Genomic DNA, 57,671 nt, shown 5'->3' on the forward strand with positions numbered 1-57,671 from the left:
GATGGTAATGAGCGTGTAATTCGTCCACGTTTGGCTGATTCAGAGTTTTTCTGGGAGCAAGATAAATCAACTACTTTAAAATCTAGAATTCCAAAATTAGATAGCGTGTTATTCATGGATGGACTTGGTTCAATGGGAGAGAAGGCCAGACGCATTAAAATATTATCGGGCGACATTGCTGATATTATTGGTGCAAATACAAAACACAGTAAACGCGCAGGGCTACTATCGAAAACGGATTTAATCACTGATATGGTGGGTGAGTTTGCTGACCTACAAGGAGTGATGGGTGGGTATTACGCCCTTAATGATGGCGAAGATCTGGTAGTTGCAAGTGCTATCAGTGAGCATTACCATCCAAGATTTTCAGGCGATACATTGCCCTCTACAAAAGAGGGTTTATGTGTTGCAATTGCCGATAAAGTTGATAGTATTGTGGGTATTTACGGTATTGGACATAAACCCACTGGTTCAAAAGACCCTTATGCGCTCAAGCGAGCAGGGTTGGGCTTATTGCGGATGATAATTGAGTCAGAATTAGACTTGGACTTATTTGATTTGATTGACAAATCAGCTAAATTATACGAAAAAGACAAATTTAAAGAAGGTATTATAGATGAAATTAATAATTTTATATCTGAGCGTTTAAGTGCTTATTATCAAGATAAAGGCATTGATAAATCAGTTGTAAAAGCAGCTCAGAATAGATCTAAGAGTAACAAAAATCGTGTGTATGACTTGCACTTACGCATTCAAGCTTTGCACAATTTTGTGCAAAATGAAAATTTAAAAAGCTTGGTTGAAGCTTACAAACGCATTAGCAATATATTATTTAAAGATATTAGTTCTAAAGATACGGCTGATGGTGGATATATGATTAAACCTAAACTATCTATAGCTAGAGTTGGTGAAGATATAGAATTTATCAATAAATTTGATACAAATCTTTTAAATGCACACACAGAATTTAATAAAAAAATGAAGATAAATGGACAAAATTATTTATTTATCATGGATGCTCTTTTAGAATTAAAACCTGCTATTGATGATTTTTTTGATAATGTTATGGTACTTGATGATGATTTAGAGCTTAGAGAGAAAAGAGTTGGTTTGCTCATGGCAGTGAATGGCTCATTTAGCTCTATTGCTGATTTCTCATATTTGTCAAAATAATGAAAGCCTTAATCCAGCGTGTTTCTAATGCCAAAGTTGAAGTAGATGGCGAGGTTACAGGCGAAATTAAGCAAGGGATTCTGGTTTTTTTAGGGTTTGAGAAAGCAGACGAAAAACCACAAGTTGATAAAATGATTAAGAAGTTATTGACTTATCGAGTATTTTCTGATAAGCAAGATAAAATGAATTTATCAGTTAAAGAGGTATTGGGCGGCGTATTGGTTGTTTCTCAATTTACCTTAGCAGCTGATACCAACTCAGGCACAAGAGCTGGTTTTTCTACTGCCAAACCACCAGAACAAGCCAAAGTGTTGTTTGATTATTTTTTGACCCAAATGAGGGTTGATTATCATAAGGTTGCCAGTGGTGTTTTTGGTGCTGATATGCAAGTATTTTTAACTAATGATGGACCTGTGACATTTTTATTATCATGTTAGATGACATCATGGCACTTTTAAGTCAATTTGAAGACGTGCTAATGATGATTGGTATCGTTTCTGGCGTGGTCTTTGTCATTAGTTTATTATTAATGCCTTATTTATTAGGATTAATTCCATCCAATTATTTTCTAAAAAACCCAGAAAAACAATTAAAAATAAACAAGCCCTTTGGCCTAATCAAATTGATACTTAAAACACTGATTGGTTTTATATTGCTGGTTGCCGGTATTATTATGCTGGTAACGCCAGGTCAAGGATTGATATCAATTTTATTAGGTTTGTTTTTAATGGAATTTCCAGGCAAGCGACAATTAGAGCTTAAATTAATCAATCACCAGCCGACTTTTAAAACACTCAACTGGCTGCGCTCTAAAGCTAACAAACCTCCATTTAAGCGATAATTTATGAAAGAAAGCAAAATAATATCAATAGTGTTACTAGCAGCAGTGGCAATATTTATACTGTTTTACCTGCTGACTCGCGACATGCAAATGCCACAAAACCAATCCATGCCATGGCAAAGTTTTATCAATAATCAAGGCAATACAGTTGCGTTTAATTTAACCATGGGTAGTAGTAATCTTACCGATGCAATGCATTTATTCGGCTCTGAGGTTGAGGCTTCTTTGTTTGAAAGTAAGGGTAAAGTGCCAGAGCTAGAAGCGTTTTTTTCCAGTACTAAAGTAGGTGGCATTGGTGCTGGTATTGTTTTAAATTTAATACTTGATCAAAAACGCATTGAGCGTTTGCATAACAACATTAAAGAATCAATGGTTATGCCTTCAGGCGTTAGAAAAACAATGTTTAATTTAACTGCTGAAGCGTTAATGTTTGATTTAAAGATTAGGTCATTAACCTTTATACCTAAAGCAGATTTATCAAAAGAAGTGATTGTTAATCTATTTGGTGAGCCTAGTAGAGTAGAGCTAGCTAGTCAGGGTGTGTCGTATTGGTATTATCCAACCAAGGGTTTACGTATTATTGTTGATGATGAAAATAAAGAAATTTTAGAGTTTTATAACGAGGTAATTCAATGATTAAAATGTATGGTATTAAAAACTGCGATACCATTAAAAAAGCACAAAAATTCTTAATTAATCATCAAGTTGATTTTGAATTTATTGATTTTCGTGATAATCCGATTGATAAAACTAAACTGCAAACATTTGTAGATAAGCTCACTTGGGAAAAACTAATCAACAAGCGTTCTATTACTTATCGAAACTTAAATGATGAAGAAAAAGATAATATTACTTTAGAATTGGTATTAAAAAATCCAACACTTATCAAACGTCCAGTATTGGTAACGAATAATGATATTATGGTTGGATTTAGCGAAAAATCTTATTTAGAGTTGTGCTAACTATTATTTTGCTCTTTAATTTCTTTACGTACTTTATCCATATCAAGTGCTTTGGCTTTGTCAATAACAGCTTCCAGGTCAGTGCCTGACATTGCACCTGGTTGAGAAAAGATTGCAACTTGCTCTCTAAAAATCATCAAAGTAGGAATAGAGCGGATTTGAAAATTACCTGCCAGTTCTTGTTCATCTTCAGTGTTTACTTTGGCAAAAATAACATCATTTACTTTGTCAGAGACTTCATCATAAGTAGGTGCAAATTGCTTACAAGGACCACACCATGGCGCCCAAAAATCCAACACAACAATATCGTTATTTTGAATGGTTTCGTCAAAATTACTTTGGTTTAATTCTAATACTGCCATTTGATTAACCCTTAAAACTTAAAAGTATATCATAAGGGTGTAATATGCGTTGAGCAAAGCCCAAGCTTTTGATAAAATATTTTTATGAAAATTTTAGGGGTTGATCCCGGATCAAGAATAACAGGCTTTGGCTTAATTGAAGCCAATAAGCTTAAATTTAATTATTTATCTAGTGGCTGTATCCGTACTCAAGGTACGTTGCCTGAGCGCATTACGACTATTTTTGTAGAAATCGAGCAAATTATTCAGAAATATCAGCCTGATGTTGTGGTGATTGAGCGTGCTTTTATGCGTCCTGATCGTCCAAATCCTGATGCAGCAATTAAGCTTGGGCATGCGCGAGGCGCTATTATTTCAGCGGCAGGTTCAAATCATAGACTGATGGTTGAGTACAGTCCTAATCAAATCAAAAAAACTGTTGTTGGGAAGGGGCACGCCGCTAAAGAGCAAGTGTCATTTATGGTGCAGGAGTTATTAAAACTTAACAAAGCACCTCAGGCAGATGCAGCAGATGCACTAGCAGGTGCTATTTGCCATGCTTATCATTGTCTTTAATCTTGGCTAAAATAAACCTTAATTTTGCCAAAACCCTTAAGCTTGCTAACAGTTTCTTGTAATTTTTCTAGTATTTTATCGGCACTATTATCAGACTGGAGGCATTTAAGTGGTAGATAAAAATCTACATGAATTTTACCTTCTAAATAGTGCAACTGAATACGGTTAATTTTACCATCGCACTTGTTATTAAATAAGGCTTTAGTCAAAATTCCCAATGCTTGCGCGCGTTCTGGCAAAGCCTCGTAAGGTGTATTAATTTCATCATCTTCTACGTCAATATGCACGGTTACATCACTTAAATCTTTTAAGCATTTTTTAGCCACACGCTCAACACTAACACTAATAATATGCCCCTCGCTAACACTTAAAAATGGATCAACCTGCACATGTACATCACAAGAAATGGTGTGCCCAATTTTGCGAGTGCGTAGGGAATGAACACTATTAACGCCACTAATTTGTCCTAGTGCGTGTTTTAATTGTGTCACTTGTTGTGCGTCAATGGAGGTGTCTACCAGTTCTTTGGTTGCATCTAAACCTAATTCCCAAGCAATATAGATAACCATCAAACCCACAACAATAGCCGCAATGCTATCTAAATATGGATAGCCATTTAAACTGCCAAAAATACCAATCAATACCACAATTGAAGACAATGCATCTGAGCGGTGATGCCAAGCATTGGCTTTTAATAAGTCAGATTTATAAGCATTAGCCACCTTTAAGGTATACCAATATAAAGTCTCTTTAGAAAAAATTGACAAAGCGGCAATGCTTAAAAGTAGAGCACTATGTGAAAGCGAAGCAGGGTTGGCTAGTCTAGTCATAGCATCAAAGATAACACCCAAGCCAACAATAGCTAAAATAACTGCAAGACCTAGCGTGGCAACTGTTTCAAAGCGCTTATGCCCATAAGGGTGCTCCTCATCAGCATCAAGAGCTGAATGCTTGGTGGCATATAAAACCAAGCCATCAGACAATAAATCAGAAAACGAGTGCACACCATCTGCAATTAAAGCGCCAGAATTGCCAATAAAACCTGCAATAATTTTAAATACCGCTAATAAAAAATCAACAACAGCACCCGCAAGGGTGACTTTTTGACTGGCTTGTGTGCGTTTAGCTAAATCCAAAGTGGAAAAAATCATGAATGACGATTGCCTTATTTTATGTTATCTCTGTTCAAATATGCAATTATTAAATCATGTCTAGTGGTGATAATGGCTTATTAGAGCTTTCTTTTTGTGCAGCATGTGAGTAAATCAAAGTAGAGCCTATGTATTCGTGACCTAAAAGTTTTTGTACAGTTTTAAGGCCAACTTGATTTTGTAATAAATGTACTGCATAAGAGTGCCTGAATGTTTGTGTGCTGATCTTAACGGTTATTTTTTGTCTTTTTTGCTGCCAAAGAAAGGTTGTAATTAAGCGTGTTGCTAATAATGGGCAATCTAATTAGCAGTCCATCTATGTTGTTGCATAATTGCTTCATTGGAAATAAATAACACTTATTTTGCCTGATTCGGTGAAAATATTTACTTTTTACATCTTTTTTAAATTGCTTTTTAACCAATTCGATTTGGCAGTTTAGATGGCTAATAATTTTAGTGGGTATAGATAAAACTCTAAAATATTTAGGGTTAGAAATGGTGAGTTGATTGGTGTCAAAATTAATGCTTTTGATTTTAAGATCAAGCGCCTCGCTTGATCTTAAACCGCAACCATACAATAAGTAGGCAATAAGTTGATAAGTGCCTTTTAGTTGGAAAATGACTGATTCTGCTTGTTCTTTAGAGGGAATATCAGGTAAGTTTTGTGTGTGGTTAACTCTTAATGTTGAGATTAAATCTTTTTTAATGCTAATTTTTGATATCTTTTGATAAAAAAATAAAATTGAATTTAGTGCTTGATTGTGAGTGGATACTTTTAATTTTTTTTATTAAGCAAATGAGTCAAATATTTTTCAATGTGACTTAAGTTAAATTGGGCATTTTCAAGATGATGATATTTTACAAAACGCAAAATTCAAGATTGATAAATAAGAACCGTTTTTTGACTGTAATGATGCTTATTTAATTGATGATTAATGTCTTGTTTGCTAATAAACTGCATTTTTAATTTAAGGATTAAAATGGTGAAATATCATCTTTCGAATTATTTGAAAAACCAACAATAATATTAAAATTATTAAACTTAGGAGTTTTATAAAGAGAGACCTTTGCGTAATTCATAATTCCCTCTCCAAAATTCCATTCTTTTTATTTTTTCTAAAAAATTTACCAGATTTTCTCATCTTTGCATAAAAATCTAACAAACCACCTTTTAAATAGATGCTTTTAGCATTTATTTTTCTTATTTTTTACACCATTCCAACCTTTAAACACAACAACCCCTCAGGCTTTGCATTCGTTTGAATATATTCATGCCAGTCTTTCAAGTTGTGACTCATGGCAATTAACTGAGCCCTGGTTTTATTTCTTTCTAAACCAAGGTATCTTACCTTGCCTAAACCATGATGAACTGCAATGCTCTAACCTACTTGGACACATTTCAAGCCGCTTTTTTCAATTCAGCCATCTTTTGAGCAGGTGTTAAATACCCAATCGCTGAATGAATCCTTTTGTAATTATACAAGTAGATATAACCCTCTACATTTTGCACGACTTCACTATGATTTGCAAAACTTTGATAATTTAATCTCTCAGTCTTCAGACTTCTAAAGAAACGCTCCATGACCGCATTATCCCAACAATTACCTCGCCTGCTCATGCTTTGAGTAATGTTGTTCTTGTTGCAATAATCAATAAAAACTTTAGAAGAGTATTGAGTCCCTTGATCAGAGTGGAACATGTGTTTATTTGTATTGGGCTGGTGTCTAGACACCAGCATTACTAAGCGCATCCTTTGCCAACTGAGCATTAGGCTGTTTTGACAATGCCCAACCAACAACTTGTCTTGAGCCTAAATCCAACACACTGGCTAAATAACTCCCACCTTGATAGGTTTTGATATAGGTAATATCACCAACCCAATGCGTATTAATTGATTGCTGCTCAAACACACGATTTAATAGGTTTTTTGCCTTTTTAAACATCAATCTAGTATTAGGGTAATAATGACGCTTTCTTGGGCGTATGGCAACTACATTGGCTTTTTTCATTAGCGTTGCAGTTTGGTAAATACCAATGTTATAACCTTGGTTATTCAAAACTACTCGCATTCTGCGTTTGCCATAGGTGTATCCAACTTCAATAGCAGTTTGTTTGATTAATTTAATCATAGCGTTGGTGTTGTTGTTTACTCGCTTATCTTTGACTTGATAGTAATAACTACTGCGAGGAAGTTTGAGTAATGCTCATAATTCTTTAGTATTGTATTGTTGGCAAGCCTTGTTTATCTTGATAATCATATCACTTGGTGATTGTCCACAGCGAACAAGGCTGTTGCCTTTTTTAAGATTTCATTGTCCCTTTGTGCGCGCCAAAGTTGTTTCTCAAGCAGTTGTATTGTTTGTTGTTCAGAAGTCAGCGCTTTGCCTGACTCTGGTGTTTGTCCACCAAGCTCTGCTAGGTATTGTTTTCTCCATCTGCTAACTGCTGAGGAGCAAGCTCCTGATATTATCATGATTTTTTTTATTGGTGTAATTCTCATGCACCATGAGTTTGGCATAATCTAGTGTTTCCCCCTCAAGGGGGTATTGAACAGAATGTTCAACGGTAAAAGTCACTCGTTGTTTTCTTGATTTATATTGTGTCATTACTGACCTCCTTATGGTTTGTATTATAAGGCTATCTTTGTGTCCAATAAAATTAGACTATTGCAGTATGGCTTTAGCACGATACTCATTGGCGCGTTGCTGGTTGATGCTGGCTTGACGATAAAGATTGTTGGCTGAGTTTTGTAGTAATCATGCCAACCATGAAGGCAGCATACAAACCCACCAAAGGGTGAACCTGAGTAACCAGTGCAAAACCACTGTCTCTGGTACTAAGGCAAGTGCCACGGTTAGGCCTGATAAAAAATCATTTTTAACATTATTGGGGCGTATTTATTAATCAATGAAAACATGTGTTCCTTATTTTGAGTTTGGGTGAATAAATCTACATTGAGGCTGGAATAATAGGCGTGATTGATGCAACATTTGAGTTTTGAGCTCGGTGACGCATGACGTGGTCCATAATGGTTATTGCCAACATGGCTTCAGCAATAGGCGCTGCACGAATACCCACGCAAGGGTCATGACGACCTTTAGTAACTACTTCAACGGGCTTTCCATTTTTATCAATACTTTCAATTGGCAGGCGCAAGCTTGAAGTTGGCTTTAGTGCAATAGACACTAAAATATCTTGACCTGAGCTAATCCCACCTAAAACACCACCGGCATGATTTGACTTAAAACCTACTAGGGTAATAGCGTCACGATGTTCAGTACCTTTTTGGGTGACTGCTTCAAATCCGACGCCAATTTCAACACCTTTTACGGCATTAATACTCATCATGCCGTGGGCAATATCTGCTTCTAATCGATCAAAAATTGGCTCCCCCAACCCGACAGGCATATTATTTGCTGTGATGTTAATTCTAGCACCTACCGAATCGCCTGATTTTCGCAAAGCGTCCATATATTCTTCTAATGCCTTAACTTTGCTAGCATCAGGGCAGAAAAATGGATTATTGTGCACTTCAAGCCAATCAAAATTTTCAGCCTTAATAGGGCCCAATTGAGATAAATAGCCTTTAATTTCAATACCGTACTCTTGTTTTAAATATTTCTTAGCAATGCCACCACAAGCAACGCGCATAGCAGTTTCTCTTGCAGAAGAGCGTCCACCACCACGATAATCTCTAAAGCCGTATTTTTGATCATAGGTGTAATCAGCATGACCAGGACGAAAGGTGTCTTTAATATTGCTATAGTCTTTAGAACGTTGGTCGGTATTTTGAATGATGAGTGCAATTGGTGTGCCTGTGGTTTTTCCTTCAAATGTGCCAGATAATATTTTCACTAAATCCTCTTCACAGCGTTGGGTGGTATGGCGAGAAGTGCCTGGCTTTCTAAGGTCTAAATCACCTTGTAAATCAGCCTCAGTAAGCGCCAGTCCTGGTGGACAACCATCTACAATGCCAATTAATGCCTCGCCATGAGATTCACCTGCTGTGGTGATTGTGAATAATTTTCCAATCGTATTACCACTCATTTACCACTCCTTGTGTTGAGTAACAGTGTCACAAATATTATCCCAGTTTGCTTTTGAGTCTGTGAAAATATGCTTCTCAAGAGGTTCTTTAATATCATTCGTAATTGTGCCTAGTCTAATTCTTGTGTGGTCTGGATTGTTTTTTAGCTTTGCCATAATGGGCGAGCCACAAGTTTTGCAAAAAAATCGACTTTTGTTGGCATTTTCTTTAAATTCAGTTAAGTTGTTTTCACCATTTATAAACTCAAAGTTTTCATTTTTTACATTGCCATTTGTTGCAAATGCTGTACCTTGAACTTTTCGACATTCAGAACAATGGCACATGACAATATCGGTAATTTTTTGATGTAGCTTAAATTGTACCGACCCACACAAGCATTGACCTTGATGCATAATAATCTCAGAAAAAATTCTAATTATACCTGTCTATTTAGCCAGTTGGTTATACAGCCAAGTAATCATAAAGCCACCAATGGTTACGTTAAAAAAATGCCTAAATCACGCCAATGATAATACCAATTAAATTTGCCACAATTGAAATCAATAGCAACCTAATAGAGCATATAGTTCCTAGTGCTATTGCTAGAACTTTCGTGTTAGTTTTGCTATATTTTAATGGTGCCCTCGACGCGATTTGAACGCATGACCTGCCGCTTAGGAGGCGGCTGCTCTATCCAGCTGAGCTACGAAGGCAATGTGATTATTATCCACAATGTGACTATCTATTGAACTCTTTGCATTATTTTTTATCCGCTCTTATTAGCTAGGTGTTGGGTAGATGTTTCTTTAAGTAGGCTTATGTTTTACAAATTTTCGTAATTTAAATCACAGTATAATTCAGGTATTTTTTTACGTAGTATTTATTTCAAAATTACATGAAAGATATTAAAGTTAAAGATAGGCTTATTTTTGCCCTAGATGTGCCAGAAGTTGAACAAGCTAAGGACTTAGTCATCCAACTAGATGACAGTGTTAATTTTTATAAAATTGGCATGGAGCTATTAATGACAGGTCAATACTTTAACTTGCTTGATTGGTTATTAGAAAAAGACAAGAAAGTCTTTGTAGATTTGAAGTTTTTTGATGTGCCAGAGACTGTCGGTAGAACCATTAAGCGTTTAAGCCAATATGGCGCTACTTTTGCTACCATTCACGGCAATCAAGCGCTTATGGAAAAAGCCGCTGAAAATAAAGGCGAACTTAAAATCTTAGCAGTAACCGTACTCACCAGTCTTGATAGAGGTGATTTGGATGATTTAGGCTTTGATTGCGATGTGCAAGAATTGGTTATTTCTCGTACCAAACGTGCTTTTGAAGCAGGCTGTGATGGCGTAGTATCTTCAGGACTTGAAGTGCCATTTTTACGTGAATATGTTGATAACAAATTAATCGCTGTTACCCCGGGCATTCGCCCCGTAGCTAATGATGATGATCAAAAACGCGTGGTTGATGTGGCAACTGCATTTAACTCAGGATCAGACTATATTGTCGTTGGTCGCCCGATTAAAAATGCCACTAGCCCGTACCAAGCAGCACAAGATATTCAAACAATTATCAAAGGTTGTTTTTAAGTATAATAGCCACTTCTTTTAGTCGCGTAGCTCAGCTGGTTAGAGCACTACCTTGACATGGTAGGGGTCGGTGATTCGAATTCACTCGCGACTACCATCAAAATCTAAGAGAATATCAATTCTCACCTATTTTTTTTTATGCCATATTTCTAATATTTTGTGTTTGTATGTTGGTTAAAATAAGGCTTAATTATTATTATAAATATTGTGGCAAGCCATGTTTGAACAAACCTCATGGGTGTTATTCTTAAAATATTTGCACGATTTAGAGCAAGACAAACAAACGGTAGCTGAACTCACTGGAAAGGCTTGTCAATCTATTATTTCCACCCAATTTCAATGGTCAGCTTGGGCAACACCAAAACTTGATAATGGCGATATTGACCATAACGCTTTAACAGGCGATGATTTATTAGATTTTGTTAACAACCAGTTGTTTCCTTATTTAAAAAAATTCAAAACACAAGCCATAAGTGCCAACACCATCGAATATAAAATTGGCGAAATTTTATCAGAATTAAAAAATCGCATTCAAAGTGGTTACAACCTATGAGAAGTGATAACGCTTGTTGATGGGTTGCGTTTTAGAACGCACCAAGAAAAACACGAAATGAGCCATTTGTATGAAAGCAAAATTAAAAACACGGGCAATGCTGGGCGTAATGGTGGCGAGTATTACACCCCTGGAGCACTTATTAAAACCATTGTTAAAGTGGTTTCACCCAAAATAGGTAATACTATTTACGATGGGGCAGTTGGCTCGGCTGGGTTTTTAGTGGAGGCGTTTGATTACCTTAATCAGTCTAGTCTTTCCACGAAACAAGCCCTTACTTTGCAACAAAATACTTTTTACGGTAAAGAGAAAAAATCCCTCGCTTATATCATCGGCATTATGAATATGATTTTGCATGGGATAGAAGCCCCTAATATTATTCACACCAATACATTGGCTGAAAATTTAAGCGATATTCAAGAAAAAGAACGTTATGACATAGTGCTTGCTAACCCACCTTTGGCGGTAAAGAGCGCTCAGGAGTACAGGAGTACAACAAAATTTCCCAATTAAAACGGGCGAAACTGCCAGTTTGTTTTTACAACATTTTATTAAAATACTCAAAGCAGGAGGTAGTGCTGGCGTGGTGATTAAAAACACCTTTTTAAGCAACACTGATAATGCCTCAATTGCCTTACGCAAAGAATTATTAAGTACTTGTAACTTACATACCGTTCTAGATTTACCAGGCGGAACATTCACAGGGGCAAGGGTAAAAAACAGTAGTACTCTTTTTTAAAAAAGGAAGTGCAACCTAAAAGACTTGGTTTTATCAATTAAACTTAGACAGAAACTTAGGCAAAACCAACCCACTTAATGAAAAAGATTTGAGCGATTTTATCCAATTATAAAAAACCAACGCTCAAAGTGAAAACTCATGGACAGTAAACATAAAAAATATTATTAACCAAGTAACCTTTGATTTATCCGTTAAAAACCCCAATACACTAGAAGAAGCCCCGCTGCGAAACCCTGAAGAGATTTTAAAAAATATGGCACAACTTGATAAAGAAAGCGCCACTATTTTAGAGACGGTTAAGGCTTTGTTATGAATAAAAAAAACAAAATTCAACTGTTTCAAGACCAAAAAATCAGAACCCACTGGGATGAGGATAAAGAACTTTGGTATTTTTCTATTGTTGATGTGGTGGCAGTTTTAAGTCAAAGCACAAACCCATCAGCCTATTGGCGAAAATTAAAACAACGCCTGTTGGCAGAAGGCAATCAAACCGTGATAAATTGTCACGGTTTGAAAATGAAAGCAGCAGACGGCAAAATGCGCTTAACTGATGTAGCAGATACCGAGCAACTTTTACGTTTAATCCAATCTATCCCTTCTAAAAAAGCCGAACCCTTTAAACTTTGGCTAGCCAAAGTTGGGGCAGAAAGAATAGCAGAAACCGAAGATCCAGAGCTGGCTTTTGATAGAGCAATGGCAACTTATCTTAAAAAAGGTTATTCCAAAGCGTGGATTAACCGACGCCTAAAAAGCATCGAAGTGCGCAAAGAGCTCACTGATGAGTGGAGCAAGCGAGGCATGAAAGAGGGTTTGGAATACGCTATTTTAACCGATGAAATCACCAAAGCATGGGCGGATAAATCCATTAAAGACTACAAAAAACTCAAAGGCTTAAAACAGAGAGCCTACGAGACAATATGAGCAACCTTGATCAGAGTGGAACATGTGTTTATTTGTATTGGGCTGGTGTCTAGACACAGCATTACTAAGCGCATCCTTTGCCAACTGAGCATTAGGCTGTTTTGACAATGCCCAACCAACAACTTGTCTTGAGCCTAAATCCAACACACTGGCTAAATAACTCCCACCTTGATAGGTTTTGATATAGGTAATATCACCAACCCAATGCGTATTAATTGATTGCTGCTCAAACACACGATTTAATAGGTTTTTTGCCTTTTTAAACATCAATCTAGTATTAGGGTAATAATGACGCTTTCTTGGGCGTATGGCAACTACATTGGCTTTTTTCATTAGCGTTGCAGTTTGGTAAATACCAATGTTATAACCTTGGTTATTCAAAACTACTCGCATTCTGCGTTTGCCATAGGTGTATCCAACTTCAATAGCAGTTTGTTTGATTAATTTAATCATAGCGTTGGTGTTGTTGTTTACTCGCTTATCTTTGACTTGATAGTAATAACTACTGCGAGGAAGTTTGAGTAATGCTCATAATTCTTTAGTATTGTATTGTTGGCAAGCCTTGTTTATCTTGATAATCATATCACTTGGTGATTGTCCACAGCGAACAAGGCTGTTGCCTTTTTTAAGATTTCATTGTCCCTTTGTGCGCGCCAAAGTTGTTTCTCAAGCAGTTGTATTGTTTGTTGTTCAGAAGTCAGCGCTTTGCCTGACTCTGGTGTTTGTCCACCAAGCTCTGCTAGGTATTGTTTTCTCCATCTGCTAACTGCTGAGGAGCAAGCTCCTGATATTATCATGATTTTTTTATTGGTGTAATTCTCATGCACCATGAGTTTGGCATAATCTAGTGTTCCCCCCTCAAGGGGGTATTGAACAGAATGTTCAACGGTAAAAGTCACTCGTTGTTTTCTTGATTTATATTGTGTCATTACTGACCTCCTTATGGTTTGTATTATAAGGCTATCTTTGTGTCCAATAAAATTAGACTATTGCACATTAAAGGTGGTGATAAGAAAGCAGAAACATTGCTTAAGAGATTACAAAAAAGGTAAAAACCTGCCTGTATTGTTTTTATAGTTTTTATATTGCTTAAAACGCTTATTAAGTAATCTTTCTTCTAAATTTGATTTAAGTATTAAATCAATAACAAGAATTAGCATCACCAATTGAGAAATTGGGTGAGTATTGCTAAGCAATAAGCCTGAAGATAATAATAACACACTGGTATACATAGGGTGGCGAATGAATCGATAAACGCCGTGGGTTGTTAGTTTGTGTTGTTCTTTAAGGGTAGGGGTGATATTGAGGTTATCTAGACGCATATTAATAAGTGCAAGTAACCCAATAATAAGCGACAAACTCAATAGCAATAGAGGCATAAGACTAAAGTCACTAATTTGTGAATTAATGATTAAATAGATAATACAAGCAAATTGGATAACAACATAAATCATAGTAAGTGCTCATGGTTATAATAAGCTTATTATCTCAAATTTTTTGTTGAATGAAAGTTGATATTGTAATTATTGGTGGTGGCCCAGCAGGTTTAAGTTTTGCTAGCGCCATGCTTGATTCTAACGTTAAAGTGTTGTTGATTGAAAAATCAAGCCTTGATTCTATTGCCAATCCTCAGGCAGGTGGCAAAGAAATTGCATTAACACATTTATCATTAAAAATTCTAAAGAAGTTGGGTGTTTGGGATTTAATTAATCAGGCAGAAGTCTCTCCTTTAAAAGAAGCGAAAGTGTTTGATGGTGATTCACCTTCTTTGTTGAATTTTACAACTAAGAATACTTCAATAGATGCCTTGGGTTATTTGGTGCCTAATTATCAAATCAAAAAAGCACTTTACACAAAGGTTAAACAGGCAAAAAATATTGATATTGTCACCGACATGGGTGTTGAAAATGTAGTCCAATTGGATGGTTGTTCGCAAGTTATTTTATCTAATGGTGATAAGGTTAAGGCTAAATTAGTCATTGCTGCTGACAGTCGTTTTTCAGACATTCGTCGAAAAGCTGGCATTCCAGTCCTAATGAAGGATTTTTCCAAAGTCATGATTGTTACTCAGATGAGCCATGAAATGTCACATAACAATGTTGCCTTAGAGCGCTTTGATTATGGGCGAACATTGGCATTATTACCAATGGTAGGCAAGGTTTCGTCTGTTGTGTTAACGGTTAAAACTGACCAATCTCAGGCAATGCTTGAGATGAATGAGGCTGATTTTAATCAAATGATGACACAATCATTTAAAGGTGGGTTGGGACAAATGATGCAAGTGGGCGAGCGTCATTCCTATCCCTTGGTTGCAACGCATGCGCAAACTTTTATTGCTAAGCGTTTTGCACTGATTGGCGATGCCTCGGTGGGTATGCACCCTGTGACTGCACATGGGTTTAATTTAGGTTTAAGAGGTCAAGACATATTAACAAAATTGGTTAATGAGGCGCTGGATAATGGCCAAGACATTGGCTCTGAATCTTTACTAAAGTTGTACGAGAAAAAGCATATTAATTTAACTAGACTAATGTTTTTTGGCACTAATGGTATTGTGGCATTATTTACTAATGATGCGCCAGTGATTAAACAAGTAAGGCGATTTGTGCTTAAGTTTGCTGAGCATTTTCCGCCCATTAAGTATCTAATTTCTCATCATTTAACACAAGATAAAAAGCACAAATTTTTACCATTTTGATGAAAGTTGATTTAACCAGTCTTAGGCATGAATTTACTCAAAGCGGCTTAAATCGGGCTGATTTGAATAGCAATCCTTTTGAACAATTTGAGTTGTGGTTTCAACAAGCCCAAGAAGCAGACGTGGTTGAACCAAGTGCCATGAGTTTAGCAACAAGTGATGATAGTGAAATAAGTATTAGAACCGTATTGCTCAAATACTTTGACAAACACGGTTTTGTATTTTTTACAAACTACAACTCTAAAAAATCCAAACAACTTCAAACCAATCCAAATGTGGCTTTATTATTCCCATGGCTGGCCTTAGAAAGGCAGATCAAAATTTCTGGTTATGTAGAAAAAGTCAGCACACTTGAATCTTTAAAATATTTCTCTTCCAGACCAAAAGCATCTCAACTGGGTGCTTGGGCATCTCAACAATCATCAAATTTATCCTCAAAACAGGTGTTATTATCTCAATTTGAATCAATGAAGGTTAAATTTAGTAAAGGCGAGATACCATTGCCTGATTTTTGGGGTGGCTATCGCGTTATACCATTAAAGATTGAATTTTGGCAGGGTAGAGAAAATCGATTGCATGATCGATTTATATACCAGTTAAGCGAAGATAAGTGGAGAATTGAGCGTCTAGCGCCTTAAACTACTTAGAACTTGTTTAGCATTAGGTTTTACACCTGTCCAAAACTCAAAAGCTGTTGCTGCCTGTTCAACCAACATACCTAAGCCGTCGCTAATCATTGAGCCGTGATTGGTTGTTGCCCAGTCCATAAACGGCGTTTGTTTGCCATACATTAAATCGTAACAAATTGCATTATTGGCGACACCAGAGGCGATACCAGGCATTCTCCCATCAAGTGATGCACTGGTAGCATTGATAATAATATCAACAGGGTTGTGTTTAATTTTATCCAGACCAAAACCGCAAGTCTTGCCAAATTTAGCAAAGTCTTTAGCCAATTTAATTGCTTTAGATGGGGTTCGATTGGCAATCATAACACGATTGGGTTGCTGTTTTAAAAGAGGTAATAAGATACCTTGTGTTGCACCACCTGCACCTAAAATTAGGATAACTTTATCTTCTAATTCAATACCAAGATTGTGAGTTAAATCATTGACCAGTCCAATACCGTCGGTATTTTCACCAATGATTTTATCTTGCTCTATTTTGATGGTATTAACCGCACCTGCTGTTTGGGCATTTAACGTGAGTTCGTTTGCAAATTCAAACGCGTCTAGTTTAAAAGGCACAGTAATATTAAAACCATTTGTACCTTGATTAATGAATGCTTGTGCCGAGGATGAAAAATCATCAATAGGTGCTAAGATTTTATCATAACTAACTTCAAACCCTGTCTGCTGAGCAAACTGAGTGTGAATATTTGGCGACAAACTATGTTTAATCGGATTGCCAAAAACAGCAAATTTGTACATCATTAATCTTGCTTTTTATTCGCCTCAGTTTGTGCATTTTGTTTTTGTTGAGGTTTTTGCTGTTTGGCAGTATTATTTTGCTGTTTATTTTGATTGTTGTTTCTATTTCGGCTTCTATTTCGATTCCTATTGTTAGGATTTGTTCTATGTTTGTTGGGTTGTTTTTTCTTCTTCCCAAGCAAAGCATTTTTTATTTTCTCAAACAATGAAATTTGCTTTTCAGGAACGCGCGTGCTGGGTCTATTTACATTAATAGCGGGAATTTCAGCTTGGTTTGAAAGACCATTCTCAGCCAGTACATGTTGTGGCTTTGAAATGCCTTGGTAGCTTTTATGCTGTGACTTCTTGTCCCCTTTTTGCTTATTAATGGTGAAATTAGGAAACGGCATATATGGATTAGGCAGTAAGGTAATTTTAATGCCATGTTTGTCTTCTAATTTTGTTACCTCTTGACGTTTTTCATTCAAAATATAAGTAATTACTTCCACACTTGATTGAATGGTTAAGCGTGCTGTTTGTTTAGCAGCATTACAACCGTCTTCAAGTTGTCTTAAAATGGTTAATGCTAATGTTGGAATGGTTGGCGTAGTGCCACGACCATGACAAGTAGAACAAGGTTTTTCAACCGATTCAGAGACTGAATTCATTAATCGCTGTCTTGACATTTCAAGTAAACCAAATTGAGAAATGGTGCCGATTTGGATGCGCGCTCGATCTGCGTTGGTGGCTTTTTCCATGGCTTTTTCGATTGACACTCTATGCTCTTCAGAAGCCATATCGATAAAATCAATCACGACCAATCCACCAATGTCTCTTAATTGTAGTTGTAGGGCGATTTCTTTGGTTGCTTCTAGGTTGGTGTTGTAAGCAGTTTCTTCAATGTCAGCACCTTTGGTAGCGCGAGCAGAGTTGATATCAATGGCAGTAAGTGCTTCAGTTGGGTCAAAGACAATGGTGGCACCTGTTCGTAGCGATACTTCTCGGTTAAATACGCTTTTAACCTGAGTTTCAACGCCCATATGGTTAAATAAAGAGTGTTCAGAAACATCAAAAAATTTGATGCGGTCTAAGTAGTGTGGCAACACAAAGCTGACAAATTCTTTGGCATTTTGAAAAGCTTCTAATTCGTCAATAATAACACTATCAGTGTCAGAGCGAAGATGGTCGCGTAATGTGCGAATAATAATATCACTTTCTTGGTAAATTAAGAAAGGCGCACTGCGTGCTAAAGACGCTGTATTAATTGATTTCCATAAGTTAGAAAGATAATCTACTTCCCATTGCAACTCCTCAAAGCTTTTGCCAGCACCTGCAGTGCGAATAATTAAACTTGAATGGTCAGGTAGAATAATTTTGCCAATAATTTCTTTTAAAGATTGTCGGTCTGAGGCGACTATTTGTCTTGATATGCCATGACTTTTCGGATTGTTTGGCATTAAAATCATATAAGCACCAGCAAGGTTGATATAAGTGCTGAGTGCTGCGCCTTTATTGCCACGCTCTTCTTTTTCAATTTGGACAATAATTTCTTGTCCTTCTTTTAAAACATCAGAAATGGTTAGTTTTTCACCCTTGGCTTTGGCATCATTATATAACGTTTCTGCAACTTCTTTAAAAGGTAAAAAACCTTGTTTTTCTTTGCCGTAGTTAACAAATGCTGCCTCTAGTGATTGCTCTACTCGAGAGATTCTACCACGGTAGATATTGCCTTTAGTTTTTTTATTAAGGCTGGTTTCTATATTAAGGCCAGTTAGTTTTTTGTTTTTGACAATACCTACTCTGATTTCTTCGGAATGAGTTGCATTGATTAAAATATGATTCATGGCTAAGTCCTAGTGTGAATGGACTTTGTTGCACATATAAAAGCTCAACACTGGCGTGCTGATTTGGTATTAAAGTGTAATTTATTCTTATCATAAAATGATTAAAAACTTATTCATTAAGGGTTCTAAACCCTTTTTTATTTAGCTACTTAAAAGCGGTTAAATAATTAATTTACTTTATATGGCAACAAAAAGCCCAAAATATTAATAGTATTTTTTGTGGTATTTATTTTTGGCACAAAAAACATTTGAAAAATCTTCTTAGAAGATGTAAATTTAAACACCAATTTTTTTCGGATTATATCATAAAAATAGTATGATATTTATCAAAGACCCTTATTGATTAAGTGTGCGACCACCATCAACATTGATAACTTGCCCAGTAATGTAGGTAGAATTAGCTAAAAATAAAACAGTATCAGCAATATCTTGTGCACTGCCTTGTTTTTTAAGTGCAATTTTTTTAAGCATGTTGTCTTTTTGGGCTTGGTCAAGTTCGGCTGTGTTTTCTGGCCACAAAATTGACCCAGGAGACACTCCGCAAACACGAACATTGGGCGCTAATTCTTTAGCCAGTGTTTTGGTCATCATGGCAATGGCTGCCTTAGAAATGTTATAAATTGCATGATTTTTTAAAGGGCGCTCGCTGTGAATATCCACAATATTGACAATGCAACCTTGGTTTTGAGCTAATTTTTTACTTAAAGTACTGGATAAAAATAAAGGTGCCATAACATTGATATCCATAATGGAGTGGTAGTCATGTTGATTTAATTGACTGATAGGTGTTGGGTAAAACACTGATGCATTGTTAACTAAAAGATTAAGCGACTTGATGGTATCGCAAAGTTTACTCACTTCTTGGCTATTGGATAATTCAGTTTGCAAAGTACTGGCAGAATTTTGGCGAATATTGTTAAGCTTATTTGCTAAGTTTTGAGCAGCTTGAGATGAATTTCTGTAATGAATAATCACATGATAATTATTCTTATGCAAAGTATGGCAAATTTGCGCGCCAATTCTATGCGCCCCACCTGTGACTAACGCTGTTTTCATATAAAATACGCCAAGTGAGTCTTGAACAAATTATTAAAAACACTATTATACAAAATGCTGGACCTATAAGTTTCGATGAATTTATGGATTTGGCACTTTATCACCCTACATTGGGCTATTATCGATCGGGTTTGGAAAAATTTGGCGAAAAGGGCGATTTTATTACCGCGCCAGAAACTTCAGATTTGTTTGGGTTTTGCTTATCCTGTCAATGTGCACAGGTGCTAAATGGCACTAACGATATTTTAGAGTTTGGTGCGGGTAGTGGTATTCTTGCTACTCAGATACTTTTCGAACTAGGAAGGTTAAACAGCCTACCCAAGAAGTACTATATTTTAGAGTTAAGTGGCGAGCTTAAACACAGGCAAGCGCAAACCATTAATAAAATACTGCCAGAATTAATGGATAGAGTGGTTTGGCTTGATGAGCTGCCAGTAGATTTTTCTGGTGTGGTAATTGCTAATGAAGTGCTAGATGCCATGCCGGCAAAACGTGTTGTTTATAAAAATAACCAATTTTATGAATTGGGTGTTGATTATCGTGGACATGAATTTTTCTGGAAAATATTTGATTTTCCTTATCAAAGTGATAAAGCACTTTTGCCTAACAATGTAGCTGAAGGTTATAAAACCGAAATCAATTTTCGTGCCACGGCGTGGATTGATTCCTTATACAAGGTTACTAATGAGGTGCTAGTATTGTTGATTGATTATGGCATGGGCAGGGATGAGTATTTTCATCCACAAAGGTTAAACGGTACTTTAAGGTGCTATTACCAACATAAGGCAAGTGAAAATCCGTTTGTAAATATAGGCGAGCAAGACATTACCACATCGGTTAATTTTTCTGATATTGCCGATCAAGCAAGTGTGAGCGGTTTTAAAATTAGTGGCTATGCAACACAGGCGTTGTTTTTGATTTCATTGGGTATTGATGAGTATTTACTTGAACAATTAGATGAAGATAAACGCATCAATTTGGCACAACAAGTTAAACAATTGGTTTTACCCAGTGCAATGGGCGAGAGTTTTAAGGTGCTGGCTTTAAGTAAAAAATTATCGGTAAAATTAACAGGATTTGCTGAACAAGACTTAAGCGGTAAATTGTAAGAGGCTTTTATAAAACATGGATATTCTTCAAACAATCGTTTTGGCATTAGTTCAAGGTTTAAGTGAATTTTTACCCATTTCCTCTTCAGCACATTTAATTTTAATACCAAAATTAACCAATTGGACTGATCAGGGTTTGGCGTTTGATGTGGTGGTGCATATGGGCACTTTAAGTGCGGTGATATTTTATTATCAAGCAATGATTAAGCGTTTGTCTTTTGATTTTTATCACTCAATAATTAAACGCCAAAGTATTGGCCAATCAAAGTTAGCATGGGGCATATTATTAGGCACTATTCCAGTAGGGCTGGCTGGTGTGATATTTAAAGATTCTATTGCAACTGATTTTCGTTCAGTAGAGATTATTGCTTATGCAACACTAGTATTTGGCATTCTTTTAGGCTTTGCTAGTTGGTTTAATCATAGGAATAAAAATCTAAAAAGTACAATTAGTTGGGTAGATATTGGCTTTGTCGGCATGATGCAAACCTTAGCATTAATTCCAGGAACTTCTAGGTCAGGAATAACAATCACGGCTTGTATGCTGGTGGGGCTGTCTAGGAAATTGTCAATACAATTTGCATTTTTATTATCCATTCCTGTCATTAGCCTGTCATTAATACTTATATTGATTGATTTGTACCATCAAGCGCAATTGGTGAATGTTAGTTTATTAGCCATGGGCTTTGTGGTTTCAGCAATTAGTGCTTATGTAACCATTGTTTTTTTTATCAAGTTAATAGACACAGTCGGCATGATGCCATTTGTTATCTATAGATTAACTTTAGGCATATTTTTATTTTTATTCATCTTATGAAAACATACCAATTCCAATCTAAACCTTTTTTATCCTTAACTTTGTCTCCTTGTTGTTGTTATTTAGTTGAGGCAATGCTACCACTCGAGAATATTGGGATTATTTAGATTATCAGGCGTTTGTTGCACTTAATCAATCACTTGTAGAATTTCACTCAATATGGCGTGGCTTTTGGGCAATACTCAGTGTTCGGGTTGCTGACCTTATTCCGCTATTTTTAATTGGCTTGTTTTTTACTCTGATGATGTTTTATTTAAAAATAAACACAAAATAATGGGACTGATTGGCTTTGTTACTTTACTAATTTTGATGCTATTGATGCGTGAGATGATGAATCTATATGTGGAGTATGCAAATTTAGGTAGAAAAAGTCCTACACTGGTTGTAGAATCGGCATTTCGTTTGTCTTCAATTATCCTAGTTTAGGCTTAAAAGACATGTCTGCACATAGCTTTCCAGGAGACTATGCTGCGGTTTTGTTTACTTGGCTTGGGTATTGCTTATTTTTTGCTCGCAACCGATGGCGTTGGCTCGTTTTTATTATTGTTCTGGTTTTTTCCATGCCAAGACTGATGGCCGGCACTCATTGGTTTAGTGACGTTATGGTTGGTGGTATTAGTATTGCCACAATGACTTTAGCGTTTGGGTTATATACGCCGCTACTTAATTATATTAATAAAACACAATGTAGCCTCTAAATCTTTAACAAAATGAACAAACCACAACCTATTTATCGTAAAGACTATACACCTAGTGAGTATTTAATTCGCACCACAGAGCTTGAGTTTGATTTAACTGAAACACAAACCATCGTGACTTCTAAGATTAGTTTTTATAAAAATCCGAAGTCTAGTAAAAAAACTAATAGCTTGTTTTTAGATGGTATCGATCTTGAATTGATTTCTATTTTGGTTGATAAGGCTAAGCCTGATTATAAGCTGGTTGAACAAGGGCTTGAGATTAATAACCTTGCTGATGAGTTTATTTTGCAGATTAAAAACCGCATTTTTCCAGAAAAAAACACCAGTCTCAATGGTCTATATCAATCTAGTAGCAATTTTTGTACGCAGTGTGAGGCGCATGGCTTTAGGCAAATTACTTATTATTTAGATAGACCTGATGTGTTAAGTGTGTTTACTACGCACATCAAAGCTGATCAACAAAAATATCCAGTACTGCTCAGTAATGGTAATTTAATCGAGCAAATAAATGGCAGTGCAACTTGGCATGACCCTACGCCAAAGCCTTGTTATTTATTTGCTTTAGTAGCAGGTGATTTTGCACTCAAAGAGGATACTTACACCACATTATCAGGCAATGAAGTGGCATTAAGGATTTATGTTCAAGCGCACAATATTCATAAAACCCAATTTGCTATGGCGGCACTAAAACGTTCATTTGCCTGGGAAGAGAAACGCTTTAGACTTGAATACGATTTAGACATTTATATGATTGTAGCCGTTGATGATTTCAACATGGGTGCGATGGAAAACAAGGGACTAAATATTTTTAATGCCACCTACGTATTAGCCAGTCCAAACACAGCAACGGATAAAGATTTTATTGATATCGAGGCAGTGATTGGTCATGAGTATTTTCATAATTGGACAGGTAATAGAGTCACTTGCAGAGATTGGTTTCAGCTTAGTTTGAAAGAAGGCTTAACGGTTTTTAGAGATCAAGAATTTACCTCAGATTTACACGCACGTTCCATCAAACGCATTGAGGATGTGAACGCTCTGCGCACCTTGCAATTTGCAGAAGACATGGGTCCAATGCAGCATCCAGTCAGACCAGAGCATTATATCGAGATGAATAATTTTTACACCCTTACTGTTTATGAAAAAGGCGCAGAAATTATTCGCATGGTGCATGCATTTCTAGGCGAGACAGGGTTTCAAAAAGGCATGCAATTATATTTTCAAAGGTTTGATGGCGATGCCGTCACTATTGATGATTTTATTCAAAGTATGAGTGATGCTAATAATTTTGATTTTAGTCAATTTATGCATTGGTATTCACAATCTGGCACGCCTAAAGTTAGCATTACTTCTGAGTATAATCAAAATGACAAGACATTTAACGTGTCCATTAGCCAGCATTCGCAATGTGACTATTTTTTCCCACTTAAATTTGCACTGCTTGATGATACTGGCACTGAACTTGAAAGTGGCGTATTAACAGTCAAAGACAAGGAACAAGTATTTACCTTTAACAATATAGGTGCAGAGCCAACACCCTCATGGTTGCGAGGTTTTAGTGCGCCCATTAAATTGACATCTGATTTAACTTTCAAACAAAAAATATTTTTAGTTGGGCATGATTCTGATGCTTTTAATCAGTGGGATAATGCCCAGCAATTATGGTTGTCTTTAATCCTAGCACCCTCAAGCATTGACCAAGATTTGTTTTTAGATGCCATTGAAAAAATTCTAAAAGGCACTTTTCTAGAGGGTAATCGTGTATCGCTTGCAGAAGATAAATCCTTAGTATGTGAAATTTTAACCTTGCCCTCTGAGCAGTTTTTACATCAGCAACAAGAGATTATTGATGTATTTGAAATTCATGACAAGCGTGAACAAGTCATTAATGAGATTATTCGGCGGTTTAAGCCGTTGTTTAGCAAAATTTATGCAAATCTTAACACCTATCAAGCTTATGAGTTAACGCCTGAAGCTGTGGGAAATCGAGCATTAAAAAATATTTGCTTATATTATCTAGCAATCAGTGGTGAATTTGAGTTAGCCTTTGAGCAATTTAAATCAGCCAATTGTATGAGCGATAAAATGGCGAGTTTAAAGGCGTTAATGGTTAATGATAATTCGTATAAAAATATCGCACTTGATGAGTTTTATCATGAATTTAAAAATGATACACAAGTTATGGATAAATATTTCTCCATTCAATCGTCTGCGCCAACAGCCGATGTTGATAATATTAAAACCCTCATGCAACACAAACTATTTTCATTTAACACACCAAACCGTTTGCGCAGTGTGATAGGTGGTTTTTTACAAAACCATGCTAATTTTCACAACCAACAAGGCTATGAGCTTTTAACTGACATTATCATTAAGCTTAATCAATCAAATCCACAAATAGGCGCAAAATTCACCTCAGTTTATAATCATTGGCAACGATTTAGTCCAGAATTAAAAGCCTTACAAAAACAACAATTAGAGAAAATCTTAGCCATTGACGATTTATCCAATGATATTTTTGAAATTATCCAAGCAGCATTAAAGTGAACACATTAATCACCTTATTAAAACAAAAGTCACTTACCATTGCCGTGGCTGAATCTTGCACAGGTGGCAATTTATCCGCATTACTCACCAGTCAAAGTGGCTCATCAGCCTATTTTGACAGAGGGTTTATCACCTACGCCAATCAAGCCAAAATCGACATGCTAGGTGTTAAGCCCACAACTCTAGACAAATTTGGTGCAGTTAGCGAGCAAGTTGCATTAGAAATGGCGCATGGCGTAATTAAAAACTCATCCGCCAATATTAGCATAGCTATCATTAGTATTGCTGGCCCTACTACTGGCGGCACAAAAAATAAGCCTGTGAGTATGGTTTGTTTCGGTTTTTGTTTTCATAAAAAATGCACAACCACCACACAATACTTTGATGGTAATAGGCATGAGGTGGTTAAGCAGAGTGTTGCGTTTGTAGTTAGTGCTTTAGAAAAAACAACTGTCAAACAATAAATTATAATATTGTTTTTAAATAAACAACAGGACAACCAAAATGCACGCAATATCAGATCTAAAAAAACAACAAGTTGGATTTAGAATGCCTACTTATTTATTGAATGAGGTTGATGAGGTTGTTAGTAAATATGAAATTAACCGTTCTGAGTTTCTAAACGAAGCCGCCAAAGACTACCTACAAGCAATTAAAAAACAAGAGGTTTATAGCCGTCTTGGCGAGGCATCTGTAATACCCCAAAAAACCACCATTCTAAAGTAGAAAATTCTATAATAAAAAATAAGGAGTTTTCACATGAAAAAATCAAGATATACAGAGTCATAAATAGTCAACATACTCAAACAAAACCAATCAGGCATATCTGTGGCTGATCTATGCCGTGAATACGCAATGTCTCAAGCCACATTTTACAAATGGAGATCTAAATACGGTGATACAGATTTTGTCTCTATGGTTAAACGCTTAAAAGAGCTAGAATCAGAAAATGCTCAATTCAAGCGTATGTATGCTGAGAGTGAGTTGAAACTGCAAATTACAAAGGATGCCTTAGCAAAAAAGTTCTAAAGCCATCCCAGTGGCGTGAGGATGGCTTTAAACATCAATGAACAAAATAAGAACACAAGTATCAAACTTATTTACGAAGTTTGTAGCATTAGTAAAAGCACTTATTATTATCAACCAAAACTCAGTGATGACAATGCTTTAATTGCCGATTGTCTACTGCGCTTAACCGCAACGCACAAGCGTTGGGGTTTTAAACTGTGCTATTTATATCTACGTAATGTTAAAGACTACAAATTTAACCATAAACGAGTGTATCGCATTTACCAAGAACTGGAGCTCAATCTAAGAATCAAGCCAAGAAGAAGAATCAAAAGAGATAAACCCGAAGCACTGAGTGTGCCAACAACTATTAACCAAACTTGGTCAATGGATTTTATGTCAGACTCACTCACTGATGGCAGGCACATTAGAACTTTTAATGTTGTCGATGATTACAATCGGGAAGGCTTGAATATTGATGTGGACTTGTCCATGCCAGCAAGACGAGTTATTCAATCATTAGAACGTTTGATTCAGTGGCGTGGCAAGCCCAAGGCTATCAGATGTGATAATGGTCCTGAATACATTAGCCAAGCATTAAGAGACTGGGTACAAGCCTTAGGTATTGAGTTAATGTACATCCAACCAGGTAAGCCAACTCAAAATGCCTACATTGAGAGATTTAACCGTACAGTAAGACAAGAGTGTTTAGATCTGCATTTGTTTGATTCTGTTGAGCAAGCACAAGATGCAACCACACAGTGGTTATGGGTTTATAATAACGAACGACCGCACTTTGCCCTAGGTGGCGTGATAAGATGACTAGCCTCTACTTTAGAGTTGTATGGAAAATTGGGGTATTACATATTAACAACACTCATAAAAAAACTACTACACAATTCATTCTTACTGAAATGTAGCATATCTATGATTTTTCTAAACTGGATAGTGTGATTTCTATAATTAGGTACGGTGAAAATATTAGAACTAAATTAAAAGATGATGGTAGCGAGTCTAAGCCAATACTAGTAAACTAATAATTCCCATCACAACGCCAACAGTTAGTCTAGTCAGTAACCATGGTTATCACAAGGATCATTCTGAACCAAAGAAGCGAAAATGAAAACAATTAGGTCTTATCATTACAGTAATTATAAAACCAACTCAATTGATGAAGGATTGACAAACGAGAAGCTGTCCATAATCACTTTCTGCAAAGCGTTTTAAGGCAAAATGAATGACTTAAGCTTTAATACAAAGATAAGCTGTTGTTAAATATGCATAACAATACAAAGCTCGCGTTCTTTGGTCTTTTCTATATTGATTATTGCCACGCTGTCTGCTCCTTGGTTCGACACAAGTTTTTATAATTATTTTTTTATTAAAACGTACGTTATTTCATTTGCTGTATTTGTTGTAATTTTGTGGCTAATCTATCGTGACTCCAATCAGGTCTTTGAATTTGGCTTGGTTTCTATATCGCTTTTAGCATTATTTTTACTAGGCATTATCAGCTTGGCTTATGGCGTTAATTTGGATTTTAGCATTTCCAAATTATTATTATGGCTGATTGTATTTTTTGCTTTTATGTTGGTAAGAACAATTAACAGCCAACCAAAAATCCTTAATTTTACCGCCTTATCATTAGTGTCTTCTTCTGTGCTCATTGCCTTAATAGGCGTATCGCAACATTTATTTTCCTATCCCATGTTGCAAGGCTCAATTAATCCCGCAGCAACATTTGGCAATAAAAACTTATGCTAGCCTTACAGCGTTGTTGTTTCTACTGATTATGATTAATTTTTCACCCAGTGGCTTTGAACCATTTTGGCACGATATTAATCAAGCAACAATCACCGCATTGAGTGATTACAGCAACGTTAATTATTCACGTTTTAATATTTGGGCGATTGCACTTGATATGTTTAATAGCTCGCCTTTGTTTGGCACAGGGTTGGGTAGTTTTATGCATAACGAAATGGTGGGCGGATTCCATACTATAAGCGCAATAGATTATCAGCAGGTGCATAATGATTTATTAGAGCTGTTGGTTGAGTTAGGGCTATTTGGCGTTGTGTTTTTTTTGGTTGTGTTTTTTTTAATTCAAGCGGTCATTAGACGCGCTAAAAATCAACACAAAAACGCCTTATTTTACATATTATCATTGATTGGTATTTTGGCTTCGTTTGTTAATATGCAATTTAGCTCTCCTTATCAAAATGCTTATCCACTGTTACTATTTGGTTTACTGCCTGGGCTTATTAGTCAATCTTCTCCTGTGGTATTAAGTATACAAATAAGCAGCACAATATTTCAGTTTAAGGGCTCTATCGTTGTTGTTACAGCCCTAGAAAGTAGCATTTACATTCAATGGATTGGCGTTTATAGTCATATTAACAAGTTTGTTGACACCAAAAAAATTAGATATTTAAACACAGCTAATAGCATTGTTTATCATCAAGATTTACAAACCATGCTAAAAAATCTAGCCTATAGTTATGATAAAAGAGGTGCGCCTATTTTAAATATATTGGTTGAGAATAAAATTTTAACCTACTGGGAGGATAATTTTTTATCCCTCATTAGAAAAGTTTGCAACTTATATAGAGTTGGTCGGTATAAATTAGTACTAAAACACTGAAAAAAGCCAAACATAATCAGCCAAAAAGTAATTATGACGCTGATATTATGGAAATTATAATCTTGATAAACACCAAACAGAATAAAACACTAATCAAACAACATCTGGACACACTACTAGACAAGGATGAGCGCTTATTCAAGACAAGCCCTCACTTTGAAAAAATTATTGTCAACTTTTTATCACTACATTAATCAATATTCAGATATTAAATCAAAGGACAATATACTAAAAACTCTGCAATTTTGTTGATATTTTAAGCCGTGGGGAAATTTAACAATGCCGATTGTTTGGAAATATTGCTGGCAAATTACTTTAACTTGCTCAATACCAATGCACCGCTCTAACTGGGCAATGTGGTTGTAAAGACTGATTTATGTTGATATGGCCATTTAATTCTTAAAAACTATCAATTTTGATAGTATGCATATTCCACAGAACTAGATATAATAGGCTTTAAGAAATCACAGCGAGGTATTTATGAAAATTTTTAATCTTAAAGTTTGCTATTCTTACTCTATCAATGCTTGTTGGCATTGCTAATGCACAACTGCCAATAAAATCAGGCGTGGTCACTGGTGGTATATCTCACACAATGTTGCCCTGGTTTAAAGACAGTTTTTTAGAAATTACTGACGATGTTGATGAAGCAAAGCAGCGCAATAAACATGTGTTGTTATTCTTTCATTTAGATGAATGTCCTTATTGTGGTCAAATGGTGAAAGATTTTAATAACCGCCGCTTAAAAATTTTATTCAACAACATTTTGACGTGATTGCTATTAATATTCGAGGCGATAAAGAACTGGCGATTAATGAAAATCAATCGTTGAGTGAGAAAGAACTGGCAGCACAAGTCGAAGTGCAATATACACCAACTGTACTTTTTTTAAATCAAAAAAATGAAGCGGTAGTGCGAACAAATGGCTATCGCAAGCCTAAAAAATTGAAAAAAATTTTAGACTATGTATATAGCAAGGCATATGCAGAATTAACCTTAGCACAATATATTGAAACAACTAAAAAAACGAGCAATTACCAACCACAAAGCCACGAAATGTTTCAAAAAATTAAGGATTTTTCCACTCTTAAAACACCATTAGCCATAATTTTTGAAGATAAAAGTTGCGACGCTTGTGCTTATTTTTATAATATAACGCTCAAGGACAGCGCTGTCGTCAATGGGTTTAACGCTTTTAGTGTGGTGCGTTTTGATGCTAGTTCCACGCAAACTATTATTGATAATAAAGGCAACCAAACCACACCTAAAGACTGGGTGCAACAACTTAAACTCAATTACCGACCTGGTATTGTTTTGTTTAATGAAGGCGATGGAATCACCCGCATTGATGGATTTTTATACAACTTTCATTTTCAAGAAGTATTGCGTTACGTCAGTGGTGATTTTTATCAAGAATTTGCAACTTATAACGCCTATCTTGCGTATAGACAAAGAGAATTGCTTAAACAGGGCATTGACATTGACATTCATAAATGATATTTACTTGCCGTAACTAAGCGTATAACATAGTAAGGCACAATTGATACATTGAGGAAAGAGGTATGAAACGTTTATTACTACCCTTATTTTTTATATTATCCACATTCTCATTAGCACAAGCAGAAGATGATTTGTTGCCATTAGATAAGGCATTTTCCTTTAAAGCTAGCGTGGTTAATAACGAAATATTGCTTAATTGGGATATTGCTAAAGGTTACTATCTTTATAAAGAAAAGATTAAGATTTCTGCTGATTTTTCAGCCCTGCTAGGCAGTGCTGAGTTCCCAATAGCAAAGATTAGAAATGATGAATTTTTTGGCAAAATTGGGGTTTATCGTGATAATGCCGTGGTGGTGGTTCCTGTGCTTAAAGGCGACGCCAAATCTATTTTATTAACCGTTAGTTATCAAGGCTGTGCCGATTTGGGTGTTTGCTACCCACCTATTACTAAATCAGTTGCGCTTAATATCGGCTCAATGCGCTCGAGCTCCTTGGCTGATAATGCATTTAATCTATTTTCACGAGCCACTAATAAGGCGCAATCAATTGTTGAAAAAATCATTTCAGTCTCTGATGAGCCTCTACCTGCAGACGATGCATTTAAATTTTCAGTGGTGGCAATTGATGCTAATACGCTACTAGCAAGATGGGCCATTCATCAAGAATATTATTTATATCATGATAAGTTCTTCTTTGATATCAAAGGGGCAAAATTTGGCGATATTGTCTTTCCAAAAGGTAAAATTAAAGACGATGAATTTTTTGGCAAAATTGAGGTTCACAAAGGCGTATTAGAAGTTAAGATTCCGATCACTAATGTCAGCAATCAGCCAATTACTGTTATCGTTAAATATCAAGGCTGTTGGGAGGGTGGTGTTTGCTATCCGCCACAAGAAAAAACTAAAGATATTATACTACCCTCTCAAACAGGTAGTTCTAACGTCAACACCACACCTGAAAAAACTTCAGCACCCAATACACAGGTTGAGTTAAACGAGGCTGACCAAATTACCGCATTGCTCCAACAAGACAGTATATTGTTAGTATTGGCAAGTTTCTTTGGCTTTGGCTTATTACTATCATTAACCCCTTGCGTGTTTCCAATGATTCCAATTCTGTCAGGCATTATTGTGGGTCAAAAAGGCGAAGTTAGCACTAAAAAAGCGCTGATTATGTCCATTGTGTTTGTATTATCCATGAGCATAACCTATTCAATTGCGGGTGTACTGGCAGGCTATTTTGGTGAAAATTTACAGGCGTTGTTCCAAACCCCTTGGATACTGGCTATTTTCAGTTTGATTTTTGTCGCCTTGGCATTTTCCATGTTTGGCTATTATGAAATCCAACTGCCTGCCAGCTTACAAGGAAAAATCACAAAAATAAGCAATGATCAAGAAGGTAGGCACCTAATTGGTGTGGCCATTATGGGCTTTTTATCAGCACTTATTGTGGGGCCTTGCGTTGCGCCACCGCTAGCAGGTGCGCTGATTTATATTGGACAAACTGGCGATGCATTATTAGGTGGACTATCGCTGTTTGTAATGAGTTTAGGTATGGGTGCACCACTTGTTGCGATTGGTGCAGGCGTAAGCAAACTACCTAAAGCAGGCGACTGGATGGATAATGTTAAATACGTCTTTGGTATTTTAATGCTGGTCGTAGCAATTTATCTTCTTGATAGAATTGTCTCACCCCTTGCATCACTTGTATTATGGGCGATGCTCATTACTATATCACCAATTGCGATGGGTACATTGAACACACAAACAAGCACTTCAAGCCCTTGGCAACGTATTTTTAAAGCATTAGGTTTAATCATACTGGGCTATGGCATCTTGCTTTGGGTATTAGTAGCACGCGGTGGTGGCGATATGTTCCAACCGCTATCAGATTGGGGCGCATCAAATGTAGCAACTGAATCAGTCCAAATAAAATTTGAACGCATTAAATCGGTGGATGAGCTAGACCAAATTCTAGCAAAAGCGAAGAGCAACAACCAAATTGTTATGTTAGATTTTTATGCTGACTGGTGTATCTCTTGTAAAGAGCTTGAGCGTTTTGTATTTTCTAATGCTAATGTGGTTAACGAAATGGCCATGGCTAATGTCATTACACTTCAAGCCGACGTAACTGAAAATAATGCCAACGATAAAGCATTGATGAAACGATTTGGCCTTGTTGGTCCGCCTGCTATTTTGTTTTTCAACAATGGTATTGAGAGTCGCTCGCAAAGAATTATTGGTGAGATTAACGTACAAGACTTTCTCATCCATCTTAATAAAACCAAATAAAATAAGCAAAAATGCCGATAAAACCAACTATCGTACACGATATTGGTGGTATAATCGGCTTTATTTAAATTTTTCTTATTAACAAATGGATGTTCTATTATTAAACGGTCCTAACCTTAATCTGCTTGGCACTCGCGAGCCTGACTATTATGGCGCACAAACACTGGACGATATTACCAGTCATCTTGCAAAAATAGCAAATGACGCCGAGCTTATACTTGAACACCATCAAGACAATTCAGAAGCAGGATTAATTGAACATATTCACAACGCCACCAATAACGGCGTTCAATATATCATTATCAATCCTGCAGCTTTCACACATACATCAGTCGCTTTGCGTGATGCCCTGCTCGCTGTAGGTATTGAGTTCACCGAAGTTCACCTATCTAATGTACATAAGCGTGAAGATTTTCGCAAACAATCTTATTTTTCAGACATTGCACAAGGTGTCATTTCAGGCTTTGGCGCTCAAGGCTATGAATTTGCACTACAAGTCGCAATTCAACATATTCAACAATTAAAGAGGTCATGAATGGACATTCGTAAAGTAAAAAAATTAATGGAATTGTTAGAACAATCTGGTATGAATGAAATTGAAATTGTTGAGGGTAAAGAATCCGTACGCATCTCGCGCTATGGCAACGCCCCTATAGCAGCACCAGCACCAGCACCAGTAGCAGCCCCAGCGGAAGCTCCTACAATAGTAACACCGTCTGAAGATAGTGCACCAACAGTAAATGGACATCCTATCACTTCGCCTATGGTTGGTACTTTTTATGGCGCAACATCGTCCACTTCTGATGCCTTTATTAAAATTGGTCAACACGTCAACCAAGGCGATACAATTTGTATCGTTGAGGCTATGAAAATCATGAACCAAATCGAGGCAGACCAATCTGGAACAGTCACTGAGATCTTATGTACAGATGGTGATGCGATTGAATTTGGTCAAACACTAGTCGTCGTTCAATGACGCCAATGAACAAAATCCGAAAGGTTCTCATTGCTAACCGCGGTGAAATTGCGCTTAGAATTTTAAGAGCTTGTAAGGAGCTAGGCATCAAAACCGTTGCTGTATATTCAACAGCGGACAAAGACCTTAAGCATGTGCGTTTGTCTGACGAGGCTGTGTGCATTGGTCCACATCCATCAAAAGACAGCTATTTAAACATCCCCGCACTGATTGCTGCTGCAGAAGTTACTCACGCTGATGCCATTCATCCTGGCTATGGTTTTTTATCTGAAAGTGCAGATTTTGCACAACGTGTTGAAGAAAGTGGTTTTATTTTTATCGGTCCACATGCGGATAATATTCGCGTCATGGGCGACAAAGTCGCTGCCATTAAGGCCATGCAAAAATCCGGCGTGCCTTGTGTACCTGGATCAGATGGTGGCTTGACTGAAGACGCTACTCAAAACACCAAGCTTGCTCGTGCTATTGGCTTTCCAATTATCATCAAAGCCTCTGGCGGTGGCGGTGGTCGTGGCATGCGTGTGGTTAAAAAAGAAGCCGACCTGCTTGATTCGATTGAGTTGACTAAAACAGAAGCACTTAACTTTTTTGGCAACGGCGAAGTGTATATGGAGAAATTTTTAACCACGCCTAGGCACGTTGAGATTCAAATATTAGCTGATGAACATGGCAATGCTGTGCACTTAGGCGAACGTGACTGTTCAATGCAAAGACGCCATCAAAAAGTAGTAGAAGAAGCGCCAGCACCTGGCATCACGCCAGAATTGCGCCAAAAAATCGGCAGTGCTTGTACGAACGCTTGCAAGGCAATTAATTATCGCAGCGCTGGTACGTTCGAATTTTTATTTGAAAATGATGAATTCTATTTCATTGAAATGAACACTCGTGTTCAAGTTGAACACCCTGTCACTGAAATGATTACTGGCATTGATATTGTGCGTGAACAAATACGCATTGCCGATGGTCAAACACTCTCATTCACACAAGATGATGTGAAAATCAAAGGCCATGCGATTGAGTGCCGTATTAATGCTGAAGACCCTAATAATTTTATGCCTTCACCAGGGAAAATCACTCAATATCATGTTGCTGGTGGTTTAGGCGTGCGTGTTGATTCACACATATATAACGGTTATACCGTGCCACCCCATTATGATTCTATGATTGGCAAACTGATTACTTTTGCTGATACTCGACTAGGCGCTATTATCAAAATGCAAAATGCACTGGATGAAATGGTGATTGATGGCATTAAAACCAATATCACCTTACAAAGAAGAATTATGGATGACAAAGCCTTCCAAAAAGGTGGCATGAATATCCACTACCTCGAAAAAATGCTGGGGGCTCACTAGTATGATTAAGGTAGGTATTGTTGGCGCTACTGGGTATACAGGACTAGAACTTATACGTCTTTTACACAATCATCCAAGTGCAAAAATTATTGCCCTATGTTCAAGGGCAAATACTGGCAAAGCCGTTGTTGAAGAATTTCCCAGCTTGACAGGCTATGTTGATTTTAACTTTATTGCGCCAGATGATAAAACATTATTTGAGTGCGACGTTATTTTCTTTGCCACACCGCACGGCGTAGCTATGAACAGCGTTAGCCAATTCTTAGACAAGAGCATCAAAATAATTGATTTAGGTGCTGATTTTCGTATTAAAGATAGCATTGAGTGGAGTAAATGGTATGGCATGACACACACACAAAGCGCTTTATTAGAAAATGCCATTTATGGCTTGCCTGAAGTTTACAGCTCACAAATCAAAAACGCCACCTTGGTTGCTAACCCTGGGTGCTATCCAACTGCAATCACGCTAGCACTTAAGCCTTTGCTTGAAACAAATTCCATTGATACAAAAAGCATTATTGCTGATTGCAAATCAGGCATTAGTGGTGCAGGCAGGGGTGCTAATATTGCCACACTTTTTTGCGAAGTAAACGAGTCCTTAAAGCCTTATAATGTTAATCAACACCGTCACAAGCCTGAAATACAACAAGTGTTAACAGACATTGCAAATACAGATGTGGATTTTATCTTTACCCCACACTTGATACCCATGACTCGGGGCATGCTTGCCAGTGTTTACGTTGATTTAACAAAGGACATCGATGCACAAGAATTGTTTGAAAACCACTACCAAGACAACAGATTTGTTCATGTATTGCCAGCTGGTATTTATCCACAAACCAAATCAGTTAAAGGCACGAATAATTGCCATATTGGTGTTCAAAAATCAAACAACAAGCTTATTATTATGACGGTTATTGATAACGTAGGTAAGGGTGCCTCAGGGCAAGCCATACAAAACATGAACCTCATGTTTGGACTTGATGAAGGCTTAGGATTAGAGCAAATTGGCTTATTGCCATAAGGGAGCAACATGGAAACAGAACAAGTTTTAGAAAAAGCAGACATTATTTTTAGCGACAATGCCGCTAAAAAAGTATCAACGCTCATTGAAGAGGAAAAAAACGACAACTTACATTTGCGTGTTTATATCACAGGTGGTGGTTGCTCTGGCTTTTCCTATGGCTTTACCTTTGATGAGGCCTACAAAGAAGGCGATTCAAGTGTTGAGAACAGCGGCGTACAATTAGTCGTTGACCCCATGAGTTATCAATACTTAATTGGTGCAACCGTTGATTATTTAGAAGACTTACAAGGCGCACGTTTCATTATTCATAACCCAAATGCCAAAACCACTTGTGGTTGTGGCTCGTCTTTTTCTGTTTAAAGAAAATAGATAAAAATGTCTACCAAGTTTTTTACTAACAAAGAAAAACACACTTTATTTAATAAACTAACGGGCATTTTTAAACACAATCAAAATATTAATCATTTTGATGTTTTAGTGGGCTATTTTCGCTCATCGGGGTATTTTAAACTCCACCCTCTGCTAGAGAATGTTGCTAATATCCGTATCTTGGTTGGGATAGATGTTGATAAATTAACACAAGAAAGTTGCTCTCTAGGATTGATTTATCAAGAAGATAAAGAAAAAGTTGAACAATCGTGGCAACAGAAATTCACTACCGATATTAAACAAGCCAATTATGATGAGCAGACCGAGCAAGGGGACAAGCAATTTATCCAGGATATGCTTAGTGGTAAAGTCAGTCTAAAGGCACATCCCAGTCAAAAAATCCACGCTAAAATCTATATTTTTCGTCCTGATAATTTTAACGAGCATGCTGCCAATAGCGTGATTACAGGCTCGCCCAATTTAACCGATACAGGTTAGGTACTCAGCAAACTGCCAATTATGAATTTAATGTTTTACTCAATGATTATGATGAGGTTAAATTTGCCACTGATGAGTTTGACCCAAATTCTATTAAAGATTTACCCAATGGTTTTAAACGTCTGTCTTATCAAATGGATGCGGTTAATGAAGGCTGGGAAATGCTTAAAAAACATAACGGCTTCTTTCTTTCCGATGTGGTTGGACTGGGTAAGACAATGATTGCTACTTTAATTGCCAAACAGTTTCTGTTCTTAGGTGGGCGAGACTATAACCCTAATATTTTATTAATTGTGCCACCCGCACCCGCCCTCAAACAAAATTGGGAAGACACTCTAATGAAATTTGAAATTAGAGGCAAAGTTAAAATTTTCACCAATGGCAGTCTGCATAAAATAACCAGTCCCAAAGATTACGATATGGTAATTGTGGATGAGGTGCAGAAATTTCGTAATAACACCGCCACCGCCCAGGCATACGATCAATTGCAACAAATTTGTAAAACAAAAACCTCTGCTAATAAAGCTAAAAAAGTAATGCTCATTTCTGCCGCGCCACTTAATAATCGCCCTGATGATTTATACAATCAGATTTTATTATTTCAAGATGGCAATAATTCGACCCTTGATTTCCCCTTAGCCAGTTTTTTCACCAAGGCAAAGAAAGAATATAAAGAAATATTACAACTCTTCAATAATAAAAAAGCCAGGGAACAAACAGCTAAACTTTATGAAGAAATTAGAGAAAGGGTAATAACCCCACTAATGGTTAGGAGGACAGGACACGCACTGATTTGATAAATAGTGAACGCTATAAGAAAGATTTAGACGAGCATGGCGTTGTCTTTCCGAAAACCACACCACCAAAACCAATTTATTATCAATTAGAGAAAGATTTAGAGTATTTATATAATGATACGATTAAAAAAATAGACAATAAAAAACAAGATAAAACAGGACTATTGCATACTCGTTATCGTGCATTACATCATCTAAAGCCAGAATTAAAACAAAACTACATTCGAGCAGATTTCATTGCTGAACGCCTAGTGGCAATCATTTAATCGAGCGAGAGAAAATTGGCAAAAAGCAGGTAGAAGTAAAAAATGGATTGAAAGGAGGATGAGCGGGCAAGAAACCCGCAACAAACTCACCGATTATTGGCAAGAAAATAAAGTTAAGGAAGGGCAAGAATTTGCTATTTTGACCAATATTATTCATTCTGAGTGGAGCGGTTTGTCTGTTACCGAGCATAAAGCGCTTAAAAATTTAGACAACCAAAACCTACGTGACCATATGAGTAAGGCAGAGCTAATTTTTACCGCTTTGGCAGAATTATCAACTCGACAAATTGCTAAAAATGACCTGGCAACTGGGCTTGAAGAAAACAAACAATCGTGCCAAAAAAGGCGGCACGATTGCCAAAAATGCCCGCAAAGAATTAGAAAAAAACACCTATAAAAAGATAGTGGATAAAACTAACTTTTTGAACCCGAATAGACTGGATAAAATCTAATGGAATTTTTTTAAAAAGCCTATGAAAGAGAAGATTACTTAAGCTTTTTAAACGATAAATTTAATTTTTCTGAACTTATTCAGACCACGCGTATTATCGATGATGATGTTCAAAGTTTTGAGCAATTAGGATTTATAACCATTGATGACAATAAGTTACCTGTGTTTGAGATTCACATCAAGCCCAATACCAAGTTAGCACGAAACCGTGTGCAATTACGCAATTTAGTTGTCAAACAAATCCAAACTGAAGACGACGCAATCGCCGTTTATGTAGATGACAAAAATAAATTATGGCGCTTTAGTTTTATTGCTATTGAATACAAATGGGGCGATGACGGCATAGAGAAAATACAAACAGCCAGCAAGCGCTTTACTTATCTTTTTGGCGAAGGGGCAAAAGTAAGAACGTTAACCCAGCGTTTTAAAGTGCTTAACAAGCAATCAACTTTAGAGGATTTAAAAACCGCATTTGCCGTTGAACAGTTAAACAAATATTTTACAATAAGTTTTATGAATGGTATGAAAAAGTCCAAACACAAGTTGAATTTCCCAATGATGAACATGATAAAAATCATACTCAGACTAGCCTTATTCGTTTTTTAACCAGAATATTATTTGTCTTTTTTTTAAAAGAGAAAAAACCTATCAATCCTGATTTATTTGATTTAGAAAAATTAAAAGACCTGCTTGATTATGAAAAAAATAGCAGTTTTTATAAAGCCATATTGCAAAACTTATTTTTTGCAAACACTGAACCGACAAATTAAAGACAGAGATTTTCGAATAAACGAAATCCTTATTCAAAATCCTTAACTGCTGCTTATTTAGGCATGAAACCAGAGTCCTTTTCAAGAACGCTGGCAGAACTGAAAAAGGATGGCATCATTCTAGATAATAAAAAAATCAAACTAGCCAATGGTCATGAATTGTGCGGTTATTGTGATAAAGTTACCGGTGCAATAGTCTAATTTTATTGGACACAAAGATAGCCTTATAATACAAACCATAAGGAGGTCAGTAATGACACAATATAAATCAAGAAAACAACGAGTGACTTTTACCGTTGAACATTCTGTTCAATACCCCCTTGAGGGGGAAACACTAGATTATGCCAAACTCATGGTGCATGAGAATTACACCAATAAAAAAAATCATGATAATATCAGGAGCTTGCTCCTCAGCAGTTAGCAGATGGAGAAAACAATACCTAGCAGAGCTTGGTGGACAAACACCAGAGTCAGGCAAAGCGCTGACTTCTGAACAACAAACAATACAACTGCTTGAGAAACAACTTTGGCGCGCACAAAGGGACAATGAAATCTTAAAAAAGGCAACAGCCTTGTTCGCTGTGGACAATCACCAAGTGATATGATTATCAAGATAAACAAGGCTTGCCAACAATACAATACTAAAGAATTATGAGCATTACTCAAACTTCCTCGCAGTAGTTATTACTATCAAGTCAAAGATAAGCGAGTAAACAACAACACCAACGCTATGATTAAATTAATCAAACAAACTGCTATTGAAGTTGGATACACCTATGGCAAACGCAGAATGCGAGTAGTTTTGAATAACCAAGGTTATAACATTGGTATTTACCAAACTGCAACGCTAATGAAAAAAGCCAATGTAGTTGCCATACGCCCAAGAAAGCGTCATTATTACCCTAATACTAGATTGATGTTTAAAAAGGCAAAAAACCTATTAAATCGTGTGTTTGAGCAGCAATCAATTAATACGCATTGGGTTGGTGATATTACCTATATCAAAACCTATCAAGGTGGGAGTTATTTAGCCAGTGTGTTGGATTTAGGCTCAAGACAAGTTGTTGGTTGGGCATTGTCAAAACAGCCTAATGCTCAGTTGGCAAAGGATGCGCTTAGTAATGCTGTGTCTAGACACCAGCCCAATACAAATAAACACATGTTTCACTCTGATCAAGGGACTCAATACTCTTCTAAAGTTTTTATTGATTATTGCAACAAGAACAACATTACTCAAAGCATGAGCAGGCGAGGTAATTGTTGGGATAATGCGGTCATGGAGCGTTTCTTTAGAAGTCTGAAGACTGAGAGATTAAATTATCAAAGTTTTGCAAATCATAGTGAAGTCGTGCAAAATGTAGAGGGTTATATCTACTTGTATAATTACAAAAGGATTCATTCAGCGATTGGGTATTTAACACCTGCTCAAAAGATGGCTGAATTGAAAAAAGCGGCTTGAAATGTGTCCAAGTAGGTTAGAGCATTGCAGTTTGAATACATTAGCCAAGCATTAAGAGACTGGGTACAAGCCTTAGGTATTGAGTTAATGTACATCCAACCAGGTAAGCCAACTCAAAATGCCTACATTGAGAGATTTAACCGTACAGTAAGACAAGAGTGTTTAGATCTGCATTTGTTTGATTCTGTTGAGCAAGCACAAGATGCAACCACACAGTGGTTATGGGTTTATAATAACGAACGACCGCACTTTGCCCTAGGTGGCGTGATAAGATGACTAGCCTCTACTTTAGAGTTGTATGGAAAATTGGGGTATTACATATTGAAAAATACTTAGACTAGAATGTGGCAAAATACTTTAACCTTAGAACCATAAACTACTTTTTTTAAAATGAACAATGACTTTCCACGAATAAAAATACTTAGACTAGAATGTGGCAAAATACTTTAACCTTAGAACCATAAACTACTTTTTTTAAAATGAACAATGACTTTCCACGAATAAAAAGACTGCCTGCTTATGTCTTTGCGGTTACTAACGAGCTAAAGGCCAAGGCACGTGCACGCGGTGAAGATATTATTGACTTTGGCATGGGCAATCCTGACCAACCAACGCCTGATCATATTGTTGAAAAACTGGTAGAAGCGGCGCGGCGTAAAGACACACATCGCTATTCTACCTCCCGCGGCATTCCGCGATTACGCAAAGCCATTGCTAATTGGTATAAAAGGCGCTTTGATGTTGATATTGATCCAGAAACTGAAGCCATTGTTACTATTGGCTCTAAAGAGGGGTTGTCTAATTTAGCACAGGCCGTTGTGGGTAATGGCGATACGGTATTAGTGCCTAACCCTGCTTATCCTATTCATCCGTATGGATTTGTGATTGCAGGTGCAGATATTCAACATGTGCCTTGCGGTCTAGATGATGATTTTTTAGCAGAATTAGAGCACTCTATTAAAAATACTTGGCCAAAGCCAAAGATGCTGGTTTTAAATTATCCGTCTAACCCAACCACACAGTGCGCTGAATTAGATTTTTTTGAAAAAGTCATTAAAATTGCCAAAGAGCATGAAATTTGGGTGGTGCAAGATTTGGCCTATGCAGACATTGTATTTGATGGCTATGTAGCGCCCAGTATTTTACAAGTAGAAGGCGCTAAAGAGATTGCTGTTGAGTTTTTCTCGTTGTCAAAAAGCTACAACATGCCAGGTTGGCGCGTGGGCTTTATGGTGGGCAATCCAACCTTAGTAAACGCACTTGCCAAAATCAAATCTTACCTAGATTATGGCATGTTCACCCCTATTCAGGTCGCCGCTATTGAGGCGCTAGAAGGCGACCAAAGTTGTGTGAAAGAGATATCTAATATGTACCAAGACAGGCGTGATGTACTCTGTGGCGGTTTGAAATCAATTGGTTGGGTGGTGACACCGCCTAAAGCCACGATGTTTGTTTGGGCAAAAATTCCTGAATTTTATCAGTACATGGGCTCGTTAGAGTTTACCAAAAAACTGCTTAAAATCGCAAAAGTTGGCGTGTCTCCTGGCATTGGCTTTGGTAGTTATGGCGATCAATACGTGCGTTTTGGGCTGATTGAAAACGAACACAGAACCCGCCAAGCAATTCGAGGCATTCGCGAGATGTTTAAACAAGATGGCTTGCTATAAAAACGAATTTGACGCAAACTCAAAATCATGAAACTATCAGCCAACGAATTCAAAAACTCTAATCACAAATGCTTAACGCTATTAGGCATGTCAGGCGTGGGAAAAACACACCTAGCAAAACTCCTTAACCGTCAAGATAAATACTTTCATTATTCTGGTGACTATCGCATTGGTGCTGAGTATTTGAATGATAAAATTTTAGACAACATCAAGAGTCACGTCAAACAAGACAAATGGCTTAGAAATCTGCTGGATAACGAGTCTATCAGCATTCAAAATCATATTACCTTTGATAATTTATCATCAGTCTCTGCTTTTTTAGGCAAGACAGGCAATCCTGAACTGGGCGGCACACCCATTGATACTTTTGTTGCCCGTCAAGCGATGCACCTAAACGCAGAAACCAAGGCCATGCTTGACGTGCCACAATTTATACAAAAAGCAAAAACACAAGGATTTAATCATTTTATTAATGATACAGGTGGTAGTCTGTGTGAATTAGACAATGAGCAGGTATATCAAACCCTAGCTGATAACACAGTGATTCTTTATATTAGAGCCAGTAAAACCAACGAAACCGCTTTGGTTGAACGTGCACAAACACACCCAAAACCTTTGTATTATCAGGCTGATTTTCTGAAGCAACAATTGGATGTTTATCTGCAAAAAAATCAGCTAATTTATATCGCACAAATCGACCCAAACGAGTTTGTACGCTGGGTGTTCCCACGCCTGCTTAAACATCGAAAGCCAAAATATGAAGCCATTGCTAAAAAATATGGCTACATCATTGATAGCGAGGATCTGTATCAGTGCAAGCATGCCAATGAGGTCTTTGAGCTTATTTATGGAGCGATGAACTAATGCCACTAATTGCACATTCAAACTTGCCTGCTTTTGCACGTCTTAAAGATGAGGGTGAAACCATTCTATCAAAAAACAGAGCAAGCAACCAAGCTATTCGTGAATTGCATATTGGCTTATTAAACATGATGCCAGATGCTGTACTTGAAGCAACCGAGCGCCAATTTTTTCGTCTTATTGGGCACTCTAACCAAATTGCACAATTTTATCTACATCCATTTACACTATCGTCAATCAAGCGTGGCGAAAAAACAAGCAAACACATCAAACAACATTATCAAATTTTTGCAGACATTAAAACCCAAGGGCTTGATGCACTGATTATTACAGGTGCACATATTGAACAAGCAGAGTTGCAAAAAGCACTTTTCTATGAAGAATTAAAAGAAGTGGTTGATTGGTCGTACGACCACGTTACTTCAACACTGTGCTCATGCTTGGCAACGCATGCTGTTTTGGAATTTAGATATGGACAAAAACGCCAAGCCATTGGTGGAAAATGTTGGGGTGTATTTCCACACCAAGTGCTAGAGAGGCAGCACCCTTTAATGAGTGGCGTGAATACGCGCTTTGATGTGCCCCATTCTCGCTTTAATGAAATTTCAAAAGCACAATTTGATGCTGCTGGAGTTAAAATTTTAGTTGAAAGCAAAATCGGTGTACACTTAGGCGTTAGTGAAGATTTATTAAGGATTGTATTTTTTCAAGGTCATCCAGAGTACGACACTATTAGCCTATTAAAAGAATACAAGCGCGATATTATTGCCTATTTGGAAAAAACACGAGATGACTATCCGCCTTTCCCTGAGCACTATTTAACCGAGCAAAGCAAAGCCATTCTCAATGAGTATAAAACCAAGCTTTTGTCCACAAAATTTAGCATTGCAGACTTTCCTGAACAACTCATTAGCAAAACCCTAAATAACACTTGGGGCAATGCCACTAATGTCATTATCAATAACTGGATTGGTTGCGTTTACCAAACAACTCATGAGGACATTAACAAGCCATTTATGGGTGACATTAATCCGCATGACCCGCTTAATTTAAAATAGTGCACTCAATCTCAAAGCCACTACTGAAGTGGTTTGACCAGTTTGGTCGTCACTGCCTGCCTTGGCAAGCAGTACAAGATATGCCAAACAACCCTTATCATGTTTGGCTGAGTGAAGTCATGCTGCAGCAAACTCAAGTAGCAACGGTTATTGATTATTTTAATAATTTTATTCAGCATTTTCCCACATTAGCCGCCTTAGCCAACGCTTCTGAAGACGCAGTATTGGCTCAATGGGCAGGCTTGGGATATTACGCCAGAGCAAGAAACCTACACACAACTGCCAATATCGTCATAAACCAATACCAAGGCAATTTTCCAACTGAGTTTAAACAAGTGATTGACTTGCCCGGTATAGGCGAATCCACAGCAGGTGCTATTTTAGCCATTAGCTTTAATCAAAACCACGCCATACTCGATGGTAATGTTAAGCGCGTACTCTCAAGATACCATCAAGTTAAGGGTCATTACGGACAAAGCAAAACACTTAAAGAGCTATGGCACTTGGCTAGATATCACACGCCTAATGAGCGTAACGCTGACTATACACAAGCCATCATGGATCTAGGCGCAACCCTGTGTACTCAACGTAAGCCAGATTGTGAGCAGTGCCCAATCCAATCCGATTGTTTGGCGCAACAAACCAACACTCAAGATAAATACCCCAATCCAAAGCCAAGGAAAAACAAACCCACCCGCTCAATTGCCATGCTAATTTTTAAAGATGACAAACACAACGTCTACTTACAAAAACGCCCAAACAAGGGTGTTTGGGGTGGGTTGTGGAGCTTTGTAGAGTGTGCAGATAATGGCAAAGATATTCAGCAAGCCATAACTGATTTTCACCCATCAGCTTTGATAGAAAAAAGCCTAGCCATTTTTAAACACAGCTTCACCCATTATCATTTGCTGATTCACCCAATACTCATCCACTGCCTAGATGTCAAGGGTGAGTTTAAATCCTTATCTCAGTTAAATATTGGTGTGCCAAAACCAGTTAATAACATCCTTCGCCAATTAGACTAAAATAAACGCTTATGAAACTCATTCGTGGCTTAAAAAATTTAAAACCTCATTCGGGCAGTGTCGTTACCATTGGCAACTTTGATGGTGTGCATATAGGGCATCAAAAAATTATCAAAACCTTGGTTAATAAAGCACAAGCCATGAATTTACCATCAGTGCTTGCTTCCTTTGCACCAACGCCACAACACTTTTTTGGACACGCGCAAGCCACACTGAGTAGTTTTAAGCAAAAACACGCCTTGCTTGCAAACCTTGGACTAGATGAGCACTTATTAATCAACTTTAATACGCCATTCTCACGACTCTCTGCTGACGCCTTCATTCAGCAGATATTGCTAGATAAACTCAATATTAAGTACTGCCTAGTTGGCGATGATTTTCGTTTTGGTTCCAACCGAACAGGTGATTTTTCTTTGCTACAAACTTTTGATTTTGAGGTAGAAAAAACACCCACTGTGTTTCACAACTTTGACAGGGTCAGCAGCTCAAAAATCAGACAATCACTTAAAGAGGGTGATTTTGATTTGGCAAATCAACTGTTAGGGCGAGAATTTTCAATCTCAGGAAAAATCATTCACGGTCAAAAACAAGGCAGAACCATCGGTTTTTCCACAATCAATATTCCCATTAAAAGAAAAATCAGCCCACTATTAGGCGTGTTTGCCGTTAATGTAGCATTAAATGGCAAGATTTACAACGGCGTCTGCAATCTTGGCAAGCGCCCCACAGTTGGGGGTGAAACAATCTTACTAGAAGTCTTTTTATTTGACTTTAACAGCCAAGTTTATGGCGAAAATGCCAAGGTTATATTCAAATACAAAATTCGTGATGAACAAAAATTAGACTCTTTTCCAGCACTAAAACAACAAATAAAGTCAGATGTTAAAAATGCTAAAAACTTTTTTGGACTCTAAATATTGCTTAGACATACCAATGTTTATGCTCTTAAATTTAGACAAAACTCCCCCAGACTTGCTTCTCAGCTTTCTCTGCAAGATACTTGCTATGTGTATTTAGGAATTTTTTTGAAGCGGTTTCCAGTTGTTTATATATATCTTTTATTTTTTCATTAGAGCGATGTGTTAAATATATAGGGATAACAATACTAGCAACCAATATGGAAAACAGAACCCACCACACCTCATCAAAATTATCAACAATATATTTAATTTGGGTTAAGTGTTGATATACAGTTGCAAATAATAGTATGCATAAAACTATTGCTATATTGAGATTAATCCACTTAGTCCAATACGATTCATCTATTTTTTTTAAGTAGAAAATTTCCTGTAGAAATAAATTTTTTGTAAGAATTTGTTACTGCCTCTTCTGCCAATCTATTAGAGTTATTTTGACAGTATTCTTTACTTCCTTACGGCTTGTTATTTGTTGTATTTTATCTTGTATTTGATGTTTGTTAAATAAAGGCTTAACCTCCCTATACGCCAAATTAAAAACAATCGAAATTTCTAATAAACATACTAAATCAAGAAAACCAGACGACATTATTTTTTTAATATTTTAAGAAAAATTAAGTGCACTAGACCCTGTAAACCAGATTGTGTAAACCCTCATATTTTATAATCCCCGAAAAGGAGAAAAAACATGAGTAACACAATACCAAGAAACAAAAAAAAAGCAACTTAACAACACAGGCATCAACCAGAAAAAGCTCCGTGCTTTTGCTGATGAACTTGCCAAAGACATCCACACCCAAGATGATTTAGCAGGTCTATCTGCTTCACTGGTTAAAATGACCATTGAAGCAGCATTAGGTGCTGAGATGGAACATCATCTTGGTTATCCAAAATATGGGCAAAATAGCAGCGAGCTTAATACAGACAGCAATGCTCGTAATGGCTATTACCCTAAAACCGTCAAAGGCAATCATGGTGAAGTTGAACTTGCTATCCCAAGAGACCGCAGAGGTAGCTTTGAACCTTTAATTATTGAAAAAGGTCAAACGCCGATTGGGTGCTTTTGATAGTCAGATATTAAGCCTATATGCCAAAGGCATAGGTACCCGTGATTGCAATAGTCTAATTTTATTGGACACAAAGATAGCCTTATAATACAAACCATAAGGAGGTCAGTAATGACACAATATAAATCAAGAAAACAACGAGTGACTTTTACCGTTGAACATTCTGTTCAATACCCCCTTGAGGGGGGGAACACTAGATTATGCCAAACTCATGGTGCATGAGAATTACACCAATAAAAAAAATCATGATAATATCAGGAGCTTGCTCCTCAGCAGTTAGCAGATGGAGAAAACAATACCTAGCAGAGCTTGGTGGACAAACACCAGAGTCAGGCAAAGCGCTGACTTCTGAACAACAAACAATACAACTGCTTGAGAAACAACTTTGGCGCGCACAAAGGGACAATGAAATCTTAAAAAAGGCAACAGCCTTGTTCGCTGTGGACAATCACCAAGTGTCAGTATTGAAGATGGTTTATTGGCAATGCAAATTGCTGAAGCCTCCATGGCATCTCTTCAAAGTGGTAAAGTTGTTCATTTATAATTAAATATAGGATATATCTTATGATTCCGCAGGATGTTAATGAATTAAATACTTTGTTGCAATCTAAATACGCCAAACTAAGTAAAAAAATGCAACTAATAGCTGTTTATATTATTGACCAACCACAACAGCTTGCCACAAATACTTTGGCATCAATTGCTGATGATGTTGGTGTATACCCATCAACTTTGGTACGCTTTGCTCAGACTATAGGTTTTAGTGGTTTTGCACAATTACAAAAGCTTTTTAAAGTTCGAATTGCTCAAACTACAATTAATTATTCTCAACGTATTGTAGATGTTAAAAAAGTAATTAAGAATGATATAAGTACGAGTACTACAAGTATATTTCACGATGTTATCGAACGAAATATTGGCACAATTAAGCTTTTGTCTGAGCAAATTGATCCGGCTCTGATAGACAAATCTGTAAAAATGATATATGGCGCTAGTGAAGTGCTTGTGTGTGGTACAAATAGGGCATGTCCTGTGGTAGTGTACTTTAACTATATGTTAAATAATTTAGGCATACGCTGCCGTATTGCTGACAATGCAAGTGTGGGTAGTCCTCCGCTAGATCATTGGTTTAGCGATAAGGCTGTGTTGATTGCTATAACTTATAACCCTTATTCTTTCGTTACCACTCAAACGGTAAAAATAGCAAAACAATCAAAAACAAAAGTTATTCTTATTACAGACACAGAGCTTAATCCTATAGCCGATCTTGCGGATCATTTATTTATAGTGCATGAGGCAGAAATCCATACATTTAGGTCATTAAATGCAACACTATGTTTGGCACAAACAATGTGTGTATCAATTGGCTACAATCAATAAAAACAAAAAACATGACACTATTATCACCACCTAATCTAACCTCAGATGGTTGCTATCAAAACATTACGCCAGAAGTAGCAAATTGGAAGTATGTTGGTTTTAAGGCCTATAAACTGGCTCCACAACAAAACCTAACATGGTGTTACTCAAATGTTGAACCATGGTTTGATAATTTTATCAGGTAGAGCAGATGATGGTCAGACATATTATAATGTTGGCGATAGGATGAATGTTTTTGAAGACAAAAAACCTCACGCTGTATATGTGCCCAATGAAAGTCAAATATCAATCAAGGCTTTAACCACACTTGAGCTAGCTGTAGCAACTGCACCTGGTTTTGGGAATTATCCTGCCAGATGGATAAAACCAGAACACATGTAGTCTGAAACCCGAGGACAAGACAGTAACACAAGGCATATTTGTAACATCTTGCCAGAACAAGACAAAGCAGACAGTTTATTATTGGTTGAAGTTAAAACACCTGCTGGAAATTGGTCTAGTTATCCGCCTCATAAGCATGACTGTGACAATCCGCCAATGAGTCTTATTTAGAAGAAATTTACTATCATCGGATTAATCCCGCCCAAGGTTTTGTTTTTCAGCGGGTATACACTGATGATTTATCTGTTGATGAGAGGATAAATGTGTTGTTATGGTACCTTGTGGTTATCATCCTGTTGGCGTGCCTTATGGGTATGACTCTTATTATTTAAATGTAATGGCTGGGCTAAAGCGCCAATGGATTTTCAAAAACCATCCCGATCACGTGTGGATGTTGAAGTCATAATGAAAAAATTAGATATTATTTGTTTAGGACGTGCGGTAGTGGATTTGTACGGGCAACAAATTGGGTCTACCTTTAGAAGACATGAGTAGTTTTGCAAAGTATCTTTGGCGGTTCATCTGCAAATATTGCTTACGGTTGTGCTAAGCTTGGTCTTAAGTCTGCAATGCTTACTCGAATTGGCAAGTGTTGGGGTGGATGTTTCTCATGTTATCACTGATAAAGAGCGTTTAACAGTCTTGGCTATCTTAGGCATAGAAAATAAAGACACCTTTCCACTGATTTTTTACCGTCAAGATTGTGCGGATATGGCGCTAGATGAAAAAGATTTTACAGCTGAATTTATTACCAGCAGCCAAGTGCTTCTAATTACAGGGACGCATTTTTCAACACAGAACACTTATCGTACCAGTATGAAAGCCATTGAGTATGCTAAAGCAGGTAAAACTAAGATGATTGTCGATATTGATTATCGTCCAGTGCTGTGGGGTCTTTGCTGGACTAGGTGATGGAGAATCTCGATTTGTGTCAAAGTGCTAGCGTCAGTCAGTCAACATATACAAACTATACTGCCTTATTGTGATGTTATTGTTGGTACTGAAGAAGAGATTTATATTGCCGGTGGTAGTGAAGACATAATTATCGCCCTAAAACAAATTCGAAAATTAAGTAGTGCTGTTATTATTTTAAAGTTAGGCGCTTTAGGCTGTACGATAATTGAAGATGATATTCCAAAAACCTTTAATAATTTTGAAATTATTAAAGGTGAAAAAGTCGAAATATTAAATGTGCTTGGTGCTGGCGATGCTTTTATGGCTGGATTTATGCGTGGTTATTTGAGAAAGGAGGTGCATAAAAAAAGTGCTATTTACGCAAATGCTTGTGGTGCATTAACGGTTTCTCGACATGGTTGCGCGCCAGCAATTCCAAGTGAAAGGGAATTGTTTTACTATTTAGACAACATACACAATATATCAAACCCAAGCCAAGATGCTTAACCACTTACATAGAGTTAGCATGAGGAGCAATACACCAACAGAAGTTTGTGCATTAGCGTTTGATCACCGTAAACAACTTTATGATTTAGCAATTCAGTGTGGAGAAAATCCAAAAAAAATAACTAAATTAAAACAACTTTTAGTACAATCGGTTGAGTGTGCTATCGATAAAATCGATTTTCCAGAGGAAAATGTTGGTGTTTTGATTGATGATGCACTTTATTCTACTGCTGGCAAGTCATGGTGGATTGCAAGGCCAGTAGCATTGCCTGACTCACGTCCGTTAGAATTTGAAGGCGAAGGCCCAATTGGATTAAAGTTACAAACTTGACCATTGACACATATTGTTAATGTTTGGTGTTTTATCATCCAGATGATTCACTTGAATTAAGGCTTAAACAAGAGCGGCAGCTGAAAGAGTTATACTTGGCTTGTATTCACAGTGGGCACCAATTGTTATTAGAAGTAATTCTATCTGAAAAATCTGAAGATAATATATTTACTATGTCCAAAGTATTAAAGAGGTTTTATCATCTTGGTATCAAGCCAGATTGGTGGAAATTGTCCCCGTTCCGTTGCAAAATAAATCTTGGCAATTGATTAGCGATATTTTATTGAGTCACGATCCGTACTGTCAAGGGGTGCTATTATTGGGATTATCGGCATCTATGAAAACCGTGAAAGAATCTTTTGCCATTGCTTCAAAACACGAGATTTGCAAAGGTTTTGCAATCAGTAGGACGCTTTTTACGAGCCAGCGAAACAGTGGATACAGCATAAAATAAGTGACCAAGAATTAATTGACTCTGTGTCTAACAATTACATAGAATTAATAAAAACTTGGAAAGAATACAAGTAGGTAGTCATAAATGAAGACAATTAGCTTGTTTAGGCAACACCTGCCCAAGCAGATAATTTATCAGAAAACCAAGTTAACAAGGCTATTGTTTTGCTGACCAATCGACCAAGAAGAAGTTTAAATTAGGTATTACTAACCAACAAAAAGCTGCACTTGGAATTTGAACTTTAGGATTAATAAATAAAGCCTATTTTAATAATAAGTAGTGAAGTAGTGCTTTTTTATTACTGGAAGTGCGAATGCTAACGTATAATTTTGATAATTATTGATTGAACTATAATTAATGGCATTAATTGTACAAAAATACGGTGGTACTTCAGTCGCTTCAGCTGAGCGTATTCAGGCGGTTGCACAAAAAATCAAAGCATTTAAAGAGATAGGTGACCAACTGGTGGTAAGTGTATCTGCCATGAGTGGTGAAACCAATCGAATGACTGCACTTGCACAAACCATTCAAGACACACCCTCTCTAAGAGAAATGGATGTTTTATTAACGACTGGTGAGCAAGTGACGATTGCTTTGTTGACTATGGCATTGCAACAGTTAGGTTGTGATGCGATTTCTTACACAGGTGCGCAAGTGCGTATTATGACTGACTCTGAGCATGGTAAAGCACGCATCAAGTCAATTGATGATTATCGCATTCGCCAAAGCCTAGCTCAAGGCAAAGTTGTTGTTGTAGCAGGGTTTCAAGGTGTGGATGCAGATGGGCATATTACCACATTAGGTCGTGGTGGTTCTGATACTACTGCTGTGGCACTTGCAGCTGCACTTAAGGCTGATGAATGCCAAATCTATACTGATGTAGACGGTGTATTTACAACTGACCCACGTATTGAACCCAATGCCAGAAAGATGGATGTTGTGAGTTATGAAGAGATGTTAGAGATGGCATCACTTGGCTCAAAAGTTTTGCAAATTCGTTCAGTGGAGTTTGCATCAAAATATAAAGTGCCATTAAGAGTATTGTCATCTTTGATTGACAATCCAGTAGGTACGTTAATTACTAGTGAGGAGAATATTGTGGAACAAGCCCTTATTTCAGGCATTGCTCATAATAAAGATGAGGCAAAATTAAGTTTAATCGGTGTGCCAGATGAGCCTGGTATCGCATTTAAAATTTTAAGCCCAATTAGCACTGCCAATATCGAAGTTGATATGATTGTGCAAAGTGTATCTGCACGCGAAGGCTTGACTAATTTTGCTTTTACTGTGCATAGAAATGACTTTAAAACCGCTAGTAAAATCCTAGACCGTTTGTGTCAAGAATTAGGCGCAATGGCTGTCCAAAGTGATGACAAAGTGGCTAAGGTATCACTGGTGGGTATTGGTATGCGCTCTCATGCGGGTATTGCCGCACAAATGTTTGAGGTATTGCATAATGAAGGTATTAATATTCAGATGATTTCAACCAGTGAGATTAAAATTTCAGTGGTGATTGATGAGAAGTATTTAGAATTAGCAGTGCGTTCATTACATACTGTGTTTGAATTGGATAAGGAATAAAAATGCATACATTTGACGATAGAGATGGTTTAATTTGGTTTGATGGTGAGTGGGTAGATTGGCGTGAGGCTAAAGTCCATGTATTGACGCATACTCTGCATTATGGCATGGGTGTGTTTGAAGGGGTTCGTGCATACGAAACCAAAAAAGGACCCGCAATTTTCCGCCTTGAAGAGCATACCAATAGATTGTTTAATTCTGCCAAAATTATGAACATGAATATTGGATTTTCCAAAGACGAACTTAACCAAGCCCAAAAGGATGCCGTTGTTAAAAATAATCTTGATAGCGCCTACATTCGTCCTATGTGCTTTTATGGTTCAGAAAGTATGGGGTTACGTGCTGATGGGCTTAAGGTGCATACCATTATTGCTGCTTGGGAATGGGGGTCGTATTTAGGTGAAGATAATATGAAAAATGGCATTCGCATTCGTACTTCAAGTTATGCGCGCCATCATGTTAATATTGCTATGACTAAAGCCAAGGCTAATGGCAATTATATTAATTCAATGCTAGCCTTGCAAGAAGCTTTAACTGATGGTTATGATGAGGCATTAATGTTAGATGTTGATGGTTTTGTGGCTGAAGGCAGTGGTGAAAATATTTTTATTGTACGAGATGGTGTTATTTACACGCCTGATTTGACCTCAGCACTAGAAGGTATTACCCGTGATACCGTATTCAAATTGGCAACTGATTTAGGCTATAAAGTGATTGAAAAACGCATCACTCGTGATGAAGTGTGCATTGCAGATGAGGCATTTTTTACAGGTACAGCGGCAGAGATAACCCCTATTCGTGAACTTGATAATCGTACAATCGGTTTAGGTACACGCGGTCCAGTGACTGAGCAGTTACAAACCTTATATTTTGATTGTGTTTATGGTAGAAATGAGCAATACCAACACTGGATTGCCAATGAATTTATCCGTAGATGATTTTCAAAAAAACATGTGAGTTTTAGTGTTGTGGAAGAAAAAAATTTGCCATTTCATTGTCCACCACCAGAGGCGCAAAAGTGGAATATGCACCCTAAAGTATTTTTAAAATTTGACAAAAAATGGTAAAGCATCTTGTCCATACCTGTAGTGCCAGTTACGAACTGGCATAGACTTTAATGAGTAGCCACTCACCAAATGTTGTTTTAGTTGGACCAATGGGCTCTGGTAAGACATCGGTTGGTCGCCGCTTAGCCTGCGTTCTTAAGCGTGATTTTTTTGATTCAGACTTTGAAATAGTAGCACGCACAGGTGTGGCCATTGACCATATTTTTGATGTAGAGGGTGAACAGGGCTTCCGTAAACGTGAAACACAAATGTTGGCTGATTTATGTGAAATTAAAAATATTGTCATCGCTACTGGTGGCGGTATTGTTATTAATCCTAAAAATCGAGAAATGCTTAAGCGTGATAATTTTGTGGTGTATTTATCTTCAACAATCGAACAATTGCTCAAATACACCATGAATTCTAAATCTAGACCACTACTTGAACAATCAAGCAATCGAGAAAAAACTATTCGTGATTTAGTATCAAAGCGCGAATCTTTATATCAAGAAGTGGCAGATGTAGTGATTGATACCACAGGTAAGAAGTTATACGCCATTATTAACGAAATTAAAAAAGTTATTCCAACATGAAAAAAAACCTAACCACTGCATTGATTTTTGTCACTTGTCTTGATGTTCAAGCAATGACACAAAATGAATTTATTGAGCGCTTAAAAGAGACGCATCCTTTTTTTACACAACTTGATTTGTCTGTAAAAATTAAACAACTTGATCAACAAGCAACCAAGGCCAATCAAGATTGGATTGTTGGCGTAAATACTAATTTTAAGAGTGAAGATGCGAGCAATATTTCATCCATAACGACTTATAATGATTTAAACACCACCTCAATTGATTTTTCAGCAACTAAGAAAATAGTAAGTTCAGGCGCTGATATTACTCTCAAGCACAGTTGGAAAGATAAAAACAAGGCTACAACCGCCGGTTTAAATACCAATAGAAATAAATTTTCTATTGATTATGTTCATCCACTATTGAAAAACGCAGGCGGTGTTAATGATCAGCTAAATACAGATTTATCTAATATTGATATACAAATATTTAGGCTTGATGCTATTGAGCAACAAGAGGTTTTTATGCTTGCTCAACTAAAGAAATTTATTGATTTAGCTTACGCTCAAGCGCGTTTAATGGTTAATAATCAACGGCTAAATTTAGCCACCCAAGAATTGACTTTGGTTAAACAAAAATTTACCATGTCAGTGGTTGATAAGGTTGATGTATTGTTACAAGAAGATGCTTATCAAAGCGCTAAACAGCAACAGCTTCAAACCCAGCAAGATTTAAATCTTTTGCGTCATGAAATAGCCATTACTTTAGATATTAGTTTTTCTGATGTTAAGGCTGAATTTGATTTATATCAGCGCTATATAACCAATGATGATAATCTTAAACAATACTTATTGGCGAATTCTAGAGTATTAAAAATGGCTGATTTAAGCCAAGACTTACTAAAACGTCAGCTAAAGAGTGACAAAAGCAATTCAAAAGTACAGCTTGACTTGAAGCTTGGTATTAGCAGTGAAGGTGAAGATAGTCGCTATATAGATTCTATTTCTAACCAAAGCTCATCATGGAATATTGGCTTGGATTTGAGCTATCCTCTTGGTGGCACGCAAGCCAAGTCGGCCATTGAAAAAACACAAATAAAACTTGCTAGAGCTAAAGAGCTAAAGCAAGAGCAATTATTAAACATCCATGCCAAGGCAAATGTATTAAAGCAAAAAATTCAGTATTTGGTGGAAATACTTGAATCCAATAAAATGCAAATCAAAATTGCCAAGGCGCGCACCAAAGAGGAAAAACGAAGATACAACAACGCTAATTCTCAAGCAAGTTTTGTTATTTCGGCACAAAACAATGAACAAAGTGCAAATCTTAACCACATTCAAGTGGCAAAAAATTATCAACAATCAGTGCTTGATTTTAAGGCGGCTATTGACCAATTATTGCCATGATGAATTTTGCTTTGGGTGATATAAATAACACCAGAATTTTATTTTTCAAAGCATTAAAAATAACGAAAAATGCCTTATGAGCATCCAATACACAGTTGCCATTAAAGATATTCATGCTCATATTTTTAAGGTTGTATTAACCCTAAAAAACCCTAATTCATTAGGGCAAGTATTCTCATTACCCAATTGGATTCCTGGTAGTTATTTGATTCGTGATTTTGCTAAAAATATTATCAGTATTAAGGCTAAAAGCCACCACCAGCAAGTGCCGATTAAAAAACTTGATAAAAATCATTGGATTAGCTATCCTTGTGAAAATATACTAAGTATTGAATACGAGGTTTATGCCTTTGATTTATCAGTTAGGTCGGCTTATTTAGATAACGAGCGTGCTTTTTTTAACGGTAGTAGTTTGTTTTTACTGCCTTTAGGGTTTGAGTCAGATTTGTGTGAGCTGAATATAAAGCCTGCCAATCAAACCTTAGACAACTGGTCGTGTGCCACAGGTTTGACAGCCTTAGGTAATATGAACTTTATTGCCCACAATTATCAAGATTTGATTGACCATCCTGTAGAAATGGCAGCTTTTACCAAGCTAGAGTTTGATGCAAGAGGCATTAGCCACAAAATGGCAATCACTGGAAAGCACAATGCAGATATCAAGCGTCTAACAAAGGATTTGGCGATTATATGCACTCACCATATTGATTTTTTTAACGGCGTTATTCCATTTGATGAGTACTTATTTTTAACTCTAGTTAGAGCGAACGCTTATGGCGGATTGGAGCATAAAAACTCCTCAAGTCTTATTTGTTCTAGGAAAGAAATGCCAGTATTTAATGAGCATGATATAACACCAGAATACACAAGATTTTTAGCCCTATGCTCTCATGAATATTTCCACACTTGGTGGATTAAAACCATTAAGCCTGCCAGTTTTCATCAATTAGATTTGAATGCAGAAAACTACACTCAGCAGTTATGGATTTTTGAAGGCTTTACGTCATATTATGATGAATTGTCTTTATTACGCGTTCAAATTTTAACACCAAAGCAATATTTAATTCTTTTTGCTCAAACCATAACACGAGTGCAGCAATCTAAAGGTAGGCAAAAACAATCCTTAGCAGAATCTAGTTACGACACTTGGACTAAGTTTTACCAACAAGATGAGAACGCTCCCAATGCCATTGTTAGTTATTACACCAAAGGCGCATTGCTTGCTTTTGTGCTTGACATTAACATTAGACAGCGCACCAATGACAAGGCATCGCTGGATGATGTTTTAAAATTTGCTTGGGAGAATTATCAAGAATTTGGTCTAAAAGACAATACCATACAATGTATTGTCAATGATTTAGTTAAGGCTGATTTGTCTGATTTTTTCAATGATTATTTATATGGTGTAAAAGAGTTGCCACTACAAGAAACCTTTGCTTATGTTGGTGTGGATTGTGTCTTTAGCATTAATAAAAAAGAGCTATCTAATTTCGGCATTAGTGTTAATACCAAAGGAGAATTTGTCCAAATTACAACTGTGTTTTCAGATACTTGTGCCCAAAAATATGGGCTGTATGTAGGTGATAAAATCATCACCATTAATCATGAAAAAGTAAGTGGGAAGAGTTTAGTGGCAGTCATTAATCAGTATGCTGCTAATGAGATAATCAAAGTAGGGGTTTTAAGGGATGAATTGTTACTTGAGATATCCGTTAACATAACCGACAGCGAAAAGACTTTTTGCACACTAAGTATTCAAAATGATTTGAGTGCAGAAATTCTAGAAAGACAAAAAAAATGGTTTTCACAAGCAAAATAAACAATCCCAAAAACACACACACCGTTAAACCTAGAATGGTTTTGCCAAAATTACTAGTTAAACCAGTCGGGCGTGCAATTAGTGATTTTAAAATGATTAAGGAGGGGAATAAAATACTTTTGGCAGTATCTGGGGGTAAAGACTTGCTGGGTTTGTTCCATATTTTGCGCCATTTTCTTGCCTCTACGCCAATTCGTTTTGAACTTGGCGTGGTCACGATTAACCCCCAGGTAGATGG

Annotated in this window: 53 protein-coding genes, 2 tRNA genes and 14 pseudogenes (2 of these 69 only partly in view); 54 read left to right on the forward strand and 15 right to left on the reverse strand. The window is 36.9% G+C overall.

Annotated elements, in window-relative coordinates:
- The 5 genes in view from glyS to CVFO_RS01340 are tightly spaced (at most 8 nt apart) and all read left to right on the forward strand, a layout consistent with a single transcriptional unit that may run on beyond the window.
- Nucleotides 1–1,173, forward strand: partial view of a glycine--tRNA ligase subunit beta gene (gene glyS / locus CVFO_RS01320; protein ID WP_201339801.1) — the 3' portion only. The gene continues 927 nt to the left of window position 1, outside the view; the window shows 1,173 of its 2,100 coding nt (coding positions 928–2,100); its start codon lies beyond the left edge, outside the window; its stop codon occupies nucleotides 1,171–1,173.
- Nucleotides 1,173–1,610 (forward strand): D-aminoacyl-tRNA deacylase, encoded by a 438-nt coding sequence (gene dtd / locus CVFO_RS01325; protein WP_201339802.1) that lies wholly within the window; start codon nucleotides 1,173–1,175, stop codon nucleotides 1,608–1,610. The genes glyS and dtd overlap by 1 nt, the downstream gene beginning before the upstream one ends.
- Nucleotides 1,611–1,618: 8 nt before the next feature.
- The gene (locus CVFO_RS01330; RefSeq protein WP_225879293.1) at nucleotides 1,619–2,014 is read left to right on the forward strand and encodes a PGPGW domain-containing protein; all 396 of its coding nucleotides are present in this window, start codon (nucleotides 1,619–1,621) and stop codon (nucleotides 2,012–2,014) included.
- Between the two features lie 3 nt (nucleotides 2,015–2,017).
- Entirely contained in the window at nucleotides 2,018–2,650 is a 633-nt protein-coding gene (locus CVFO_RS01335) for a hypothetical protein (protein WP_201339804.1), read from the forward strand.
- Nucleotides 2,647–2,976 carry a Spx/MgsR family RNA polymerase-binding regulatory protein gene (locus CVFO_RS01340; RefSeq protein WP_201339805.1) on the forward strand — a complete coding sequence of 110 codons (330 nt, stop codon included), beginning with the start codon at nucleotides 2,647–2,649 and terminating at the stop codon, nucleotides 2,974–2,976. The genes CVFO_RS01335 and CVFO_RS01340 overlap by 4 nt, the downstream gene beginning before the upstream one ends.
- Here CVFO_RS01340 and trxA read toward each other — a convergent pair.
- Nucleotides 2,973–3,338, reverse strand: coding sequence for a thioredoxin (gene trxA / locus CVFO_RS01345; RefSeq protein ID WP_201339806.1), 366 nt, complete (start codon nucleotides 3,336–3,338; stop codon nucleotides 2,973–2,975). The genes CVFO_RS01340 and trxA overlap by 4 nt on opposite strands.
- An 84-nt stretch (nucleotides 3,339–3,422) precedes the next feature.
- Here trxA and ruvC point away from each other — a divergent pair, with 84 nt between their 5' ends.
- Nucleotides 3,423–3,893, forward strand: coding sequence for a crossover junction endodeoxyribonuclease RuvC (gene ruvC, locus CVFO_RS01350; protein WP_201339807.1), 471 nt, complete (start codon nucleotides 3,423–3,425; stop codon nucleotides 3,891–3,893).
- Here ruvC and CVFO_RS01355 read toward each other — a convergent pair.
- The 8 genes and pseudogenes from CVFO_RS01355 to CVFO_RS01385 form a co-directional block, all read right to left on the reverse strand.
- The gene (locus CVFO_RS01355) at nucleotides 3,890–5,044 is read right to left on the reverse strand and encodes a cation diffusion facilitator family transporter (RefSeq protein WP_201339808.1); all 1,155 of its coding nucleotides are present in this window, start codon (nucleotides 5,042–5,044) and stop codon (nucleotides 3,890–3,892) included. The two genes, ruvC and CVFO_RS01355, sit on opposite strands and share 4 nt — an antisense overlap.
- Before the next feature lie 49 nt (nucleotides 5,045–5,093).
- Complete coding sequence (locus CVFO_RS09370; protein WP_201340370.1) at nucleotides 5,094–5,318, reverse strand: tyrosine-type recombinase/integrase; 225 nt, start codon at nucleotides 5,316–5,318, stop codon at nucleotides 5,094–5,096.
- A complete protein-coding gene (locus tag CVFO_RS01365; protein ID WP_201339809.1) occupies nucleotides 5,272–5,622 on the reverse strand; it encodes a site-specific integrase in 351 nt (116 codons plus the stop codon). The genes CVFO_RS09370 and CVFO_RS01365 overlap by 47 nt, the downstream gene beginning before the upstream one ends.
- An 821-nt stretch (nucleotides 5,623–6,443) precedes the next feature.
- Nucleotides 6,444–7,551: pseudogene (locus CVFO_RS01370) on the reverse strand (IS3 family transposase).
- 241 nt (nucleotides 7,552–7,792) lie between these two features.
- A pseudogene (locus tag CVFO_RS08715) lies at nucleotides 7,793–7,961 on the reverse strand (SulP family inorganic anion transporter); the annotation flags it as partial.
- A 32-nt stretch (nucleotides 7,962–7,993) separates the two neighbouring features.
- Nucleotides 7,994–9,091 carry a chorismate synthase gene (gene aroC, locus CVFO_RS01375; protein ID WP_201339810.1) on the reverse strand — a complete coding sequence of 366 codons (1,098 nt, stop codon included), beginning with the start codon at nucleotides 9,089–9,091 and terminating at the stop codon, nucleotides 7,994–7,996.
- Nucleotides 9,092–9,484: a GFA family protein gene (locus tag CVFO_RS01380; protein WP_201339811.1), complete on the reverse strand. Its 393-nt coding sequence runs from the start codon at nucleotides 9,482–9,484 to the stop codon at nucleotides 9,092–9,094.
- A 223-nt stretch (nucleotides 9,485–9,707) separates the two neighbouring features.
- Nucleotides 9,708–9,784, reverse strand: a tRNA-Arg gene (locus tag CVFO_RS01385).
- Between the two features lie 182 nt (nucleotides 9,785–9,966).
- Between CVFO_RS01385 and pyrF the strand changes: the two genes are divergently transcribed.
- From pyrF to CVFO_RS01405, 4 genes and pseudogenes are all read left to right on the forward strand, one after another.
- The gene (gene pyrF, locus CVFO_RS01390; RefSeq protein WP_201339812.1) at nucleotides 9,967–10,662 is read left to right on the forward strand and encodes an orotidine-5'-phosphate decarboxylase; all 696 of its coding nucleotides are present in this window, start codon (nucleotides 9,967–9,969) and stop codon (nucleotides 10,660–10,662) included.
- 20 nt (nucleotides 10,663–10,682) lie between these two features.
- A tRNA-Val gene (locus CVFO_RS01395) sits at nucleotides 10,683–10,759 on the forward strand.
- Between the two features lie 126 nt (nucleotides 10,760–10,885).
- Nucleotides 10,886–12,267 (forward strand): annotated as a pseudogene (locus tag CVFO_RS09085) (class I SAM-dependent DNA methyltransferase); the annotation flags it as partial.
- A pseudogene (locus CVFO_RS01405) lies at nucleotides 12,264–12,886 on the forward strand (BRO-N domain-containing protein); the annotation flags it as partial. The pseudogenes CVFO_RS09085 and CVFO_RS01405, both read left to right, overlap by 4 nt.
- A 40-nt stretch (nucleotides 12,887–12,926) precedes the next feature.
- Here the strand turns inward: CVFO_RS01405 and CVFO_RS01410 are convergent.
- From CVFO_RS01410 to CVFO_RS01420, 3 genes and pseudogenes are all read right to left on the reverse strand, one after another.
- A pseudogene (locus CVFO_RS01410) lies at nucleotides 12,927–13,328 on the reverse strand (DDE-type integrase/transposase/recombinase); the annotation flags it as partial.
- 125 nt (nucleotides 13,329–13,453) lie between these two features.
- Entirely contained in the window at nucleotides 13,454–13,804 is a 351-nt protein-coding gene (locus tag CVFO_RS01415; RefSeq protein WP_201338890.1) for a transposase, read from the reverse strand.
- Between the two features lie 108 nt (nucleotides 13,805–13,912).
- On the reverse strand, nucleotides 13,913–14,239 hold the full coding sequence (locus CVFO_RS01420; protein ID WP_245394590.1) for a methyltransferase family protein: 327 nt from the start codon (nucleotides 14,237–14,239) through the stop codon (nucleotides 13,913–13,915).
- Nucleotides 14,240–14,379: 140 nt separating this feature from the next.
- Here CVFO_RS01420 and ubiM point away from each other — a divergent pair, with 140 nt between their 5' ends.
- Together ubiM and pdxH are read left to right on the forward strand one after the other, a co-directional pair.
- Nucleotides 14,380–15,573, forward strand: coding sequence for a 5-demethoxyubiquinol-8 5-hydroxylase UbiM (ubiM, locus tag CVFO_RS01425; RefSeq protein WP_201339816.1), 1,194 nt, complete (start codon nucleotides 14,380–14,382; stop codon nucleotides 15,571–15,573).
- Nucleotides 15,573–16,211: a pyridoxamine 5'-phosphate oxidase gene (pdxH, locus tag CVFO_RS01430; protein WP_201339817.1), complete on the forward strand. Its 639-nt coding sequence runs from the start codon at nucleotides 15,573–15,575 to the stop codon at nucleotides 16,209–16,211. The genes ubiM and pdxH overlap by 1 nt, the downstream gene beginning before the upstream one ends.
- Here the strand turns inward: pdxH and aroE are convergent.
- From aroE to CVFO_RS01445, 3 genes are all read right to left on the reverse strand, one after another.
- Nucleotides 16,200–17,003 (reverse strand): shikimate dehydrogenase, encoded by an 804-nt coding sequence (aroE, locus tag CVFO_RS01435; RefSeq protein WP_201340371.1) that lies wholly within the window; start codon nucleotides 17,001–17,003, stop codon nucleotides 16,200–16,202. The genes pdxH and aroE overlap by 12 nt on opposite strands.
- A 2-nt stretch (nucleotides 17,004–17,005) precedes the next feature.
- On the reverse strand, nucleotides 17,006–18,826 hold the full coding sequence (locus tag CVFO_RS01440) for an Rne/Rng family ribonuclease (RefSeq protein ID WP_201339818.1): 1,821 nt from the start codon (nucleotides 18,824–18,826) through the stop codon (nucleotides 17,006–17,008).
- Between the two features lie 336 nt (nucleotides 18,827–19,162).
- Complete coding sequence (locus CVFO_RS01445) at nucleotides 19,163–19,882, reverse strand: pteridine reductase (RefSeq protein WP_201339819.1); 720 nt, start codon at nucleotides 19,880–19,882, stop codon at nucleotides 19,163–19,165.
- A 14-nt stretch (nucleotides 19,883–19,896) separates the two neighbouring features.
- Between CVFO_RS01445 and CVFO_RS01450 the strand changes: the two genes are divergently transcribed.
- The 42 genes and pseudogenes from CVFO_RS01450 to CVFO_RS01655 form a co-directional block, all read left to right on the forward strand.
- The gene (locus tag CVFO_RS01450; RefSeq protein ID WP_201339820.1) at nucleotides 19,897–20,991 is read left to right on the forward strand and encodes a class I SAM-dependent methyltransferase; all 1,095 of its coding nucleotides are present in this window, start codon (nucleotides 19,897–19,899) and stop codon (nucleotides 20,989–20,991) included.
- A 16-nt stretch (nucleotides 20,992–21,007) separates the two neighbouring features.
- Nucleotides 21,008–21,808: an undecaprenyl-diphosphate phosphatase gene (locus CVFO_RS01455; protein ID WP_201339821.1), complete on the forward strand. Its 801-nt coding sequence runs from the start codon at nucleotides 21,008–21,010 to the stop codon at nucleotides 21,806–21,808.
- Nucleotides 21,809–22,245: 437 nt separating this feature from the next.
- Nucleotides 22,246–22,506, forward strand: a complete 261-nt coding sequence (locus CVFO_RS09375) for a phosphatase PAP2 family protein (protein WP_201339822.1) — start codon at nucleotides 22,246–22,248, stop codon at nucleotides 22,504–22,506.
- Between the two features lie 12 nt (nucleotides 22,507–22,518).
- A complete protein-coding gene (pepN, locus tag CVFO_RS01465) occupies nucleotides 22,519–25,056 on the forward strand; it encodes an aminopeptidase N (RefSeq protein ID WP_201339823.1) in 2,538 nt (845 codons plus the stop codon).
- On the forward strand, nucleotides 25,053–25,520 hold the full coding sequence (locus tag CVFO_RS01470; protein WP_201339824.1) for a CinA family protein: 468 nt from the start codon (nucleotides 25,053–25,055) through the stop codon (nucleotides 25,518–25,520). The genes pepN and CVFO_RS01470 overlap by 4 nt, the downstream gene beginning before the upstream one ends.
- A gap of 40 nt (nucleotides 25,521–25,560) precedes the next feature.
- Nucleotides 25,561–25,782 (forward strand): ribbon-helix-helix domain-containing protein, encoded by a 222-nt coding sequence (locus CVFO_RS01475; protein WP_201339595.1) that lies wholly within the window; start codon nucleotides 25,561–25,563, stop codon nucleotides 25,780–25,782.
- Nucleotides 25,783–25,845: 63 nt separating this feature from the next.
- A pseudogene (locus CVFO_RS01480) lies at nucleotides 25,846–26,886 on the forward strand (IS3 family transposase).
- Nucleotides 26,887–27,486: 600 nt separating this feature from the next.
- Entirely contained in the window at nucleotides 27,487–27,828 is a 342-nt protein-coding gene (locus tag CVFO_RS01485; protein ID WP_225879296.1) for a hypothetical protein, read from the forward strand.
- A gap of 13 nt (nucleotides 27,829–27,841) precedes the next feature.
- The gene (locus CVFO_RS01490; RefSeq protein WP_342591031.1) at nucleotides 27,842–28,705 is read left to right on the forward strand and encodes an O-antigen ligase family protein; all 864 of its coding nucleotides are present in this window, start codon (nucleotides 27,842–27,844) and stop codon (nucleotides 28,703–28,705) included.
- Nucleotides 28,706–28,752: 47 nt separating this feature from the next.
- Nucleotides 28,753–28,899: a hypothetical protein gene (locus tag CVFO_RS01495; RefSeq protein WP_201339827.1), complete on the forward strand. Its 147-nt coding sequence runs from the start codon at nucleotides 28,753–28,755 to the stop codon at nucleotides 28,897–28,899.
- Nucleotides 28,900–29,228: 329 nt separating this feature from the next.
- On the forward strand, nucleotides 29,229–29,480 hold the full coding sequence (locus tag CVFO_RS01500) for a thioredoxin family protein (protein ID WP_201339828.1): 252 nt from the start codon (nucleotides 29,229–29,231) through the stop codon (nucleotides 29,478–29,480).
- On the forward strand, nucleotides 29,477–30,202 hold the full coding sequence (locus tag CVFO_RS01505) for a thioredoxin fold domain-containing protein (RefSeq protein WP_201339829.1): 726 nt from the start codon (nucleotides 29,477–29,479) through the stop codon (nucleotides 30,200–30,202). Before CVFO_RS01500 ends, CVFO_RS01505 begins: the two co-directional genes overlap by 4 nt.
- Before the next feature lie 65 nt (nucleotides 30,203–30,267).
- On the forward strand, nucleotides 30,268–32,496 hold the full coding sequence (locus tag CVFO_RS01510; RefSeq protein WP_201339830.1) for a protein-disulfide reductase DsbD: 2,229 nt from the start codon (nucleotides 30,268–30,270) through the stop codon (nucleotides 32,494–32,496).
- An 85-nt stretch (nucleotides 32,497–32,581) separates the two neighbouring features.
- A complete protein-coding gene (gene aroQ / locus CVFO_RS01515) occupies nucleotides 32,582–33,031 on the forward strand; it encodes a type II 3-dehydroquinate dehydratase (protein WP_201339831.1) in 450 nt (149 codons plus the stop codon).
- Nucleotides 33,032–33,472, forward strand: a complete 441-nt coding sequence (gene accB / locus CVFO_RS01520; protein WP_201339832.1) for an acetyl-CoA carboxylase biotin carboxyl carrier protein — start codon at nucleotides 33,032–33,034, stop codon at nucleotides 33,470–33,472.
- 5 nt (nucleotides 33,473–33,477) lie between these two features.
- On the forward strand, nucleotides 33,478–34,827 hold the full coding sequence (accC, locus tag CVFO_RS01525; RefSeq protein ID WP_201340372.1) for an acetyl-CoA carboxylase biotin carboxylase subunit: 1,350 nt from the start codon (nucleotides 33,478–33,480) through the stop codon (nucleotides 34,825–34,827).
- A gap of 1 nt (nucleotide 34,828) precedes the next feature.
- Entirely contained in the window at nucleotides 34,829–35,851 is a 1,023-nt protein-coding gene (gene argC, locus CVFO_RS01530) for an N-acetyl-gamma-glutamyl-phosphate reductase (protein WP_201339833.1), read from the forward strand.
- A gap of 9 nt (nucleotides 35,852–35,860) precedes the next feature.
- The gene (gene erpA, locus CVFO_RS01535) at nucleotides 35,861–36,214 is read left to right on the forward strand and encodes an iron-sulfur cluster insertion protein ErpA (RefSeq protein WP_201339834.1); all 354 of its coding nucleotides are present in this window, start codon (nucleotides 35,861–35,863) and stop codon (nucleotides 36,212–36,214) included.
- Between the two features lie 15 nt (nucleotides 36,215–36,229).
- Entirely contained in the window at nucleotides 36,230–36,721 is a 492-nt protein-coding gene (locus tag CVFO_RS01540; protein WP_201339835.1) for a phospholipase D-like domain-containing protein, read from the forward strand.
- Between the two features lie 134 nt (nucleotides 36,722–36,855).
- A complete protein-coding gene (locus CVFO_RS01545; protein WP_201339836.1) occupies nucleotides 36,856–37,518 on the forward strand; it encodes a DEAD/DEAH box helicase family protein in 663 nt (220 codons plus the stop codon).
- Nucleotides 37,515–37,784 carry a hypothetical protein gene (locus CVFO_RS01550; RefSeq protein WP_201339837.1) on the forward strand — a complete coding sequence of 90 codons (270 nt, stop codon included), beginning with the start codon at nucleotides 37,515–37,517 and terminating at the stop codon, nucleotides 37,782–37,784. Before CVFO_RS01545 ends, CVFO_RS01550 begins: the two co-directional genes overlap by 4 nt.
- Nucleotides 37,774–38,236, forward strand: a pseudogene (locus CVFO_RS01555) (hypothetical protein); the annotation flags it as partial. The gene CVFO_RS01550 and the pseudogene CVFO_RS01555, both read left to right, overlap by 11 nt.
- 161 nt (nucleotides 38,237–38,397) lie before the next feature.
- Entirely contained in the window at nucleotides 38,398–38,841 is a 444-nt protein-coding gene (locus tag CVFO_RS01560) for a hypothetical protein (RefSeq protein WP_201339839.1), read from the forward strand.
- Nucleotides 38,842–39,044: 203 nt separating this feature from the next.
- Nucleotides 39,045–39,206, forward strand: a pseudogene (locus tag CVFO_RS01565) (helix-turn-helix domain-containing protein); the annotation flags it as partial.
- Nucleotides 39,207–39,357: 151 nt separating this feature from the next.
- Nucleotides 39,358–40,464: pseudogene (locus CVFO_RS01570) on the forward strand (IS3 family transposase).
- Nucleotides 40,465–40,497: 33 nt separating this feature from the next.
- A pseudogene (locus CVFO_RS01575) lies at nucleotides 40,498–40,740 on the forward strand (integrase core domain-containing protein); the annotation flags it as partial.
- A 203-nt stretch (nucleotides 40,741–40,943) separates the two neighbouring features.
- Entirely contained in the window at nucleotides 40,944–42,131 is a 1,188-nt protein-coding gene (gene alaC / locus CVFO_RS01580; protein ID WP_201339842.1) for an alanine transaminase, read from the forward strand.
- Nucleotides 42,132–42,158: 27 nt separating this feature from the next.
- Complete coding sequence (locus tag CVFO_RS01585) at nucleotides 42,159–42,995, forward strand: ATPase (protein ID WP_201339843.1); 837 nt, start codon at nucleotides 42,159–42,161, stop codon at nucleotides 42,993–42,995.
- Nucleotides 42,995–44,050, forward strand: a complete 1,056-nt coding sequence (gene metA / locus CVFO_RS01590) for a homoserine O-succinyltransferase MetA (protein ID WP_201339844.1) — start codon at nucleotides 42,995–42,997, stop codon at nucleotides 44,048–44,050. Before CVFO_RS01585 ends, metA begins: the two co-directional genes overlap by 1 nt.
- Nucleotides 44,050–45,075 (forward strand): A/G-specific adenine glycosylase, encoded by a 1,026-nt coding sequence (gene mutY, locus CVFO_RS01595; protein ID WP_201339845.1) that lies wholly within the window; start codon nucleotides 44,050–44,052, stop codon nucleotides 45,073–45,075. Before metA ends, mutY begins: the two co-directional genes overlap by 1 nt.
- 11 nt (nucleotides 45,076–45,086) lie before the next feature.
- A complete protein-coding gene (gene ribF / locus CVFO_RS01600) occupies nucleotides 45,087–45,989 on the forward strand; it encodes a bifunctional riboflavin kinase/FAD synthetase (RefSeq protein WP_201339846.1) in 903 nt (300 codons plus the stop codon).
- Between the two features lie 743 nt (nucleotides 45,990–46,732).
- Nucleotides 46,733–47,105 (forward strand): annotated as a pseudogene (locus tag CVFO_RS09380) (transposase); the annotation flags it as partial.
- 165 nt (nucleotides 47,106–47,270) lie between these two features.
- Nucleotides 47,271–47,485, forward strand: a pseudogene (locus tag CVFO_RS08720) (IS3-like element ISSde8 family transposase); the annotation flags it as partial.
- A gap of 138 nt (nucleotides 47,486–47,623) precedes the next feature.
- Nucleotides 47,624–48,439 (forward strand): MurR/RpiR family transcriptional regulator, encoded by an 816-nt coding sequence (locus tag CVFO_RS01615; RefSeq protein ID WP_201339848.1) that lies wholly within the window; start codon nucleotides 47,624–47,626, stop codon nucleotides 48,437–48,439.
- Nucleotides 48,440–48,450: 11 nt separating this feature from the next.
- Nucleotides 48,451–49,226 (forward strand): annotated as a pseudogene (gene iolB, locus CVFO_RS01620) (5-deoxy-glucuronate isomerase).
- A pseudogene (locus CVFO_RS01625) lies at nucleotides 49,226–51,080 on the forward strand (bifunctional 5-dehydro-2-deoxygluconokinase/5-dehydro-2-deoxyphosphogluconate aldolase). The pseudogenes iolB and CVFO_RS01625 overlap by 1 nt, the downstream one beginning before the upstream one ends.
- A 283-nt stretch (nucleotides 51,081–51,363) precedes the next feature.
- Nucleotides 51,364–52,587 carry an aspartate kinase gene (locus CVFO_RS01630; RefSeq protein WP_201339849.1) on the forward strand — a complete coding sequence of 408 codons (1,224 nt, stop codon included), beginning with the start codon at nucleotides 51,364–51,366 and terminating at the stop codon, nucleotides 52,585–52,587.
- A 2-nt stretch (nucleotides 52,588–52,589) separates the two neighbouring features.
- Nucleotides 52,590–53,525: a branched-chain amino acid transaminase gene (locus CVFO_RS01635; protein WP_201339850.1), complete on the forward strand. Its 936-nt coding sequence runs from the start codon at nucleotides 52,590–52,592 to the stop codon at nucleotides 53,523–53,525.
- 179 nt (nucleotides 53,526–53,704) lie between these two features.
- Nucleotides 53,705–54,226: a shikimate kinase gene (locus CVFO_RS01640; protein WP_201339851.1), complete on the forward strand. Its 522-nt coding sequence runs from the start codon at nucleotides 53,705–53,707 to the stop codon at nucleotides 54,224–54,226.
- On the forward strand, nucleotides 54,223–55,614 hold the full coding sequence (locus CVFO_RS01645; protein ID WP_201339852.1) for a TolC family protein: 1,392 nt from the start codon (nucleotides 54,223–54,225) through the stop codon (nucleotides 55,612–55,614). Before CVFO_RS01640 ends, CVFO_RS01645 begins: the two co-directional genes overlap by 4 nt.
- 76 nt (nucleotides 55,615–55,690) lie before the next feature.
- Nucleotides 55,691–57,433, forward strand: a complete 1,743-nt coding sequence (locus CVFO_RS01650) for a M61 family metallopeptidase (RefSeq protein ID WP_201339853.1) — start codon at nucleotides 55,691–55,693, stop codon at nucleotides 57,431–57,433.
- A gap of 35 nt (nucleotides 57,434–57,468) precedes the next feature.
- Nucleotides 57,469–57,671, forward strand: the start of a protein-coding gene (locus CVFO_RS01655) for a tRNA 2-thiocytidine biosynthesis TtcA family protein (protein ID WP_225879341.1). The gene runs 532 nt beyond the window's last position; the window shows 203 of its 735 coding nt (coding positions 1–203); its start codon is at nucleotides 57,469–57,471; its stop codon lies beyond the right edge, outside the window.

Origin of the sequence: Isorropodon fossajaponicum endosymbiont JTNG4, assembly GCF_016592615.1 — a bacterium.
Taxonomy (GTDB): Bacteria; Pseudomonadota; Gammaproteobacteria; order PS1; family Pseudothioglobaceae; genus Ruthia.

Excerpts from the sequence above, each read along its gene's own strand:
- accB (WP_201339832.1), top strand. The coding sequence starts at position 33,032 with ATGGACATTCGTAAAGTAAAAAAATTAATGGAATTGTTAGAACAATCT.
- CVFO_RS01630 (WP_201339849.1), top strand. The coding sequence starts at position 51,364 with ATGGCATTAATTGTACAAAAATACGGTGGTACTTCAGTCGCTTCAGCT.
- metA (WP_201339844.1), top strand. The coding sequence starts at position 42,995 with ATGCCACTAATTGCACATTCAAACTTGCCTGCTTTTGCACGTCTTAAA.
- dtd (WP_201339802.1), top strand. The coding sequence starts at position 1,173 with ATGAAAGCCTTAATCCAGCGTGTTTCTAATGCCAAAGTTGAAGTAGAT.
- CVFO_RS01650 (WP_201339853.1), top strand. The coding sequence starts at position 55,691 with ATGAGCATCCAATACACAGTTGCCATTAAAGATATTCATGCTCATATT.
- CVFO_RS09375 (WP_201339822.1), top strand. The coding sequence starts at position 22,246 with ATGTCTGCACATAGCTTTCCAGGAGACTATGCTGCGGTTTTGTTTACT.
- accC (WP_201340372.1), top strand. The coding sequence starts at position 33,478 with ATGAACAAAATCCGAAAGGTTCTCATTGCTAACCGCGGTGAAATTGCG.
- CVFO_RS01585 (WP_201339843.1), top strand. The coding sequence starts at position 42,159 with ATGAAACTATCAGCCAACGAATTCAAAAACTCTAATCACAAATGCTTA.
- CVFO_RS01475 (WP_201339595.1), top strand. The coding sequence starts at position 25,561 with ATGCACGCAATATCAGATCTAAAAAAACAACAAGTTGGATTTAGAATG.
- CVFO_RS01330 (WP_225879293.1), top strand. The coding sequence starts at position 1,619 with ATGGCACTTTTAAGTCAATTTGAAGACGTGCTAATGATGATTGGTATC.
- aroQ (WP_201339831.1), top strand. The coding sequence starts at position 32,582 with ATGGATGTTCTATTATTAAACGGTCCTAACCTTAATCTGCTTGGCACT.
- CVFO_RS01640 (WP_201339851.1), top strand. The coding sequence starts at position 53,705 with ATGAGTAGCCACTCACCAAATGTTGTTTTAGTTGGACCAATGGGCTCT.
- CVFO_RS01445 (WP_201339819.1), bottom strand. The coding sequence starts at position 19,882 with ATGAAAACAGCGTTAGTCACAGGTGGGGCGCATAGAATTGGCGCGCAA.
- aroC (WP_201339810.1), bottom strand. The coding sequence starts at position 9,091 with ATGAGTGGTAATACGATTGGAAAATTATTCACAATCACCACAGCAGGT.
- trxA (WP_201339806.1), bottom strand. The coding sequence starts at position 3,338 with ATGGCAGTATTAGAATTAAACCAAAGTAATTTTGACGAAACCATTCAA.
- ubiM (WP_201339816.1), top strand. The coding sequence starts at position 14,380 with ATGAAAGTTGATATTGTAATTATTGGTGGTGGCCCAGCAGGTTTAAGT.
- aroE (WP_201340371.1), bottom strand. The coding sequence starts at position 17,003 with ATGTACAAATTTGCTGTTTTTGGCAATCCGATTAAACATAGTTTGTCG.
- CVFO_RS01545 (WP_201339836.1), top strand. The coding sequence starts at position 36,856 with ATGGATGCGGTTAATGAAGGCTGGGAAATGCTTAAAAAACATAACGGC.
- CVFO_RS01335 (WP_201339804.1), top strand. The coding sequence starts at position 2,018 with ATGAAAGAAAGCAAAATAATATCAATAGTGTTACTAGCAGCAGTGGCA.
- CVFO_RS01645 (WP_201339852.1), top strand. The coding sequence starts at position 54,223 with ATGAAAAAAAACCTAACCACTGCATTGATTTTTGTCACTTGTCTTGAT.
- CVFO_RS01635 (WP_201339850.1), top strand. The coding sequence starts at position 52,590 with ATGCATACATTTGACGATAGAGATGGTTTAATTTGGTTTGATGGTGAG.
- ruvC (WP_201339807.1), top strand. The coding sequence starts at position 3,423 with ATGAAAATTTTAGGGGTTGATCCCGGATCAAGAATAACAGGCTTTGGC.
- alaC (WP_201339842.1), top strand. The coding sequence starts at position 40,944 with ATGAACAATGACTTTCCACGAATAAAAAGACTGCCTGCTTATGTCTTT.
- pyrF (WP_201339812.1), top strand. The coding sequence starts at position 9,967 with ATGAAAGATATTAAAGTTAAAGATAGGCTTATTTTTGCCCTAGATGTG.
- CVFO_RS01340 (WP_201339805.1), top strand. The coding sequence starts at position 2,647 with ATGATTAAAATGTATGGTATTAAAAACTGCGATACCATTAAAAAAGCA.
- CVFO_RS01540 (WP_201339835.1), top strand. The coding sequence starts at position 36,230 with ATGTCTACCAAGTTTTTTACTAACAAAGAAAAACACACTTTATTTAAT.
- CVFO_RS01455 (WP_201339821.1), top strand. The coding sequence starts at position 21,008 with ATGGATATTCTTCAAACAATCGTTTTGGCATTAGTTCAAGGTTTAAGT.
- CVFO_RS01380 (WP_201339811.1), bottom strand. The coding sequence starts at position 9,484 with ATGCATCAAGGTCAATGCTTGTGTGGGTCGGTACAATTTAAGCTACAT.
- CVFO_RS01415 (WP_201338890.1), bottom strand. The coding sequence starts at position 13,804 with ATGACACAATATAAATCAAGAAAACAACGAGTGACTTTTACCGTTGAA.
- pdxH (WP_201339817.1), top strand. The coding sequence starts at position 15,573 with ATGAAAGTTGATTTAACCAGTCTTAGGCATGAATTTACTCAAAGCGGC.
- ribF (WP_201339846.1), top strand. The coding sequence starts at position 45,087 with ATGAAACTCATTCGTGGCTTAAAAAATTTAAAACCTCATTCGGGCAGT.
- erpA (WP_201339834.1), top strand. The coding sequence starts at position 35,861 with ATGGAAACAGAACAAGTTTTAGAAAAAGCAGACATTATTTTTAGCGAC.
- CVFO_RS01500 (WP_201339828.1), top strand. The coding sequence starts at position 29,229 with ATGCTTGTTGGCATTGCTAATGCACAACTGCCAATAAAATCAGGCGTG.
- CVFO_RS01510 (WP_201339830.1), top strand. The coding sequence starts at position 30,268 with ATGAAACGTTTATTACTACCCTTATTTTTTATATTATCCACATTCTCA.
- CVFO_RS01440 (WP_201339818.1), bottom strand. The coding sequence starts at position 18,826 with ATGAATCATATTTTAATCAATGCAACTCATTCCGAAGAAATCAGAGTA.
- CVFO_RS01495 (WP_201339827.1), top strand. The coding sequence starts at position 28,753 with ATGGAAATTATAATCTTGATAAACACCAAACAGAATAAAACACTAATC.
- pepN (WP_201339823.1), top strand. The coding sequence starts at position 22,519 with ATGAACAAACCACAACCTATTTATCGTAAAGACTATACACCTAGTGAG.
- CVFO_RS01615 (WP_201339848.1), top strand. The coding sequence starts at position 47,624 with ATGATTCCGCAGGATGTTAATGAATTAAATACTTTGTTGCAATCTAAA.
- CVFO_RS01355 (WP_201339808.1), bottom strand. The coding sequence starts at position 5,044 with ATGATTTTTTCCACTTTGGATTTAGCTAAACGCACACAAGCCAGTCAA.
- argC (WP_201339833.1), top strand. The coding sequence starts at position 34,829 with ATGATTAAGGTAGGTATTGTTGGCGCTACTGGGTATACAGGACTAGAA.